Raw genomic sequence first — 45,389 nt, 5'->3', positions numbered from 1 at the left:
CAAAGAAGGCGCGGTCGATGCCGCGCGGAGCGCGCAGATCGACATCTTCGACGATTGCGGCCTGCCGTAGCGAGGCGAACTTCAGGCGCACGATGAGCCTTTTGTTCTCTCGCTCGGTTGCTTCGCGATCGATCATCAGGCCGAGGCGCTGCTCGAAGGTCAGCGCGGTAACGTCCGGTTGGCGTTGCTGATCGTCGAAGGCCTTGGCCATGCCGGCGAGCCCGAGAGCAGCGAGACGTTCGTGGGTGTGGTTGCTGAGCATAAGGTCTCCTTGTTGGTGGTCAGTGGTAGTAGCCGCGGCCACGGATGTTGCCGTGCTGGATGGGATCGGCCTCGGGGGCGGTGTCGGGAAGGAAGGCTTTGTCCAGGCCGGTCTTGAGGATCGAGACGATCGACCGATAGCTCGCTGAGCCGATGCTGATCCCACGGCGGCACGCGGCTTCCAGACGTTGCGTCCCATAGGTCTTTTCCAACCGCAGGATGCCGAGACAGGATCGGAAGCCCTGCTCGGGATGGGGCTTTGTCCGCATGATCGCCTGGCACAGCGCGATCGTGGACGGACCGATCTTCTCGGCGGCGGCCAGCAGACGTGCCGGCGTCCAGAAGGCGTATCGGCGATGTGCGCTCGGCATGTGCTCGGGGATCGTGGTGTGGCGGCGCCTGACGCCTGAGCGTGCGTGGCTGGCGATCCGGGTGCCGCGATGGAACACCTCGATGGTTGCCTCGGTGGCCCGCACCTCGACGACCTGGCGGATCAGGCGGGATGGCACCGAGTAGAAGTGCCCCTGAACCTCGACATGGTAATCCGGCGCTACACGGGCACGACGCCATTCGGCGTACTGATAGGGTTCGGCCGGCAGCGGCATCAGGGCCGGACGATCGATGGTGTCGAAGAACTCGCGGCGGCTGGCACCGAGCTTGCGCATCAGGCGGGCGTTGAGTTCGTCGACCAGGATGCGGATCGCAACGTTCAACTCGGCGAGCGAGAAGAAGCGCCGGTTGCGCAGCCGCGCCAAAATCCATCGCTGGACGATAAGAACCGCCGCCTCCACCTTGGCTTTGTCGCGCGGCTTGCGGGGCCGCGCCGGCATAATGGTGGTGCCGTAATGGGTGGCAAGATCCTGGTAAGTCCGGTTGACGCCTGGCTCGTAGCGGCTCACCACCGTCACCCCGGCCTTCAGATTGTCGCAGACGAGCGCCTTCGGCACTCCGCCCAGGAAGGTGAGCGCATCCACATGGGCGCCGATCCAGTCGGGCAGCGCCTCGCTGAACCGGGCTTGGACGAATGTGTAGTTCGACGCTCCCATGACCGCGACGAAGATCTTGGCGGCGCGCACCTCCCCGGTAAGCCCGTCGAACACCGGCACGGTATCGCCGGCGAAGTCCACGAACAGCTTTTCGCCGGCCGCGTGGGTCTGCCGCATGGTCGCCGTGATGCCGTGGCGCCATTCGACGTAGAGGTCGCAGAACCGGCTGTAGCCGTAGCCGTCGGGATGATGGCCGCGGTATTCCTCCCACAGCAGCGCCAGCGTTACGCTGCGGCGGCGCAACTCGGCATGGACATGCCCCCAATCCGGAAGCGGCTTCGATCGCGGCGGGTTGTAGCCGGCTGGCGCAAACAGCTTGCGCTCCAGTGCTGTGTCGTCGAGCTCCTCCGGTATCGGCCAGGTGATGCCGATCACCGCGGCCCGACGGACATACTCCGCGATCGCCGTGCGACCGATCCCGACCGATCGGGAGATCACCCGATCGCTCACCCCACAGGCATACTTCAGGCGTAGAACTTCTCGAATCTTCCGCATCGGCAATCTCTCGGCGGGCATCGGACCTCCCATTGCGTGAACCGCAAAAGGAGGGACCTTGCCCCGTTCAGATTGCCGACAACGCCCCCCGTCTCACCCTATCAACAGGGTGGCCGCCTTCGTTCGGATTGGGTGGCCGCTTTCGATCGGAATCGCTGGCCGCCTTCCGTCGGAATCGGTGGCCGCTTTGCCTCGGATTCCGCAACTTATCTGGATGAAGAACATCGGTTCCGTCAGGAATCGTCCACCGGACAGCTCTTTGTGGTAGGTCTTTCGACTATGATTTTCGCTTGGATTTTCTCGTCATGCGTGACTTCGTTGAACTTACCTCTGCAGACGATCCGCAGACATCTACGATGGTTTGGCTACGCACGCCTGCCAGCAGGAGCTTCTGCTCGCCGCCTCGCCTTAATAAGCCGCAGCGTTATGGCGTTGAGCGATCCGTGTTTGGTCCAAGACGCCAGAGCTCGACTGAAACGCCTCACACCCAAAATGGCGGCGGAAGACAATTCGCGTGGCGTGATCCGGTGAGCCGGTTACTTTGTCACCAATGCACGTTGCCGGCTTCAGCAATTGATGCAAAGCGACGCTAAATGCTTCGCCAGTTCGTCGCGCGAGAGGCTTGTAATTTCGCCCTTGCGGCGATCAGACGGTGGGCTTTCATCTCATTCCTTCCCATGTATACCGGTTAGCCAGCTTGACGCCCGAGACACCGTCAACGCATCATCTAAGTGGCCGGCACCCTGACTCACAAGCGATTCTCGGCCAGAGGCTCGGACGCGCTGACCGCACTTTTGAGCAGCCTCGCTCATTAGGGTTACCGATCAGGACGTTTGCCCTAGAGCCGTCCGACGGCCGAGGCTTGCGCTGCGATCACAACGCATTGACCTTCGATGCAACCGTTCGGTCCGGCGGGGATCAGAACTGCCCGTCAACCTCATTTCTTTGCCGCTGCTCCGCGCGGCGAGCCAGCTTATCATATTCCTTGGCGATCTTGAGGAGCCTGCGTCTGGATGTGTCGTCCTTGAGCGACTCCGCTTTTACTCGCGTCGCTTCCGCACGGCCTCGCCAATGTTTGGCGTCGGGGAATGGCTTCTTCTGCTTCATGCAAAAGACGATGCAATTTTTACATCAAGAGAATGCGACACATGCCCTACGTAAGATCCCGTAGGTTGGCTTTCGCAAAAGCACCTCATTTGCCTTCATCTGCCGCCCGCTCTGTCAATGTCTGAGATGCGACAAACCATTCGTAGTAAACGCAAGCGCGTCGAGTAAGCTGGACTACGGTCTTCTTGGTCGAGAACGCCCGCTTGGAAACACCACGCCAACGCAAGTTGATAGTGGAGATTGGACGCACTAGTGGTCCGCGTCAGATCGCGCGCCAAATGCGCGACTCTCGACAAAAGGGCTTGAATCGGACGTAGCGTCAGATTGTAAGGTCTTCAATCGGGGCTCAACGATCGGCCCTTTCGAGCAGGTCGCATGCCCGAGGCGGCCATCCTATGGCCTGGCTCGCCGCGCGAGTTGAGCAAGCAGAGGCAGTGGAACGGCTTCTCGGTGCAGACGGGTCGCTTACCACCTGTCCGCACCGCAATTCCACTGGTCGCACCCAAGCAGTGGAGCGACGAATGAAGGCGAACGAAATCCGCCGGATTACAAACTTTCGTATGGTCCTTCAAAACCGTTTCGATGTGGAACGTTTACCTCCGTACAGTTGAGCGGTCGATGCAATGTCTATACACGTCCAGAATTCGGTGCTTCGAGAGCATGACGCTTCGGCATCGGAGACCGGCGCCTAAGGTCGCCGATCGCGGGACGACATTAACATGCGCAGAGAAAAGATTTGTCAAACCAAGCGAGCAAACGGCGGGTCGCTCTCATCACTGGCGTGACTGGACAGGACGGCGCCTATCTCGCCGAACATCTGCTGTCGCTCGGCTATGTCGTGCACGGCATCAAGCGGCGCTCGTCCTCGTTCAACACCGCGCGGGTCGACCATCTCTACCAGGACCCGCATGTCGGCAAGGTGCCGTTCCTGATGCACTACGGCGACATGACGGACTCGACCAATCTGATCCGCCTGGTGCAGCAAACCCGGCCGACCGAGATCTACAATCTCGCGGCCCAAAGCCACGTCGCCGTCAGCTTCGAAAGCCCCGAATACACCGCCAACGCCGACGGGATCGGCGTGCTGCGCCTGCTGGAGGCGATCCGCATCCTCGGCATGGAGAAGGAGACGCGGTTCTACCAGGCCTCGACCTCCGAGCTCTACGGCCTCGTGCAGCAGATCCCGCAGAGGGAAACGACGCCGTTCTATCCGCGCTCGCCCTACGGCGTGGCAAAGCTCTATGGCTACTGGATTACGGTGAACTACCGCGAGGCCTACGGCATGTTTGCGTCCAACGGCATCCTGTTCAACCATGAGAGCCCGACCCGCGGCGAGACCTTCGTGACCCGCAAGATCACGCGCGGCGTAGCGCGCATCGAGGTCGGGCTCGAGCAGACGCTCTATCTCGGCAATCTCGATGCCAAGCGCGACTGGGGCCATGCCAGGGATTATATCGAGGGCATGCACATGATCCTGCAGGCCGACATACCGGACGATTTCGTGCTCGCCACCGGGGAGACGCGCTCGGTGCGGGAGATGGTCGAGCTGTCCTTTGCGCAGATCGGCCGCCGCGTCGAATGGCGCGGCGCGCACGTCGACGAGACCGGAATCGATAACAAGAGCGGCAAGACCCTGGTGAAGATCGATCCCACTTACTTCCGCCCCACCGAGGTCGATCTCCTCGTCGGCGATGCCACCAAGGCACGCGAGGTGCTCGGCTGGACACCAAAGCGGAGTTTTGCGGAACTCGTCGCCGAGATGGTGGCGAGCGATCTGGCGGAGGCAAAACGGGATGCGGCCAATGGCAAACGTACCGTTTGAGCTCAACGGCAAGAGCGTCTACATCGCCGGCCATCGTGGCATGGTCGGTAGCGCGCTCGTACGCCGGCTCGCGCGAGAGGATGTGAAGCTCTTGACGGTGGACCGGAGCGAGGTCGACCTCTGCAACCAGGCCGCCGTGGTCAACTGGTTTGCGAGGACGCGGCCGCAAGTCGTGTTCCTTGCCGCTGCAAAAGTCGGCGGCATCGTCGCCAACGCCACGCTGCGCGCCGAGTTCATTTACGACAACATCGCGATCGCGGCCAATGTGATCCATGCCGCACATCAAAACCGTGCCGAGAAGCTGATGTTCCTCGGCTCGTCCTGCATTTATCCGAAGCTGGCCGCCCAACCGCTAAGCGAGGACTCCGTGCTGACCGGCCCGCTGGAGCCGACCAACGAGCCCTATGCAATTGCAAAACTCGCGGGAATCAAGATGGCGGAGGCCTATCGTAGCCAGTACGGGTGCGACTTCATCAGCGTGATGCCGACTAATCTTTACGGCCCCGGCGACAATTATCACCCTGAAATGAGCCACGTGGTCGCGGCCCTGATCCGGCGCTTCCATGAGGCCAAGGTTTCGGGCGCAAGAAACGTCGTAGTCTGGGGCACCGGGACGCCGCGGCGCGAGTTCCCTTATGTCGACGACATGGCCGATGCCTGCGTGCATTTGATGAAGACCTATTCGAGCGCGGATCTGATCAACATCGGCACCGGCGAGGACATCACCATTGCCGAGTTTGCCCGCATCGTCGCCGAAGTCGTCGGCTACATCGGCGAGATCAGTTTCGATACCTCCCGGCCCGACGGCACGCCGCGCAAGCTGCTCGACGTCAGCCGTCTCGCGAGCCTCGGCTGGCGCGCGAGGACATGGCTTACACATGGAATGCGGCAGGCTTACCACGCCTTCTTGGCGGCATCGGCTACATCGAACAAACGGAGTGAACCATGCAGCTGCTAGCCGCTGATGGCGCTCATTGTTCGGTTCCAGAAAGTTGCTTTAGGATCTTCCGGCGAATTCGACCGGGCTCCGGCGTCGCTTGGAACTCGCGCACCGCCGGGTGACGCGTGCCCGATGGAGGGCAGGCACGGGCTAGACTGGCCGATAGCTATGGCGAGCGAACGGGTCAGGCGAGCCGTGCGGGACGCTTTGTTTTGAACTCGAGGTAAACTGATTAGCATGTGCGGAATTGTCGGCATCTTGGGGCGCGGTCCGGTCGCGGATCGACTCATCGATTCACTTAAGCGACTGGAATATCGCGGCTACGACTCAGCAGGCATCGGAACGCTCAAGGGAGATCATATCGAGCTTCGGCGCGCCGAGGGCAAGCTGAGAAACCTTGAGACACGCGTTCGCTGCCATCCGCTCTCAGGCCATGTCGGGATCGGGCATACGCGCTGGGCTACTCATGGCAAGCCGACCGAGCACAATGCTCATCCGCATGCAACGGACAATGTTGCGGTGGTCCACAACGGCATTATCGAGAATTTCCGCGAGCTGCGCGCGGAGCTGAAACAGCATGGCGCCTGTTTCGCTTCTGAAACAGACAGCGAGGTGGTGGCGCATCTTATCGACTCTTATCTGAAAAAAGGCTGCTCGCCGCAGGACGCGGTAAAAGCGTCGCTGCCGAGGCTAGTGGGCGCGTTTGCGCTTGCAATCCTGTTCAAGGGTCAACACGACCTCATGATTGGCGCCCGGAAGGGCTCACCGCTTGCGATCGGCCATGGCGAAGGCGAAATGTATCTCGGATCGGATGCTATCGCGCTTGCGCCCCTTACCGGCTTGATCACTTATCTTGAGGACGGCGATTGGGCCGTGCTCAACCGCAACTTCAGCGTGGTTTACGACGCACAAGGCACAGTCGCCCGCCGCGAGGTGGTGAAATCTGGCGCGTCGTCGGTTCTCGTCGACAAAGCAAACTACCGCCACTTCATGGCCAAGGAAATCCACGAACAGCCAGAGGTGATCGGGCAGACGCTGGCGCATTACGTCGATATCGCCACCGAGAGCGTGGCGCTGCCGCAGGAGCTTCCGTTTGATTTCAACGAGATCGGACATATCTCGATCACGGCGTGCGGTACGGCGGGCTATGCCGGCCATATCGCCAAATACTGGTTCGAGCGGCTGGCTCGTATTCCGGTCGAGCTCGATGTCGCCTCCGAATTTCGCTATCGTGAGGCACCGATGCGCAAGGGAGATCTTGCTATCTTCATCTCACAGTCCGGCGAGACGGCCGATACGCTGGCCGCGCTCCGTTATGCCAAATCGCAAGGCCTGCATACGCTCTCGATCGTGAACGTTCTGAGTTCGACCATTGCGCGCGAAAGCGGGACAGTGTTGCAGACACTCGCCGGACCTGAAATCGGCGTTGCCTCGACCAAGGCGTTCACATGCCAGCTTGTCGTCCTGGCGGCGCTTGCGGTCGCTGCGGGCAAGGCGCGCGGTGAATTGTCGGAGAGCGACGAGGTCGATCTCGTGCGAGCGCTGATCGAAATTCCCCGGCTAGTTATAGCGGCGCTTGCCAGCGAGCCGCAGATTGAGAAGCTCGCACGCGACATCGCCAAATCGCGTGACGTGCTATATCTTGGTCGCGGCACCTCGTTTCCACTGGCGCTGGAAGGGGCCCTGAAGCTGAAGGAAATCTCCTATATTCACGCCGCTGGCTATGCGGCGGGAGAGCTCAAGCACGGCCCCATCGCCCTGGTCGACGAGAGCGTTCCCGTAATCGTCATCGCTCCTTGCGACCGGCTCTTCGAAAAGACCACCTCGAACATGCAGGAGGTCGCCGCACGCGGCGGCAAGATTATCTTGATAACGGACGCTTGCGGAGCCGCGGAGGTGTCCATGGATACACTCGCGACGATCGTGCTGCCGGAGATGGGGACGACATTTACGCCCATTGTCTATGCGATTCCGGTGCAGCTCCTGGCCTATCACACGGCCAACTTCATGGGCACGGACGTGGACCAACCGCGAAATCTTGCGAAATCGGTTACCGTCGAATGAGCCATGCCAATTGCCGAAAATATGCCGGAAACGTCAGGCGCTTACAGCTTGGTCGATAGCGCCATGATGGCAGATTCGCGGCCATGAAACGCACTCGGCCGGCGTGAGATTTTCTCCGGAACCGGCCATTTCAAACGAGAGGAAGCTCGCCATGTCACCAGCGTCCATTGGGCACGCGTCAAATGCCAAATCGCGCATTGGCGCCATCTTACGTGCGACGAGCGGCAACTTCCTCGAGCAGTTCGACTTCTTTTTGTTTGGGTTCTACGCCAGTGCCATCGGAAACGCGTTCTTTCCATCAGAGAGCGAAACGGCTTCGCTGCTCAACACTTTCGGTGTGTTCTGGCTGGGTGCCTTGATGCGACCTGTTGGCGCGATCGTGCTTGGAGCCTATATTGACCAGATTGGCCGTCGGCAAGGCCTGGTGATCACGCTTTCGATCATGGCCATTGGCACCATCATCATCGCCTTTTGTCCCGGCTACGCGACGATCGGCATTGCCGCACCCGTGATCGTGCTGTTCGGACGGCTGTTGCAGGGATTTTCTGCCGGCGTTGAGGTTGGCGGCGTTTCCGTCTACCTCTCCGAGATTGCCACTCCGGGCAACCGCGGTTTTTACACATCGTTTCAGTCCTCGAGCCAGCAGGTTGCGATCTTTGTCGCGGCTCTTATCGGATATTTTTTGAGCGAAGCACTTCCGGCCGAAATGGTTGCCTCCTGGGGCTGGCGGATCCCGTTCTTCCTTGGCTGCTTGATCGTTCCGCTTATTTTCTTCCTGCGCCGGACACTGGAGGAAACTCCGGAGTTTCTGGTCATGAAGAACCACCCAACGGCCCGCGAGGTCTTCGCCTCCACAGTTGCGAACTGGCGCATTGTCATTCTCGGCATGATGATCGCCATGCTGACGACTACGACCTTCTATTTCGTCACGGTGTACACGCCTACATTCGGCAAGCACGTGTTGCAGCTGTCGTCGCAGAACACGCTCTTGGTAACGCTTTTGGTCGCCGTGACGAACTTCATCTGGAACCCAATTGGCGGCGCGATTTCAGACAAAATCGGCCGGAAGCCGATCTTGCTGACGATTGCCGGCCTCGCCTTGGTGACCGTGTATCCGGCGTTGTCTTGGCTCGTGACCGACCCAAGCTTTGGCAAGATGCTGGTGGTGGAGATGATATTCTCGTTCTACTTTGGCACCTATAGCGGGGCCATGTTGGGCGCTCTAGTCGAAATCGTGCCGAAGCACGTTCGCACAACCTGCTTTTCTTTGGCCTTCTCACTCGCCGCAGCTCTCTTTGGCACGTTGACGCCGCTCGCATCAACTTGGCTGATCCATCGGACCGATGACAAGGCTTCGCCAGGTTTTTGGCTAATGTTTGCAGCTTTGCTCGGCATCATCGCCGCGCTCACGATTTATCCAGGAAGCACGAAGAGAGTTGCGAAACCGGCGAGACCCGAGCGGTCTAACAGGGCCGTAACCGCGCAATTTGCCACGCATTAGCACGCGCGCCCACGGGGACGTTGACGGCCCGAGACCGAACTTCGTGCGCGACTGCCCTTGCGGTGATCTCACGGTGGTGCGCGGCCGACTCTGCCGGTCACGGTTCTTCCTGTGCGATCGCAGGCAGTATCGGGACGAGCTTGCGCTGATGTTGACCGGGGATGGCTGAGCATTATCAGCTAACCCCTGTTCTGTCATCGAGGGGACGATGATAATGCCCGCACTTTGCAGTCACGCGAAACACTCAGATCTCGCGCGAGGGGATAGATCCCTCGCGCGAGCTCCGCGCAGCGAATTCGGCGGGGTCTCTGTACGGCTGCCACACAAACTGAACGGTCACCTCGTCAGGCTGCATGAATTTCCCGAGCGAACCCGTGTCTTGCACCGCGAGAGGTCTGGTATGTGGACCAGATACCGGCCGCTCGGCGCTCAGATACGCAAGTCGGATGTTCACCCTTTTTATGTATTTCGAGAGGAGCGGCCGAAAGGTCGATGCTGCCTCGTGCAATCGAGCGACGGGCCAAGGCATGACCACGACCCAGGCCATTGTTGGCTCTGCTCGATCGGCCGCGGCTTCACGCGCCGGTCGCTTGTGCGGGCGAGGTACCGCGCGCGAGCTGTGCGAGCTCCTCCTCAAGCATAGGGTTGCGCTTGAACATGGCGTCGATCAATGCTTGCGCCGGTTGCTCGGCCGCCTCCACCCACGTCGCCTTCTCCGCGCGCGCCGCGGGCGCGAAAACACGTTTGACCACCGTCGGGGACCCCCTCAGACCGCATTTGGCCATGTCATCCACGCCAGCATTTTGGGCGCTCCATTTCACGATTGTGGCACGGGCGGCACGCAGCGCATCTATCATTGCACCGCGGCGAATTTGATTGGTTGCCTCCAACATGCTGACCAGACACGGCAGCTTTGTACGCAACACCTGGATGCCGCCTTCGCAGCGCCGTTCCGCCTCGATTGTGCGTGCCTTGAAGTCCAACGCTTTGATTGTGGAGACGTACGTAAGCTGCTGGACCCCGAGCCTCTTTGCAATGCCAGGCCCCACCTGCGCCGTATCGCCGTCGATCGTCTGCTTGCCGGTGAATATGACGTCCGGCGGGCCATATTCCCTCCCGATATTGCGAACCGCGCACGCCAGCGCGTAACTCGTCGCCAGCGTATCGGAGCCCGCGAAGCTACGATCGGTGAGCAGGACAGCGCGATCGGCACCAAATGTCAGTGCCTTTCGGAGAGATTCTTCGGCCGACGGTGGCCCCATTGTGAGGACGGTAATTTCGCCGCCGAACCTAGCCCGTAGGTCGAGCGCAGCTTCCAGGGCGAAGAGATCATATGGGTTGATGATTGTCGGCACGCCCTGGCGCATGATCGTATTGGTAACAGGGTGCACGCGGATTTGCGCGGAGTCGGGGACCTGTTTGATGCAGACGATGCTGTGCATTACTTCTCCTAAGATGCTGAGCCGGCTCCCGACGAGCAGCAAATGTCATACCACCCCGGCATTTCGGCGAAGGACGGCATGCAAAGACTGACGGCGAGTCGGTTGTCGCAACTGCGACGTCTTGAGCATGGGCGTGATCTTGAGCTGATCTGAGTTACGGGCAGCAACGGAGCCGCAGCAATCACGCCCGGTTTCACGCCAAGCCAGTTTGCAGGGGGAACACGTTGCAAACAGACAATGACAAGACCAGCCGGACGCGAGGACGCCCTACACTTCACCGGTGAGCGTATCCCAACCAAGGCACGAGGCTAGTATTCGTATCATGCATCAGAGCTGGCAACCGCCTCTTGCCACGCTCTCCTATCGTAGTCGGACGAGCGCGAGAGAGGAGCGAGCCCGACGCTTCGTTCAGAAGCGCTTGATCTCGACACCGTGTCTACGCAAGGCATAGCCAATCTGGCGCGGGGTTAGTCCAAGCAGGCGCGCCGCTTTTGCCTGTACCCACCCGGATCTTTCCATGGCTGCGATGACGCGCTCGCGATCGGTGAGTTTCGCAGCACCCACCGCGGGTCGCCCCGGTGGCCCTAGCGGTGTCAGCTCGCTGCTGACCGGCTGAACGGCTGTTATAGCTTCTGGAGGCGGCATGCTCAGCCTCGCGGGCAGTGAGAAATGCGGGCTCGGCTGTCGCGCCATTTCCTCCTCTCCACACTTCCATAGCATGGCCGACAGGCATTGCCCGTGGCAGCATGCAAAATCATGTCTTACGATCGACGATCCTTGCGCGAGGGTTGCGGTCCGCTGCACGCAGTTCTCGAGCTCGCGGACATTACCGGGAAATTCGCAAACCGTGAGGACCTCAATCGCACTTGAATCGAACACCAGAGCACGGCCGTTTTCATTGTTGAAGTTCTTCAAGAAGCGAGCGGCGAGAAGCGGAATATCAGTGCGTCTTTCGCGCAGCGGCGGCAGTAGCAGAGGAACCACGCTGATGCGGTAGTAGAGATCGGCACGAAACTCCCTCCTTGCCACCGCCTCTTCAAGATTCCTGTTCGTGGCTGCAATCACGCGGACGTCGACTTTGATTGTCTGATTGCCGCCCACCCGCTCGAATTCCTGCTCCTGAAGCACGCGCAGGAGCTTCGCCTGGAACGACGCCGAGATCTCACCGATCTCATCTAGAAACAACGTTCCCTTGTCGGCGAGCTCGAAGCGACCCTTGCGCGCATTGAAGGCGCCCGTAAACGCCCCCTTCTCATGACCGAACAATTCGGATTCTAGCACCGTCTCAGTCAAGGCTGCGCAATTCAGCTTGATAAAGGGGCGTTTGGCCCGCGCTGAATGCTCGTGAATGGCCTTCGCGACCAGCTCTTTTCCGGTACCCGATTCGCCACGCAGCAGAACCGTGCTGTTGGATTTTGCGATCACCTCGACCTTCTCAAGTAACGCGCGGAGCGCCGGGCTGTCGCCAATAATTCCGTCGACTTGAACCTTCTTACGCTCCCGCCCATGAGGCTTTGGTTCGGACAGCTGCTTCTGCAGCCGGAACTCCTCGTCCATAAGGCGCCCGCGATCGCGCTCAAAAATGGAATGCAGCTTCGCGGTCTGGCCCACAAGGCTAGCGACCATGGTCAGCAGGTGGAGGTCGTCATCGAGCTGCGCGCGCATCCCATTGTCGGCGATGCGGTCAATGCTCAGCGTACCCGCAACTTTCTCGTCAATGTCTATGGGAACGCCGATGAATGCAACACGCATATTACCGGCGGCATCTAGCATCTCGACGTCCGAAGAACTGAAGGCCGAATGCAGCGCTACGTTCTCAACGATGAGCGGCTGCCCCGACGCCACGATTTGATCGATTGCTCCTTGCGGCAAGCGCACCCCGCGGCGCGAATCCCGGTCTTCGTCCCGACCGTCGCCTACGATCATCTGGGGCACGCCGTCATGACCGAAGAGACACACGATTCCGCGGCGCATCTGCACGAGCGATTGCAGACGCTCGATGACGCTCTCCAGCTTGGCTTCGAGCTGGGCTAGGCCGGTCAGCGTGTGCGCTATTTCAAAGATCGTGCTTAGCGATTTCTCTTGCGACGGCACAATATAACCGGAGGGGTCCGCGTCGGAGGTTGAGTTTAGTTTTTCGCGCAGGGAAACGTTGTCCAGCATAACGACTTCTCCGTTCCTTTCTTCATCCTCCCATGATCTTGATCGGACTTGTTGGACGCGTGTTGCATGCCCCTCAATCTGACATCCGGTTCTCAGGGAGGGCGAGAGATCACGCCTCTTCATGGCACGTGGCAGCACCTACAGTGACTAGATTTGCTGCGTTAATCTTTCAACTCCCTGGCGGATTCGCCCTGGCCAAAATGACTTCCATCCGGGATGGCCCAGATGAACCGGGCTTCGCCAGGGGCGAGTTCATCACAAGTGTTGTCCGCCATTGATCGGGACTTCGGCGCCAGTGACATAACTTGCCGCATCTGAACATAGGAAGAAAATGACCTTGGCGACTTCCTCGGGTGTACCCACTCGGCGAAGTGGGATCTTTGGCACAAGATGCGCTTCCGTGGCAGGCGACAAAATGTCCGTCTTGATTTCTCCGGGCGCGACCGCATTGACGCGAATGCCATGTGAGGCGTAATCGTGCGCCATTTCGCGCGTGAGACAAGCGAGCGCAGCTTTCGAAGTCGCATATGCCGTGCCTGCAAATGGATGCACGCGCGAGCCGGCGATCGAAGTCACATTGACGATCGAGCCTGAAGCCGCTTTTAGCTCATCGAACAGACCTTGGGCGAGCAGGATCGGCGCCACCAGATTGAGGTGGAACACGCTCATCCAGGTATCGACTGAGGTTGCCAGCGACGTCAGCCGGGCACCGTTCGGCATTTTTGGTGACTTTCCGGCATTGTTTACCAGTCCATGCAACGGTGCGCCGGCAAGGCACTCCTTGATCTCGGCAATTACGCGCGGCAGCGTCCGATGGTCGCTCAGGTCGACCTTGATATAGCTGTCGCCCTCTGAATTCCATGGGCAGCGCACCGCGTCGAATGGTTGGCGCGCGCAAGAAATGACGCGCCAACCGGCTTGCGAAAACAATTTTCCGGTGGCGCGACCGATGCCGCGCGATGCTCCGGTCAATACCAGCGTCTTCCGCTCACGCAGCAGGCGGCGCGCTCGATCGGCGTGAATTGGACCGCCAAAGTCCTTTTCCGACGATTGAGCTGGGACCGCTTTGTCATTTAGTAGACCTAGATTCACATGCCGCTCCCGTCCGCTTCCCTCGGCTGAGCACCTGGTGCAGGATCCGGGCCAAAGCGATGCAGGGCACAAGCGGCGAACCTTTGCGACCCAAATGGCAGGTTCGGAACATCTCGCCTGTTTGCTTTTCGACAATGGCAACGCCCCGGCAATGGCAGGACCATCGCCGTGTTTCCGGGCGCGTTACAAATGCGTGCGGGCTCGATCTTCGAGTCGAAAAGCCGGCGTTTACACCGCGAGCTGACTACATCGCTCTCCCCAGGTGACTTGAGGCTCATTCGCCAGGGAAGAGAGATCAGCTCCCTTTGGCGGAGATCAGGACCGATGCTAGTTCGTGCAATTCCTTCTCGACCGTTGTGCGCGCGCGCGCACATGCGGCTGTTGATCAATCCGATACGATGGGCCAGGGGTCTTGCTGTTCGCAAGGTCCAACAAAAAGGACACGATGGGCGCATGAATGAATAAGACTAGCTAGTGGCAAACAGATGGCCGAGCAAAGGCGATCTATCCACCGGGCGCGCCTTGTTGCTGCTGGAACATTCACACGTGATTGGCCTGCTGCGTTGAAGGCCGGACAACAATCACTGTGCTCTTCGCCGTCTGCCCGGGGATGGCAGTTTTTGGCTACGATGATGATACGGCCAAAGCCCTTCCGGACGACACGGCTTACGCATGGTGGCGCGAAGCATTACGTAGCCAAGCCGCTGGCGCTCGTGGTATTGGCCGAGGCTTCGCACCCGTATGCCTGATCGTGCCGGCAGAGCATCCGTCGGACAAGCAGCCGTATTAACGGTCGGCCGGCCAGGCGTCGCACCCGGGGCGGAAATCACCACCGTTTCGTTTCTGCGATATACCTCGCCAAGCAGATAGGTCGAGGCCAGCACTAACAGCCCGATGATCTCGGCAGGCCATTAATTAGCCCGAGCAGCCTCGTGGTAAGTGGTTCGGCGTGGAATAAGGCACCCCTTTGGTCCGCGCGCTAAACTGGTAGCGCTCGCGTCCTCGGAACTGGTCGGGGTTGCGGAGGCAGAGAAGCGCGGGCTGTTCGAGCATCGTCGCGGCCTCCCTCGCGGTCGTTTTGGGTCTCGACGATGTCGCGGTGATGGGCGCCGGATTTTGGAATCGGCGAGCACGGTCGGCCATTCCCCGGTCGACGTCAGGCTCAGCCAGGCCTGCGCGATCTCCTTGGCCCCCCAACACGTAGCTGGCGGCCAGCACTCAATGCCGCGCCGCAAGCTTCGTGCCCTGGCTTTCGCGGTCAACTAAACCACGCTCTCCGCTGCACGCGGCCGTGAGCATAGGACTCCTGCAGCCGGATGCGGCCGCCATCATTGCGGCTACATCCAACAACAGTGCTAGTCACATGAAATCATCCTCGTACGCGTATCTGGGGGAACCTGGTGCGCTCTCGGTATCACTGCTCCCGTTCTCCTCAGCTTTGGAGAGATAGAGTCGAGGTTTGTCCGCACGCTGCCATTCACCGGCACTGTTCTTCGTCCACTTGTCCGGATGCTGCGTAGGATCGAGTACCATGCCTCCATCAGCCAGTTGGACGAAACCCATCTTCGCTGCACGGGCTTGTGCTTCTGGATTGTCCGGATGCCATTCAGCAATGGTCGTTCGCCATCGATCCGAAGTTGATGCTCAAGCAGAATATCGCCGGCGTTCTCGACAAGTGGATGAGCGACCTGAAAATCCACGATCGAGGTAATCTCAGCCCGGCCAGGAAACTGGTGTCGCCAATCGTCCGATTCGAATTCAGTCATGCTGAACCCGCCTTCCGTTCTCATCAGTCCGGCGCTCTGGTTTCCCAATTGGTAGCTGAAATACCGCGCTTCGTCCGAATCTCGCCTCACCGCGTATTGCTTAGCAACTTCCGCGGTACGTCTCGCCCTCGAGGATACGAATTCCGAATACTCTCGTGGATTCTCGGCAATGTGCATGATATCATCGCCATGAAACCGCCTCGCTTCCCTCCTGAAAGACGTGATGTCCATCTCCATCACTGGAGGTCTGTCATTCAGGATGTATGCTGGTGCTCCCGCAGAAGATGAGCTTCCGCCAGAAGTCGATTCGTCTAAGCGCATCTGTGCAAACGTGTCAGCGAAGCTTTCGGTTCCCGCATCGGTTTGCCAGCTGGCGTCATGCGTGTAGGCGCTATCGGAGGATCCACCAATTCGACCATACATAGCTGTTCGCTCTCCTATTTTTTGCATTCGGTTCAGGCCAGCAAGGCGCGGGAGATACCCATAAATTGCTTAGCTGACGACTAGCTGTTCTACCGGACGCACAAACCAATCAGAATTGGCTCAAGTCGACGAAATTAGGTTGCAACTCGGCTTGACGAAGCTCGCGCATCGGTTCTGCTACGTCCGCTGGATCAAAACGGAAGGGCCGTTGCTGGCTCCAGGCGGCGGGGCCTGCTACTGCAGCTTCGGCTCCCGGTCGACGGGCTTCACTAGGCTTGGCCAATCATTGCTTCATGCCCCTGCGTACCAAACCTAAACGTCGCCACCAACCCGCAAGATCGGGTGGGACTGCGCGGCCGACCTGCTGTAAACAGTCCGACTTGGGTAAAGGCAGTGTGACCAGCGAGACCAGAATAGCGAGCGCCGAGAGCAAAAGCCCATGCGCCCGCTGTCGAGATTTGGACCTGATCTACGCTCCAGACAGCGGCTTCTGGAAATGCCACATATAAGCTCTGACCGAACGCCGCACTCGATCACGTGCCGTAAAGGGGCAGGCCTCTTGTTGAGAGGCACCCACCAGATGGCACCAATGTCAATCGGCGTCGCGGTTGGTCTCAATGGGCACCAAAAAGGTGAAGCTGCTAACGCCGAAACGGCGTCACCTTTTGAATGCCGACTGAGACCACTGCAAGCCGATCAACGCGGCAGTTCATGAAGCCGCAAAATGTTCGTATGGATTATCGATCATCGTCAAATGCACCGGATTGCTCAGATCGAATTCAATAATGCGGGGCACGAGCAGGCGAGCGTAGCGCGTGAAGGCGCTGGTTGGGGGAAAGCGGATCACGGTAGCGCATCGCGCAAGAAGATACATGTCGACGAGAGCGGAAGCTCCACCTTCAATTCCCATTTCCGCACTATGCAACGGCCCTGCCCGATCGGCCTGGAAACGTTTTGGTACGGCGAGGACATTGGGAAACATACCCGATACGTGATCGAGCACCTGTGCACTGTCCGTGCACAGGAAGATCTTTACAGGCTTTGGATATGGCAAAGCCTCGGCTTTACGGATTGCCGTGCAGACCTGACGAAGGGCGAGCTCCGAATCGGCCCAGTATGGCGCATGCTCCATGATGTCTTCGCCATTGCCGTGCCGAACATGAACGCCGATGATGCTATGACCGCTAAAGTGTTCCTCACAGAACGCGTCGATCCGCGCTCGAATCTCAGGCCTGAGTTTGATGTTCCGAAAGATCAGTCGTTCGGCTTCCTCGCTACAACGCCACATCAGGCAAGCGTCACAGATAATGGTGTTGGCTTCGTTATCTTCTCTTGACTGGAACAGCTCGGTCAGTTCGTCACGCTCTCGGAAGATCTGCTCATCCGGGCGATTGATGCAGTCGATCGATGGCCTATTCCACCACCGCGGGAAGAACGGTCCGGGAAACGAGAGCTGGTTGACCCGATCATCGCAAATCACCGGCACTCCAGCGATGTCCTCAACAGGCTCGAAGAACACCGAAAAGGCGTTGCTGAGCGGTTGGTCGACGTAACAGGAACCGCGCCAGTCGATGACGAGCGTCCGCCCGGTCCGCTGCGCGTACGACCAGGCTGACGCCAGCGACCAGAGGCAATCACCAAATCCGGTACGCCTCCGAGAAATAACAAAGCGTTCCTTCGTCAAATTATCAAACCCCTCTCGTCGCGCAGGATCAGTTTTGTGTGGCGTACCTACACTTCTGCGATTCCGATCCCTGCCAATGGTCGGCTGGTCACCTGGACGCAAGGCGATCAACCCGCAAGCCTATCCTTCACGGTACCGCGATTGGCAGGTCATGCAAGAGGCGTCCACAAAGCCCTCTTCCGCATTGCTCACCTTTTACGACCGCGCAGGATGCAGCCGAATACGGCGCTGATCCCAGAGCACGCGCAGTTCGTTGACGAGACCTTCGCGCCTAGTCCTGTCAGAGGTGACCCTTGCGAGAAGATCGGCAAGAACAGCTTCTCTCTCTATTTGCATCAGCATGTCGAACAGGTCATGCGAGACGCGCACGCTGTCATGGCTGGAGTGACCTATGCGGATCTCGCAGACTGTCTCCTGGCGTTCTCGGCCCGCATGAGCGCGAACCCGGTAAAGAGATGCATGCGGCGGCAGTGATACAGCGAGTTCAGTCCAGCTTTCGAGCGTTGTTGCCCGCTTCTTGACGAGGAATGACCCGACCACAAGTCCATCCAGCTCGGTCGACAAAAACGCCGTAATCGCATCGGCAACGGAATCGACGATCGGTTCGGCATTGTTGTTGAATGACGTATTAAGTAGAATCGGGACGCCTGTCCGGCTCTTGAACGCGTTGATGAGTTCCCAATAGGCGGCATTGTTCGTGCGGGAAACCGTTTGCAGCCGAGCCGTACCATCGATGTGCGTGATCGCCCCCAGCAGAGCACGCTTGGATTCACGCACGCGAACGACGAAATTCATAAAGGGATATTCTGCGCGACCATCCGGCAACTCAAAGAACGCGCCCGCATCCTCCTCCAGAACCGACGGCGCAAATGGTCGATAACTCTCACGCTTCTTGACCATCGCGTTAATCCGCTCCTTGTTTGCGGCGGGCCTCGGGTCTGCAAGAATACTGCGATTGCCGAGCGCACGAGGGCCGAACTCAGACCTGCCCTGTACCCACCCGATCACGGCGCCATCAGCGATCCACTCGGCTGCTCTGGTTGCGACGTCATCGGTCCGTTCCATCTCCAGGTGTCCGGTCCATCGCTTCAGTTCCTGTTCGATGCTGTCGTCGCTGCCGACATCTGGCCCCCAATAAACAGCCTGGAGTCGCTCGCGGGGCGCCGGCTGCCCGGCCTCTTTCGACACCATCAGTGCCGCGCCCAATGCGCATCCGGCATCATGCGCAGCCGGCTGCACGAAGATGTCATCGAAGAGGCCTGAATACAGGAGTTTTCCGTTGAGAGTGCAGTTGTGGGCGACCCCGCCAGCCAGGCACAACCGTTTCATTCCGGTCGACTCACGGTAGTGCCGAAGAATGTGAAACACGATCCGCTCCAGCGCCTCCTGCAACGATGCGCTCACATCTTGATGCTGTTGCGTGAACGGCATTCCCTTTCGCCGGACCTCGATATTGCGCAGCAATGCCGGGCCGATCCGGTCGAGGTGAACGCGGTAGCCACCGTTTGCGGAGAGCTCATAGAATTGAGCAAAGAGCTCGCGAAAGCGTGCGGGATCTCCGTAAGGAGCCAGTCCCATCACCTTATACTCGTCGAACAGGCCGTAGCCGAGATATCGGATCGTCTCCAGATAGAACAGTCCGAGAGAGTTATTCTCTGGAAACGTCGTAAGCTCGGTCATTTCGGTACCCGACCCGACCGCCAAGAGACCCGAGAGGAAGTCGCCACAACCGTCGATCGCGAGGACCAGGCTTTCTTCAAAACCCGACATCGCCAGAGCGCTCACGGCATGGGCCTGATGGTGGCCCACGAATGACACCCGCGCGGGATCAATTTCGGTTCCGAACTCCGCCTCCAGAAGGTGCCGTAATAGCAAATTGGCATTTAGCGGAATTGAGATCTCGGGTTGAGAGATGAACAGCCGTTCGAGCATCGCGTTGCAATAGGGTTCGGTGGCGTAGAACGCAATACGATCGACGTCGCGAAGCTCCACACCTGCAGCTGCAAGACAGTATTGAATCGCACCGCTCGGGAGCTTGTTTGAGTGTTTGATCCTGTTGAGCCGTTCCTCTTCAACGGCAGCGATCACGCGCCCGTCCTTCACAAGAACTGCGGCGCCGTCGTGCAGAAATGTGTTCGGTAGTTCAAGCGGATTTTCATAGACCCTATCGAGCCCGCCACTCAGTCCTAGACACAGCATCTTGTTCTCCGTTCATCCTGAGGGCCTGTTGGCCTATTTAGTATCGCTCGCTTTGCGAGTAGACCGCACATCGCGGCGGGCAGATCCGGCATCGCTAGCGTAACGAGGCTCACATCGGTGTCGCACGCGAATTGCGTTACGCCCGATATCTGATTTCGCCCACGCGATGCTTCGCTTCAGGTCTTTTTCCTCTCACCGCATTAGCCGTTGCCGAAGCAGTGCGGCCGAGACCAGGAAGGGAAACGCCGCGCAGATGCAAAGTGCGCCCACATGCAAGCCGACGCTGTCGACCGGCCGGCCGAGCATTGCTGGGCGAATGAGATCGACCGAATGAGTCAGTGGCAAGAAGGCGGCTATGCGTTGAAATGACCCTGGCAACTGGCTCATTGGGAAGATCGCCCCGCTCAAATACATCATGGGCGTGAGAATGAGTGACTGGTAGAAGATGAAATAGTCGTGGCTCGGTGCAAGTGCTGAAACGACCATTGCGAGGCTCGCGAACGTAACGCCAGTGAGGGCGATGGCTGGTAACGCATAGGGGATGGATGACCACTCGGCATAACCCAGTGCGACGGCAACAATCGTAATCGCAGTCCCGGCGAGCAAGGCCTTGCTCGCTGCCCATGCCACTTCACCGAGAACAATGTCGCCGAGCGTAAGGGGCGTACAGAGCACTGCCTCCCATGTGCAATTTGTCTGCATGCGAGCGTAGGCCGCATAGATCGTTTCGAAGGTTGCGGAGACCATCGCGCTTGTGGCGACCATGCCAGCGGCGAGAAACGAGATGTATGAGGTCCCCTCGACGCCACCGATGATCATTCCAAGGCCAAAACCAAGGCCAAAGAGAGAGCTCATCGGCTCGGCCAGATTCCCAAGAATCGATGCCAAAGCGACTTTCCGCCAGACCAGAAAATTCCGGCGCCATACCGCGATCCAGTTCCATGGATTGGCAGGGAGCGCCGGCGCAAAACGTTGCCACATCGTTCAGTCCTTCATCTCTCGCCCGGTTAGTCGCAAGAAGACATCCTCCAGATTTGGAGGACGCTGCAGAAGGCGGAGATCCGTGCGGTTACCAAGCCGGACGCGCACCTGCTCTGGATCCCTGACATAGCAGAACAGCGTCTCTCCGCTGACCTCAGCGCGCTGCACTTGCGGTCTGACCAGCGGCAGCAGTTCATGCGGATTACCACCGTAAATCTCGATCACTTGGCAGCCGATCTGCTGCTCGATCAGCGCGTGAGGCCGGCCTTCGGCGATCTTGCGGCCGTGCTCAAGCACACATAGGCGGTCGCACAATCGCTCCGCCTCTTCCATGAAATGGGTGGTGAGAAGAATTGTTTTGCCGCGCGCTAATAGCGAGCGCAAGCGTTCCCAGATCAGGTGACGGCCGTGCGGATCGAGGCCGGTCGTCGGCTCGTCTAGCACCAAGAGACGCGGGTCATTAATGAGGGCGCGAGCCAGCGTCAGGCGCCGCTTCATGCCACCGGACAGTTCGCCTACCCGGGCATCCGCCTTGTTCTCCAGGCGGGCGAATTCGAGCAGTGACGGCGTGACCGCTTTGACCTCGGTCGCGCTCATGGCGAAGTAGCGACCGAAAACGAGCAAATTCTCGCGCACCGTGAGCTGAAGATCAAGGTTGTCGAACTGTGGGACAACCCCGATGCCCCGGCGCGCTAAGCGAGCACGTGTCGGCACCGGCTCGCCAAGCACGCATATTTTACCTGCATCGGGCGATGAAACACCCAGGATCAAACGCGCAAGCGTGCTTTTACCCGCGCCGTTTGGTCCGAGCAGACCGAAACACTCTCCCGGCGAGACCGTAAACGAAACAGCGTCCACGACGACCCTGTCGTTGTAGGACTTGCTCACCTCGAAAAGGTCGACTGCCGCGGTTGACATTTGCTTACGCCATCGCGACGGACGTTGTTCGCGCCGCTTCCTGGGTCGCGCGCTTTTTTGTCCAAAGCAGGCCGTCACACCATACGTGATCAACGCGTCCCCACTGGCACGCGGCGGCGACATCCGGGAAGAAGCCGCGCCCATGCAGATTGGCGCTGGTATTGCAAAGCAGCGGAATGGCTGTGAGCTTCTCGTACTCAATGAGAAGCTCGGCCACTTTATGTGGAGAGGTTCTGGAAACGGTCTGTAGGCGGGCAGATCCATCGAGATGCACGACGGCCGGAATTTTGTCCCGCCATTCCGGTCGCGTCTGGTGATCGAACAGCATGTACGGATCGGGTACGCCAGGGCTAAAAATCTCGGCCGCGCGATCCTCCAGGCATATCGGCGCTACCGGCCTGAAATGCTCGCGAAGTTTGATATCGTTGAGATGATCTTTCATTCCTTCCCAGGTCGCGGCTGCGAGAATGCTTCTGCCACCCAGAGCTCGTGGTCCGATCTCGGCGGGTCCAGCAAGGAAGACGACCGGCTTGTCGCCCGCGAGAATTGCCGCAAGTTCGCCCATCGTGCAGGGCGCGCTCTCCCATTCGGGCGGCACTTCGCTGGGACGAACGGCCGGTCCACTGTAGACCGACCATTCCAGAGCTTTAAAGCCTTGCTGTGCCGCCAGTGCAGAGCAAGCGGCACCGATGGCTGAGCCGCTGTCGTTTGGAAAGGGGGGCACCCACACGGCATCGAACAGGCCGGTCGCACGAAATGCACTATTCCACTTAATATTCAAGCCACAGCCGCCGGCGATGCAGAGGTTACGCGCCCCCGCAAGATCCGAATGCCGCTGCACAACATCAGAAATTGTGCGAACCAGCAGACGCTCTAGAAAGAGGTGAAATGACGCAAGGACGTCTTCGGCTTGCTTGGCCTTTAATCGCAGTGCGCACGCATCGAAGAAGTCGTGCAGAGCTTCAAGTGGCGATCGTGAGCTGTTGGTTTCTGCATGCTCACGGCAAGCGCCGTCAGCATGCGTGGCAAAGTGCGCCTCATAGAGTTCCTGAAACGTCTCGATAATATCCCCGTCGGGCGATCCCAGCGCGATATAGGCCATCAGCTTGCCGGCTATACCGAGATCCCAGCTGGTCCGGTCCGCCCGCCTGTAAGGTCCAAAGTGATGTCCTGCCGTCGCATAGGCGTGACCTATCATCGGAAACAGGCATTCGATGAAACGGATGCCGTGGGGCTCGACATAGTAGAGGCGTGGAAACATGCAGCCGTCCCACACCAAGCAGAAAGCAGATTGTGCGGATTTGGCAAACGAGCTGGCGCAGTATGCGGATGCTACGTGCCCGGTGACATGGGGATAGCTTTGATAAGGATATAGCTTCCCGTCTAGCATGAGGCCGATGCGATCGCGGGACGTCAGGGGGCTGTCGCCGTGCCGTTCGACATACGGCGCGCCCTTGAGCTTGACGATCGTCGGCCCACTAAGGACTTCAAACTGCGATTCGAGCTCTCCATCCCAGCCATCAATGACGAACTGATCAACATCGCTCGGATCCAGCCCGTGCTCCGCCAAGGCGCCAACAACGGCATCCAGGTTGTCAATGGTTTGATAACGCGGATTGCTGTTCAGCTTCTCCTGTTCGACACAAAACACCAGCCGGCCGTCCTCGATCAGAGCGACTGCCCCGTCATGCGTCAACTTGATACCGCAGATACGCATAGTGGCTCCTTTCAAGCTCGGCCGTTAAGACGGACCGAAGATTGCTCCGGATTGAGAAAGCGGACCAACAAGCAGTCTTCGTCAGCTGACTGCCCCTGGCACTGCGCGCGTTCGACCTCAATGAGCGCTTCAGTCAGCATCGCGATGACCGTCTCGGCGCCAGCGACATGCCCCCATCGCTTGCAGGTGGCATCACGTGCAGATCCGAAGATCAGATGCCCACCTGGAGCAAGCATCTTCACCATTTTGTCGATCGCGATACGCATCTGTGTCATGTCTTGAAGATAGTAAAGAACTTCAGCGACCACGATCAGATCGAACAACTCTGCGGTCGAGAACTGCAGAATATCGCTCGCCGCCCAGCTGATATGCGACCACCTCTTGGTCCGCTGGACCGCACGACCGATCGCTCGCGGCATAACATCGATGACCGTGAGTCGTTTACAGTGAGGAGCAAGCTTCTCTGTGAATGCACCGGCCGCGCACCCGACCTCGAGGCCGTTTGAGACGGCGCCGTCCGACAGCGATAGCCGCAGCAATTGGGTGTGACGCTTACGTTCGAACGGATTGTCGTCAAGCCGCCACGGGTCGTCGTTAGCCAGCTCCCGTTCTAACGATTGATATGTGTTGTCAACACCCACGAGTTTATCCCCTACGAAATTGCTTATTCAGTCTCGGCCGCAACGTCATCCGACGCGATCAGCCGCTGGGCGGCGCGCAACCGACCTGCTCTGCGAATTGAGCCAGGCGTTCCCGATCCTGGGTTAAGGCTTGGTCCACTTGCCGCCTTTTCGATCGACGCCTTCGATTCATCAACGTCTGATTCCGCTACTTTGCGCGAGAGCCAGTCGCTGTTGCTCAAGGTACAGAGCGCGTAGGCCTTCATTGGGAGCAGGAGGAAGATGTTGATCGGGGTGTGCAGCGCGAATCCGAGAAATCGAAGCTCGCGGGCGCGAATCGCCGCCACGCTGCACCGAACCATGGTCATCGCGACGATGGTCAGACCGGTCCACCAGGGCACGCTGTCGGTGAGCGCGAGCTGAGCGAGCGCGGCAATCGACGAGATGGCGAGCAGCAGCGGCCCGAGGTTCTGTCCGAGCACATCGAGCGTGAGGTACCAATCGAGGCCGGGCAGCAGGTGCAAACCGAGTAGCGTATCGCGGTAAGTGCTCCGGGCCCAGCGGAGCTGTTGCCGCAGATACGGCAAGAGCTTGTCCGGGACCACCGTGGCGGCGATGGCGTCCGGAACGTACTCGGTTCGAAATCCTGCCTTGAGCATGAGGATCGTCAGATGGCGGTCCTCACCGAAGTCGCTCGGCTTTCCTCGGAAAAACTGCGTCTCGTACTGGTCGAGCAACAACATGAGCGCGGAACGGCGGTACATGGCACACGGCCCACAGCAGCACATGACCGCACCAAAGCGCGTCTGAGCCGCACGCTCCTCGTTGCAAGCCAACCAGTACTCCATGTCGATCAATCCGGTCAGCCAGCTGTCGTTGCGGTTGCTGGCCGTCAATTGACCCATGGCCGCGCCGACGGCTGGATCCTGCATCTTGCGTACGAGCTTGCTGACAACATCGCTGGCGATTTCCGTGTCGGAATCGACGTTAAGCACGAGATCGCCGAATGACCGGCGTATCGCGGCAATCTGCGCCTTGCGCTTTCCGACGTTGCTTGGCAGCAGAATGATGCTGACCCTCGGGTCATGCGCGTAGCTTGCGTGTACGGGTGCCACTGCACCGACATTTGCGGAGCCATCATCGACCACATAGACCTGCAATCGCCCTGTGTAGTCCTGGCCTGCAATAGACTTCAGGCAGGCCGCCAGCGTGCGCGGGTCCTCGTTGAAGCAGGGCACGATGACATCCACGCTGGGCAGAGCACCGGCGTTGACCGGGTCATACGGCGGCAGTGAGGCGTCGGTTCGCAGCGCATAAAGCGCCTGCGCGCTCTTATGGACGCTGGAGAGCAACGCGTAAGAGGCAACAGCAACGGTGCTGATGGTGGCAAGCAAGGTCATGGGCATTGATCGATTCGGTTAGGTTGAGGAAGCGACCGGATTGAAAATCCACGGTCGTGCAGTGCTGGAATGAGCTGGGCGAGCGCCATTACGGTCTGGTCGCGCCGACCAGCATCAGGGCGGCGTCCCAGCTCGTCGGGAGGGCATCCGTCATGCAGGAGCACGATTGCCCCCGGTTGCAGCGAGGTCAGCACTGCGGCAACAATCGCCTCGACGCCGGGACGAGCCCAGTCTTGCGGATCGACTGACCAGTGCAGGGCTGCCAGATCGGCCTTCGCCGACGCGGCGAGTGCCTCCTTAGTCCATATCCCGTACGGCGCGCGCATGTGCCGCACAGAGGCTCGGGGGCAGGCCACTCCGATGACCTTGTTCGTGGTAAGGATCTCGTATTGCGCCTCATCCGGCATGCATTTGGACAATTCCGGGTGGGTCATTGTGTGGTTTGCGATTTCGTGCCCTTCAGCAATGATGCGCTGGATCAGCTCCGGCTGGCCCGCTGCATATGCACCGATCACGCAGAAGGTGGCGGGGGCCCGATGCTGGGCCAGCACGTCCAGGATAGCTGGCGTGCAATGCGGGTTTGGACCATCATCAAAGGTCAGATAGACGCAGTGCTCTTCGCCGGCCTCGGCGTAGTCGCTCCGCGCTTCAGTCACGTCGTTTGTTGACGTCACAGCTCTGGCCCGTTCCGTTCAATCATCTCACCTGCCGGCCATTCGCTCATTGGCCTGGCAATCGGCAGAACGAGGCCGACCACGTCCTCCACTCGCGTCGGAGGCACAGTGAGATAGATATCCGGACGAGCGGATCGAACGCGGAGCCCTGGTAGAACAGTCGCTAAGCCCTGTCGTCCGAGCAGTCTGGTAATATGTTTCTGCAGGGCAGATCGGACCGTGCCAAAGCCGAATGGCACGCCAAGATCTCGCAATACGGGATACATCACGCGGATGGAGTGGCTGATTCCGAGCCCCTCGAGATCCGGGCGTACCCCGTACAATCCGAGTTCAGCCACGAGCAGATCAACCTCACCAACTTTTATAAAGCGGCGCAGTGCGCCGATGTGAATCGCGACGCCACGATCATCGTAGCCAATTGCCCGAATCTCAGGCCTTGCGCCGGCCCAGCTTCGATGACCTTCAAAGGGCTTTGCATTGAATTCCCCGGTCGGACCATAGGTCTTGCGGAAGAAGTCGGACAATTCAATGTGGTCAGCAATTTGAAGCTCATTCTCCCAGCACAGCCTCCAACGAACCGGAGGGCGCGCCGAAACACCTCGTGTGGACGCGGGCGCGATCATGTTCATGGAGAGTAACTCCTATTCATTATCTGGCTCCTGACGCAGGCCAACAGTTCGCAACGTTCGAAAGGCTTGCTCAGGAACTGGAGTCCATGTTGCAGGACTCGGCTCACGTGGTTTCCGCAGTCGTCTGTGAGCAGAACGGTGGGAATCGCGCCTCCGGATGCAACCAGATGATAAAAAAGTTCAAGACCACTCATCACGCTCGACTGCATGTCCGCGATCAAGCAAGACGTGATCAAACGGCGGCCCGATTTCAAGAACCCGTCTGCGCTCTCAAATGGTTCGGGCACGTAGCCCGCGGAAAACACCACATCCGTGAGACCTTCACGCGCTGACCGATCTGCATTCACAATCGAGACCACATCGAGCGTGTGCGCAACTCGCATCAGATTCGCAAAGGACGCCTTCGCTTGCATGTTCCGCACGATTTCACCCCAGCAGGGACGCGATCCAATCGACTGCGACCACAACACATTCGGCACCCGCAACCGGAAGGGTCCGACTGGACGGAAATCTACGGCCAAGTTGAGCGTTCGCTCAATTCTACGGCGGTACACGGCGGATATAGGATGGGTTGGCAAAGCCATACGAAGGTTTGCCCGTCGTATCCGCCAACGCAAGTTTGCGAATCCCCGCGGTTCTAGATCGGGGTATGGCTCGCGCAACACGCGCGAATCTGCGAACGCACGGTCTAGACGTCTTGACCGATCCCTCGTGCTGGACTGAGACGCGCAACGATTTGTAACCATTCTGATCGATCTGACTTCTCGCTATACGATCGTTTGCTATCGCCATTCGGTACAAATGGTAAAATCGATTGTGTCGATAGAACACATTCAAACCGTGGATCACTCACGATTATGCGTTTCAAGGGCCTCGATCTGAATCTCCTCGTCGCGTTCGACGCCCTGGTGACGCAAGGCAACCTCACCACGGCGGCAAGAAGCATCAACCTCAGTCAACCCGCCATGAGTGCCGCCGTCGCGCGGCTTCGCACCTACTTTCGAGATGAGCTATTCACGATGAGGGGCCGAAAACTGGTTCCAACGCCGCGGGCTGAAGCGCTTGCGGCCCCGATTCGCGAGGCTCTCGCTCACATTCAGCTCTCCATCATTTCTCCGGACCACTTCAATCCGTCCCAATCAAATCGGCGATTCAGGATCATCCTGTCCGACTTCATGACTGTCGTATTTTTTCGAAGGATCGTGGACCGCGTCGTGCGGGAGGCTCCTAGAATCCGCTTCGAATTGCTGCCGCCTTCAGAGGAACCCGATGAGCTTCTCCGGCGCGGTGAAGTTGATTTTCTGATGTATCCGGAGATGTTCATGTCGAGTGCGCATCCAAAGGCGGCACTGTTCGAGGACACTTTCGTTTGCGTGGGCTGCCCCATGAACAAGCAGCTGGCATCGCGACTTACGTTCGAGAACTACATGTCAATCGGGCACGTGGAAGCTCAATTTGGACGATTCTTGAGGCCCTCCTTCCGCGAATGGCTCTTGCTCGAGCATGGTTTCAAAATACGCACCGAGGTCGCTGTGCAAGGCTTTGGTATGATTCCGCCTATGTTATTAGGCACCAACCGTATCGCGAGCATGCCCTCAAGACTCGTCAGTCATTTCGCAAAGACGATGCCTCTGCGGGTTGTCGAACCTCCGTTGCGACTTCTGACATTCACGGAGGCCGTCCAATGGCCCGCCATTCATAATACTGATCCCGCAAGCATTTGGATGCGCAACATATTCTTCCAAGAGGCGTCCACGATGGTCTCTCCGCCCGGGACCAGCCAATTCCACAGCCCGTTGTAGGATTGTTCGGGCCGGTTGCGACCTGCTCTCGGTTAACCAGATCTACGCCAGGCTCGAGGGCTTCGGTCCTCTGACTGACGTTGGGCAAGGTCGAAATTGGCGCGCTTGGACGCGGTTTGATCGGGTCGTTGGCGCGATTGATCTCGCGCTGCCGTGACGATCTTGCGCATCATACAGCTCGCTCGGCGGCGCTCCCCAATGATTTTCCGCTGATCCGGACCAGCTCCATCGCACCGCTTCAAGTGAGCCGAGGTCAGAGCTCGCGAAATCATCCGGCGAGTCAGGTGAAACGATATCCCGCCTCAGCACTAAACTTCCCTTGAATCGCACGCCGCGTCAGGTTGTAGACCAGCACCTGCGATCGAGGCCGCAAGATGGACGCTGATAGCGCCCCCCTGGTCCAGCTACGGCTCTTGATCATTCCGGCCGGTATCTTCACCCAAGCCAAATCGGATGATGTATGCGGGGTCCTTCTTTCGGATCTCGCGACAGTGGTGTTCCTTTGAACGTGTCGCGGCGTGACGCGCGCGGTGCCGCTGCCGTCGATCTCGAGTTGCTGCCCCTCACCGCTGAGCCCGATGGGTGCGCCTTCGGAGCGGTAACATGATTTGCCTATCTTCCCCGAAGCATCTATGTTCAGCGCGCCGCACTCAAAGCGATACCGCTCGAGGATGCTACTCAGCGAGTAAGCTGCCGGACGAGCAAGCCAATATCGCGAGAGGAGAAACTTCGAGCCTATGTTCGAGAGGATACTCGCGGCGAATCCCCAGACACTGCCCCTCAGATTCGAGGGATCGCTTTGGCTTGAGCATGGCCTTAAGATGCGCATCAAGATCCTCCGCCAAGCTATAGCATCATCCTCCTTTGCTATTGCGGACCCCGTATGACGCGGCTACCAGGACGGCTCGCCAAGCTTTGTGCAAAGGCTATGCCGCTACGGATCCTTGCACTTCTAGTGCATTGAATCTGGCGAGGCCGTCCGATGTACTGCGCTGCGCGACGCTGATCCGGCACAGGTCTGGAAATGCGAGTTATTGCTGTGCACGTCGGCGTTTGCCCGGGCATGACCGCGTGGTGGGGGGGCCCCCGTCGACTGTTCTGAGCGCCTCCACGTTGAGCGGATGCCGGAGCGCTCCTTCGAAAGTCGGTCCTCAATCGCGAGCAGCGCTTCGCCCGCCGCGCCAAATGCGCTTGCGTTGAGATGCATGCCGTGGGTGCTTTTTGAAGCCCGCCTTCTCATTCTCCCGACGCTTTGCGGCCGCGGACTTGCGCCATTGAAGAGCCGCCATCATCCTGTGGCATTCCAAAGACCGACGTTGCGATGCGCTGCAATGGCGTCGCGCGGACAATGCCATCTCAACAGGACGGGCAGAGTGCTGAAAACGCTGCTAGGCGCCGAGCCGGCGGCCGCGCCACGACCTGGGGGTCGAATTAATCTGCAATGATTGACCAATGAACGCCCGACTCGACGATAGACATCACAGCAAGGATGGCGATCGAAAGAGGCTCATCTGATCAGATTCAGTTTTCTGGCTCCGCCGTTTCGTGCAGCAGTATCTTAAGATCAAGCAGCTGCATTCACCTGCTTTCGCTTCGGGTGCTGATCAGACAGAAGATGGCTGCCGCAGCGGCAGCATCCAGGAGACATGGCACCGTTTCAGCTAGCGCAGTCTTGGACAACGGGAAGCATACGCCGTGTTGCACAACGGCATCACGCGACCCTCCTGACACATTCTTTCGCGAACGTCGCCGCTCCGTCTCGTTTTTGCCCCACCACGGCCAAACGGCTTCGCCACGTGCGGCGCGAGTGCGACAATGAAAGGAGCCTACTCTTGGACGACTTGAGTGAAGTCTACGATCCGGAGGATCTCGCAATGTTGGGACACCTTTTTGATCAAGCAATCACATGTTTACCGAAATGCATGCGAACCAGCGAGAATCGTGCGGCGATCGCGAGACTTGTTCTGCAACGCGCAGCGAGGGATGAATTGGGGTCGCTGGCGAACTTAATGCTTGCACTTGTCTCGGCCGCTTGATCAACAGCGCGCTCTCAGTCCTTCTGCGGTTTGCAGCAAGAGACGCATCATCTAGATCATTGAAATAACACCTTGATTCTCACGTGGCGTCAGGTTGTAGGCTTGAAAATTGAGGACCATGACAAACGCCACACCACGACGGCGCCGATGGCGCATTGGAGAACTTGCAGAGGCGACCGGTGTAACGGTACGCACTCTGCATCACTACGAACATACCGGGCTGTTGACGGTCTCGGAGCGTACCGATGGCGGTCACCGCATGTACGACCGTGAAAGCCTACAACGCGTCTCTCAGATTCGCGCGCTGCGTGATCTCGGCTTCTCACTTCCTGAGATCCGCAAAGCAATCGAGGGCCGGACGTCTCTCACGGACCTATTGCGCAACCATCTGGAACGGGTTGAACTTCAAATCGCGCGGGCGACATTATTAATGGACCGATTACGCAATATGACGACGCAAGGTGAGACACAAGTCAGTGTCGACCAACTGCCGGCCACGTTAGACGCAATGTCGCGGATTGAGACGCCTACCCCGTCGGCGATCTGCACATGCGCCGCTAACGCTAACCGCGAAGACCGGTGGCGGAAGATTCGCGACGAGCTACGAAGCTGCATGGTTCAGGGCGAGCCTCCACGCAGTGAACGAGCAAAAGCGGTCGCGCGTCAGGCCCGATCGCTGCTGACTGAGATCGCAGGAGTTGATTCGACTGTCTCAATGATACTCAAGGTGCTGACGCGATTGACCGAACCACACAATCTCGCGGGCTGGGATGCGAGCCTCATGCGATACCTCGATCTCGCCCTCGCCGCGCTGGAGGACCAGCTCGGAAAGAGTTGACGCCCGGTTGCGCACGCTATCGGTTACCGGAATGTCCTTAAACCCAATGGGTTGATAGTGATCATTCAAGTCTGACTGACGATCGTTAGCCGGTCGCATTTCGCCTCCGAAGCTGCGTTGTCCGGGTCTCTTTGGATCTGTGGCTCTGTGGTTCTTGGCAAGAAAACTCAACGAGCACGCTTCGAAGTACTTGATTCGTACGTAACGTCAAATTGTACCATCTAACGCATCGTCGCAGCGGCGGTGCGGACAGACCGTCGGCTAGACAGAGGGAGACACCAATGCTCGGCATCGCTTTCGGAAATTTCCGGTGAGAGGCCTCGGCGAGAACACGTCAGTGGAAATCCAGATCGTCTATACGCAGGCTATTACAGCGAGATCGGCCTAATCATGCGTCAAACTGGGGAGGCGGGCGCACGGATCGTCAGCGATCCGCTGATCACAAGCGACCTTTTGGCAATTGCGGCCGACGCCGCAAACGGCACGCTCTTCACCTTTATGCCGGACCCGACGAAGAATGCTGCAGAGCCAGCCGCCGTCGCCAGGCTCATGACTTCGAGCCTATCTGCCGCGGGTTACACGCTCCACGCTTATGCCGCGGTGCAAGCATGGGCAGAGTCCGTCAAACAGGCCGGCACCTTCGATCCCACCCCGACCGCTGCGGCCCTACGCTCTGGCTCAATCAAAACGACCATTAGCACGGTTCGATTGGACTCCAAGGGAGACAATGCCGCTCCTGGCTTCATCGTTTACCGCTGGCGCGACAATAGCGTCGAGGCGGTCGAGCAGAACGGATCGCCCGTCCCAGCACCGCACGGAGCGTTCAAATGATGAACCATCCTCGATCTAGCGATTACGCGCTGCTCTCGTGCCTCGCAGTTGCTGCAGTCGCAGCATTTCTCGCCCTCGCGGCAGTGCTATCACAGGTGTCGTGCGCGCCCGAACTGCAGCCCGAAGAGCACGTTCCCATTCGCCTGGTGCCACTGCAGTGACCACCACTTCCAGACTCGTAAGGCAGACGAACATTGGCACCTTCTTCCAGCTAGTCAAACTGATGCGCGTCTCACTCTCGGGAGTGAGCTGTCCGCGCCTCTTCAGAAGGAACGCACGCACCATGTGGCAAGATGTCAGCCGCGCGCAGTCTGTCAGCCGATCGCGCGAGTTCAAGGCAAGCATTAGCAGGGTTGTTCGGCCGAGTGGACGTGGCGTTCCACCCGCTCGGACAGGTATTCGCTGGGATAACGCCGTGCGGCGCCTGATCCGTGCCGATATCGCTACCGGCCTTTGAGCCGGGCTCTGATCCGGTGCGGCGCTTAGATCTAAGCCGACCCATCGCCCCAAACACTCGCATTCAGTCGTGCCTTGCGCATGCCGGCCCCGAACATACGGCGCGTATCGACTAAGCTCAATGAGCGCCCTCAACCGCTCTCGTCGACACACCAAAGGAGAATACCAAGTTGGACGGGAAATTGCGAACTCTGCTTTCCTCGCTCACGCCGGTCGCCCGCGAGCTGGGCGCTCTGCCGTCCGGCCGGCCTACCCCGGACGACGGTTGCGTGAAACTGAACACAAATGAGAACCCATTTCCTTTGCCAGGCATCGTGATGCGAAGCGCAATTGCGGCTCTTGAGCTGCAATACCTTTATCCAGAAGACGACAATATCAGCTTGAGAGAAGCGGCCGCAGCTGCCTACGGCATCGCGACCGATCGCGTGATGGCTGGCAATGGATCGTCTGAACTCCTCAGTCTAATCTACAGAGCCTTTCTTGCCCCCGGCGACGGCATCGCAATGATGTCGCCTGGCTTCTCGTTCAATCGCAAGCTTGCCATGTTGCAAGGGGCGCGCTTCATTGAAATTCCCTGGTCTGAACCTGACTGCTTGCCGATGGATGAGCTGCTTTTCGGTCCCACTAAAGATGCCAAGTTCATTCTGCTGGCCAACCCAAACAATCCGACCGGAACCTTTGTTCCGGTCGCTGAGATTGAACGCCTCGTTATACGATCTGACCGATTGATCGTATTGGACGAAGCCTATGTCGATTTCGCACCTGAGGATGGCCTACGCCTTGTTGAGCGCCATTCGAATCTTCTGGTCCTGCGCACGTTTTCCAAGAGTTATTCCGCCGCTGGCATTCGCGTCGGCTTCGGTTTCGGCCATCCCGAGCTAATTGGACGGCTTCGTAACATCCAGAATGTTTTTAACATGAATGTGGTCGCTCATGCGGTGGGCATGAGCGTCCTTGCGCATCGCGACGCCTACGAGGAGAACCATCGCCACGTCAGGCTTGAGCGGCAGCGCGTAGCGGCCGCCCTTTCAGAATTTGGGTTCTCTGTAACGCCTTCCCACGCGAATTTCCTCCTCGCCCGTGTGCCCTTAGGCCAGAGTGGCAGATGGTGGCAGGCGGCGTTGGAAGACCACAAGCTCCTTGTTGCCTTCTTTCCGGATGCCGGCTTGGAGGAGTGCATTCGGGTTAGTATCGGTACAACGCGTCAGATGGATGCTTTTCTTACAGCTGTCGACAGCATTCTTGAAACGGTGGGATGCCGTGGCTAGTGGCCTCTTCCACTGATGTCACGGATCCCCGTTCGTGATCGATCCGGACGAACACTTGATGCGGCTTCGCGACGCAGCCATCCAGTCAGCGCATGACGCGCCGTTGAGAACGGCTTCGCAGCCTATGCAGCGCATTGCCAGCGCGCGCCTCTTGCACCCACACAACCCGGCGGACTTCGGTTCCCTCTATGTAGGAGATAACTGAGTGAGAAACGTTCTTCCCACAAACCTGACCTGCGGCATCTTTGATCATCTTGACGAGGACGGCCGCGATATCGCCCGGCAATATGCGGACCGCCTCGCGCTGGCGGAGGCCTACGACCGGCTCGGTTTCTATGCCTATCATCTGGCGGAGCATCACTGCTCTCCTCATGGAAGGGGCCCTTCGCCGAACTTGTTTCTGTCGAGCGTCATACAACGCACACGGCGACTTCGCGTTGGCCCACTGGTCATGCTGCTCAACCTCTATCACCCACTGCGTGCATTCGAGGAGATCTGCATGTTGGATCACCTGAGCAGCGGCAGGGTTGAGGTCGGCCTTGGCCGCGGCTCCCTGCCGATCGAACTGAGCTATTTTGGCGTTGGAGCCGACGTTGCCTCAAGCCGTTACGAGGAAGCATCCCAAATCTTCGTTAGCGCGATGAATGGCGGCCCGCTCTCATACCAAGGGCAACATTTTGCGCTAAGCGACGTTCCTCTGACGCTTTCACCTCACCAGCGTCCTTGTCCCCCAACTTGGATTGCTACAAATCGGCCAGAGTCCGCTATTTGGGCGGCGGCAAATGGCGCAAATCTGGCGTGCATGGGGCCTTCTTCTGCCGTTCGCAAGGTCACCGATCGCTATCACGCTCATAGAAGCGCGGAGCGTGACGCCAGCGGTTCAGCACCGTTTCTCGCATTGCTCCGCATGGTCGTAATCGCAAGCTCTGAAGCGGCGGCCCGTTCCCTCGCCGCGCCAGCCTACGAAACATGGCTGAAAAGCTTTAAGTTCCTGTACGAGCTCAATGACATCCCGCCTCCATCCAACCTGCCCCTGACCTTGGATGCCGCAATCCACAGTGAACTGTGCGTTGTCGGAACGGGCGCTTCGGTGCGCCAAACTCTTCTCGATCATGTGGAAGAGGCAGGGGCCAACTATCTTCTTTGCCAGCTCGCCTTCGGATCTCTGACACTGGATGCCTGCCTCAATACGGCAATGGCGATTCACTCGGAGCTCATAGGGGCAGACCGCTGACGGTGAGCCAACAGCGAGTTCCAGTAAATTCGCCATTGATCCGGCAACAAATGGCAACGCCGGGGCCGATGAATACCGAATGCATCTATAAGGCCGCTTTTGCGATCCAAACGGCTCTTGCGCGGATTCGACCGTTTCGACTACATCGCCAAACAGGAGCCTTAACGGCAATAAATGGCCTGTCCTTCACTTTGCGTGCGTTGACACTACCTGAGCGGTGGCTTGCTTGGGCAGGTAAGTCGGCTCACGCTCTTCCCGCTTTGGTGCGCCGGTTTGTCGATCGCATTCTAGGCGAATCCCAGGTGTGGCTTAGCGCCCGAGCGGGCCTGTCGTGACGCGGTCCCGGCAGCGCTCCGCTCAGACCGAAGAGATCGCGCGTAAGCTCGATGTCGTGCTGGCAGAATTGGCTTCGCTGCGCATTCTGCTGGCCGCGCACGGCATTAGCACCCCCCGACCTCTCGATGAGGACTACCTCACTGTTCAGCGGTTTGCGGCGATGAATCACATAAGCCCCGAGGCCGTGCTCTCTCGGATCCGCCGCGGCAAGTTACGCGCGGAGAAACGCGGTGGCCGGTGGTGGGTAAAATGCACGGTTTGCACAGCATAGCCGTGCAGGGACGCGGACAGTAAGACAGACGAAGTGAATCAATCCGAGATACGGACGCCGGCACAAGGAAATGATATGTGCGTTTAAGTAGCATCTCTTCTGAGCTCGACCAGACGGCCAATGGAGAGTCAAGACATCGATCGAGGTCAACGTGGCGCACGATCAACACACCTCCGCCAGATCGGCAGGCTCGATCTAAATGCACCCATGCAATTACAAAACGCGTGGGCGCGCCCTGAGCACCGGGTATCGGATGACCACCGTTGCGTGAACGGGATCACTCAGTCAATTCCGCCTGAACAACTGAGCGATCCAGTGAACAAGCGGATAAGAATTGGACGCCTGGCAGGAGAAGTCCAACTCCGATGCCGCTGGCGGTTTGTCGCAAACAGAACCACCCTACATGTCGGTTTTCGACCACCGCACGCGCCCGGGCGACAATCTGGAGCACAGGAAAGATAAATGCTTTGCTCGCAAATCGCGCGCTTTGCGTGCTTCCCTGAGCAACCTGAGTCTCACGCCCCTGGCAGAGAAATTGCACCCCAGTCATTCGCCTGTTTCAGGGTCGCCGCCCGCGCCGGTGTCAAACGGGAACAGATCTGATTTCGCTGGGATGGTCGCCAGAATCTGGCTGGAGAAGGAGATGGCAATGATGTCACCAAGACTGATGTCAGTCCTCGGTTCTATGGTAGCAGTCGAGCGCATGTTTTGGAAACTTCGAGAATTGATCGATGGAGACGGCTCGATCTCACCTGACGTTCGAGAGACGCTTCATGTAATGTTAGATGCAAAGCTTCTTTCCGCAAAAGATAAGATTATGAGCGACGCGCGCGCTGCGATCGACGCGACTCCTGATTTGCCGCAGGCGGTCCGCGACCGAGCATTCATGTCGCTCGATTTGGCAATGAAAATGCTGATGACCAGCGAACCGCCCCGCACTCAGGATCCTCTTAGCGGAGTCGATATCTGCAACGCTAATCGCAGGATGCATTGATGCATGCCCCGCTCCACCCATCGCCGGCCGCAATCTGGCTGTGCACTGTTGATGTTGGCTGAGGCGCTTCGACTGAGCTCCTGAGGGGCTTTGAAGCTGGTGGAATCGAGCGATAGCGACCTCGCTAATTGAGGAATCTAATGTCTGCTGAGGCCGGCACGCTCGTTGGAACCTGCCGAAATGCTGAAGGCTCGGGTTTGGCTCTAGCATCCGGAAGCAGGCTCTCACTGGCCATCTTTAACGTCCTCTGCGTCGAGCCAAAATGCGAGTCCCCCTCAGCTCTGTAGCTTAATCATCAAAAAGGGTTGGCCAGTCGTCGTCATCGGACAGTGGAGAGGGCTCGACTCTGTTCGTGGGAAGCAGTGCTCGAGTTGATTCAACTCAAGCATCATGGTTCGCGTTTTCGCGCTATGGCTGTGATGCTTGGCGATGAACTTCACCGAACCGAAGGTGGAATGTTGAGCCATTTTTCGGTATGCGCCTGATCAGTTGGATCAAGAGGACCGGCACACCCACCCGACGTTAATGAATCCCTCTTGGCCCATCCGCAGCATGGATACCTCCCATCAAAACAATGGATTTTACCAATATTTTCCAAATCCACATAGCTAGCCGCCGGCTATAGCAAGGACGGTCAGGATCAGGCGGGTGACGACGTATTCGCGATTTTCAACGCAATGTGCGGATGACGGGCAAGCGCCAGCACATGATCACCCCTTCCGTCCAGATAGAGGCAAGTGTCTTGGTCTCGCTATCGTGGCACGCGCGAGCTTCTTGCATGAATTAGTCCGGCCCAACATCAGTCATGAGACAGCATGGGCAGCTCGCCTTCAGATCTCTAGCAAGCCTTAGCAGGAGCGGCGCAGCGCAAGTCGATAGCGACAAGGGCAATCTAGCGCCGTTGGGTGCAGCGCCCTGGCAGCCTGAGCCCGGATGGCTGCGCGTGACGCGCATCGGTCCGGCGTCGCGTCGATCGTGAGTGTTTTGCGAGTCAACAAGGAACTGGAGTGTCTTTGATGCGGGCTCGTGGCCACAGCACATGCGTGCGCCGTACGGGATACGGACTAAGGAGGCCCTCGCCGCGTCGGCGAAGGCCGATCTGGCAGCCCTGCACTGGTCAGTCGATCCGCAGGACTGGGCTCGTCCCGGCGTCGAGGCGATTGTTGCCGCAGTGCTGACCTCGCTGCAAGCGGGGGCAATCGTGCTGCTGCACGACGGATGCCCTCCCGACGAGCTGGGACGCCGCCCTGATGCTGGTCGGCGCGACCAGACCGTAATGGCGCTCGCCCAGCTCATTCCAGCACTGCACGACCGTGGATTTGCAATCCGGTCGCTTCCTCAACCTAACCGAATCGATCAATGCCCATGACCCATCAGCACCGTTGCTGTTGCCTCCTACGCGTTGCTCTCCAGCGTCCACAAGAGCGCACAGGCGCTTTATGCGCTGCGGACCGACGCCTCACTGCCGCCGTACGACCCGGTCAACACCGGTGCTCTGCCCAGCGTGGATGTCATCGTGCCCTGCTTCAACGAGGACCCGGGCACGCTGGCCGCCCGCCTGAAGTCTATTGTAGGCCAGGACTACCCAGGGCGATTGCAGGTCTATGTGGTCGATGACGGCTCCGCAAATGTCGGTGCAGTGGCACCCGTACACGCAAGCTACGCACATGACCCGAGGGTCAGCGTCATTCTGCTGCCAAGCAACGTCGGAAAGCGCAAGGCGCAGATTGCCGCGATACGCCGGTCATTCGGCGATCTCGTGCTCAACGTCGATTCCGACACGGAAATCGCCAGCGATGTTGTCAGCAAGCTCGTACGCAAGATGCAGGATCCAGCCGTCGGCGCGGCCATGGGTCAATTGACGGCCAGCAACCGCAACGACAGCTGGCTGACCGGATTGATCGACATGGAGTACTGGTTGGCTTGCAACGAGGAGCGTGCGGCTCAGACGCGCTTTGGTGCGGTCATGTGCTGCTGTGGGCCGTGTGCCATGTACCGCCGTTCCGCGCTCATGTTGTTGCTCGACCAGTACGAGACGCAGTTTTTCCGGGGAAAGCCGAGCGACTTCGGTGAGGACCGCCATCTGACGATCCTCATGCTCAAGGCAGGATTTCGAACCGAGTACGTTCCGGACGCCATCGCCGCCACGGTGGTCCCGGACGAGCTCTTGCCGTATCTGCGGCAACAGCTCCGCTGGGCGCGGAGCACTTACCGCGACACGCTGCTCGGTTTGCACCTGCTGCCCGGCCTCGATCGGTACCTCACGCTCGATGTACTCGGACAGAATCTCGGGCCGCCGCTGCTCGCCGTCATCGATTGCCGCGCTCGCTCAGCTCGCGCTCACCGACAGCGTGCCCTGGTGGACCGGTCTGACCATCGTCGCGATGACCATGGTTCGGTGCAGCGTGGCGGCCGTTCGCGCCGGCGAGTTTCGATTTCTTGGGTTCGCGCTGCACACTCCGATTAACATCTTCCTCCTGCTCCCAATGAAGGCCTACGCGCTCTGTACCTTGAGCAACAGCGACTGGCTCTCGCGCAGACTGCCAGATCTGCCCGACGAAAATGGAAGGCCTGGCAACTTTTTGAACGCGGCCCCCAGAACCGATAAAGCGAAGGAGATTGTTTGCACGTCGCGCATTCAGCACCTTGAGCACCGCATTGCTTTCCAATTGGAGGTCATGGCTCAACTGATCTGCCAAGACAAATTCGCGCTCGGAGCGGTCAAGCTGCTCGACGAACTCACAAGCGAACTGGTCGCGGCAAAACTGGAACTCGGCGCAATAGGCGAGGCAAGCGCCAGCAGGCGAACAGTCCCAGCGGAAAAACACGGTGACCTCTTCTATCCAGAAGACCTCCGCATCCTAGCTAACCTTTTCGACGAGGCAGTCGCAGCTTTACCGCCAGATCGCCGTACTATCGCCAATCGTACGCAAATCGCCAAGCTTGTTCTAGCTCGGGGAGCGACACGTGAAGCCAAGTCCGACCCAAATCATAGCGCCTGCGTTCTTGGCGATTCGATTGATCACATGTTCAACTGTTCCCCTTCCAATCAAATCGAGGTTCCGCCTAGCAGCTGGCGGAATTCTGCGTAAGGCGCAGGTTTCATCACTCGAACGAGTAATAAGACATCACCCATGAGAAGACATCACCGCCGTTTTGATAACCGGCGGTCCTTTGAAGATCGCCGCGCTATGCGTATACAGGCATCCTAGTTTTCCTAACAGATTCGTCTCGTCAGCAGGCAGGCCGCGGGACAGGTGGCAGGACCACTTCTTCGGCCTCCTCAAGGCAAAACCCCTGTAATTTAGGCTCGTCTCAGAGGATGAGTGCGGTACGCCTTGCACCGCAATGCGACCGCCTGCCGGCCGCCCCGACGCAAATAGCTCCGGCGTCTTAACAGCACGCCGACTGCGCAGCGAGATGGCTAGCCTCGTCCACGTTTCAGCTGCCGCCGAACGTCTTCTCCGTTCCCCAGGGCAGGTCGGGCAAGCCGCCGAGAGAAGCGCGCCACTCTGACCAAACCACAGGTATCAGCCCATAACGAATGTCGTTTCCTACAATCATGGCGTCGGCCGTTCCGCGCATCTGCAGACTATGCCTGGCTCGCGCACACTGCGGCTGCAGGCCATCTCGAGTTAGAATACATTTTGGCTGGGAGCAGCCGAAGGGACTTGAATCGTACGTAGCGTCACGTTGTAGGAACCAGGCATCCGCCGCGTCGCGCCGACTAACTAGTCAACCCACCGATGGCGCGAGTGCGACGTAACACATCAAAGCAATCCTGCGGGTTAGACATCGAGATGACGACAGCACTCCTTTTGCTCACTTTGCTCTTCTTCGGCGGCTTTGGATTGGGCTACGCTGTGCGCAGCTGGCGTTCTCGCAAACGGCGTGAGCGCGCCCGGCTCTATGGTGCTCTCTTTCATTCCAGCACTTCTGCTCCGCCGCCGCTGCAAGTCCCCGCACGCCGTGGTTCCTAACGCGCATTCGGCCTTGCTCAAACAAGGAAATTGCCGATCCTCGACGGGAGGGCGCCCCCCGCCGCCAGTTCGTCGCGCACAGATTCGCAAGGCAGAGCGGAGGCGACGCGCGTGCTCGCGTGGAGTCAGTCCCAACAGCACGGTGTGACGTGTGACTGATCACCGATTTGACTGAGACACTAAGCGGTGAAGACCCCGAGCCGGCCCTTCACGGATCATCGGGTCGGCAGCGGTGGATTCGCAACCGGCCCCGGCCTGACAACGTATACCTGTGTGATCTTAGCATGTACGGAAGCGATTGCCGGACCGAATTCCAATCAGCGCTGGTGCGAACCGCGGAGAAGATATGTCTGCCACGCGAGCTAGCGTTTGAACTGACTGCGGCAGCGTCGACAAGGAGCACCTTTCACTCTCCTCGGCCATCTACAGCGCTTCGATGCCCGTCGCGATCTGCACTGGGCGAAAAGCGAGTTCCAGAGCCACGCATGACTTCGAGTATCATCTCACGTCGGGATCAACGTCGCGTTGACCGTGACCAATGCTTCCTGGACCCGTTCGATTCGCTGAACTCGCCTACCTAAACTGAGAGGTTCCGAAGGTGAGGCTTCCTTGTAGAACGCGATCCGCGATAGTCAGTACAGCGGATGCATCATGAAGCCTGACGAGCGCCTCGCCGAAGTCCTTGAAAATAGCGTATGTTTTGATGATGAGGCATGGGCGGTCTGGGCACAGTGCCTCTCACCCACAGGGCGGCTGGCGTATATTCGCAAGCATCGCTCTCTCTTCCGATTCACAGATTATGATGAAGTGATAGCTGTTGTACGGGGCCGGCGCTTCACCGGTTGCTCATCGCAGCTCCTTCGATGGCGCCACAGAACAAGAGCAAGGACGTTGCAAAGCGCTTTGCTCTTCTCAGTTGCGGTGTGGCTGGGTATCATCTGGCTTGCGGTGCGCTTAATCCGCTGAGATCAGTAGCCCGCTTTTCGTCGACACCTAAGCTAACTGTGTTCGCACGCGTCCGAGCATTGCGAAGCGGTTAGAGATGATCTGCAAAGCCGCAACCTGACGCAGCGTTCGGTTCGAACATTCCTTTCGGCGCGAATGTTGCGATGCAGCTACAGCAATTCGCGCAGACGTTGTTAAGACGCACGAGGCTCGGGGGCACTCAAGACACGAGAGTAGAAATGAAGAACTTGTTGCTCGCGACTGTGAGCATTGTGGCGCTTGGCGCGGTGGCGCCCGCATTTGGCGCGGATCTGGCTGCGCAGCCCGTCCAGCCTCTCTACACCATAGCTCCGCAGCCTGTCGCGGCTGCAATCTACGACTGGAGCGGCTACTATCTCGGTATGAACGGTGGCTTGGGCTCAAGCTCGAATTGCTGGGATTTCAATGGCGGCACGCCCGAGGGCTGTCATGATGCGACCGGCATGACCGTTGGTGGCCAGATCGGCTATCGATGGCAGATGGGCCAGATCGTGCTTGGCGTTGAAGGCCAGGGGAACTGGGCTGATTTGACCGGCTCGAATATCAGCGTCGCGTTTTCGGATATCAACCAGACCAAGATTGATGCGTTTGGCCTGGTGACAGGGCAGATCGGCTATGCCTTCGACAACGTACTGCTTTATGCCAAAGCCGGCGCCGCAGTGACGAGCAACACCTATCACATCAACTCGACCCTCACGGGCGCGCAGCTTGGAAACAGCGAGCACGTTCTTTGGGGCGGCGCGTTGGGAGCCGGAATCGAGTACGGCTTCGCACCGAACTGGTCGGTTGGCCTCGAGTACGATCACTTATTCATGCTGCCCGGCACGATGAACTTCGCCGCATCCGCTCGCGGGACCGATCGCATCCCCCAGGAGTTCGATGTTATAACGGCACGGCTCAACTATAAGTTCGGCGGTCCGGTTCTTCTCAAATATTGATCTGTCGTTCAAACGGCAGATCGAAAGCCCCGGCCCATGGGCCGGGGTGTTTTGACCTGTCGATCCGCTGTACAGGAGCTATACGCACTCTTTTGCATTGTTCGGAGGCGCGCTTGCTCCATCGAGCAAAACCGTTTTCCTGGGCTCGTATGTCGTCGCAATGCGAGTCCAAAAAGCTCACTTACGCGAGGATGTCACAGACCGAGACGGAACCGGGCAGATTCGGTCTGTATCTTGTGAAGCTGCTGTTCGAGTTGGCATCCTGGCGCTGAACGGGCCTCTTTGTTCTGGGGCCGCACCCAACCTCACGTTCACAGGGACTGCCCCTAAAGAGCGCGACCGCAGAAACGGGGACTCGTGCACTTAGGTCTCCGGCTCGATTGCGCAGATGACTGGCAAGAGAAGCATCCGAGCGTGTATGTCTTGGCCAGTTTCTTACGCGCCTATTGTTGAGCGTGCAGCAGTACGGGCTCGAGGAGCTCGGGCTTGCAGCGCGGCGATCAGAATGAAAGTGAGTATTGCCGCATGTAGCGGTGTTCCGATAGACCAGTCTGCAACCCGGCTACCTCTTTTGCCCAACCGCAGAGGATCGAATGCCGACAGAGAGACTATCCATGCGCCACATTCGTGAAGTACCACGCCTGCACTACAGCGTCGGCACGTCGCAACGCGCCGTTGCCCGCAGCCTTCGGCTTGGCCCAGGGCACGGTAGCAAGTACCTCAACCGAGCTCGCCGCGCCGGCCTGACCTGACCGCTGCCGCCGGAGCTGGATGACGACGTCCAGCTCGAGAACCGCCTGTTTCCGCCGCCTTCTGATCGGCCCAGCGATGAGCGTCCGCATCCAGACTGGGCGCTCGTGCATCGCGAGCTGCGGCGCCCGAACGTCACGCTGATGCTGTTGTGGGAGGAGTATTGCGACGCAAACTCAGACAGCTTCAGCTATGCTGTGGTTCTGCGAACGCTACAAGGAGTGGACCCGCCGTCTCAAACCGACCCTGCGCCAGGTCCATATCGCCGGCGAGAAGCTGTTCGTCGACTATTCCGGCCATACCATGGAGATGGTTGACGGGCTCAACGGTGAGGTGCGCAGCGTGCAGATTTTCGTCGCCGTGCTCGGCGCCTCGAACTACACCTACGCCGAATCCAGCCTCACCCGAATCCTGCCGGACTGGATCGCCTCAGGCCGGCGAAAGGGAAAAATCGTGAGCACCTCACGCGCGATCGCCCCGCCGGCCCACAGGCCCCTCCCACGCGCGTCGCTCCGTCGCTCGTGGCGGCACTTCGCGCCGCGCACGAATCCCTCCCATGGACCGCCGGGATAATCTCCAAACCAACCCGCCAATCGTGACGAGGAGGCCGCAGCACACATAAACTCGTCAGTAGTGTTCGTCTCCAGTGATCGCCATCATCTGGACTCCGTGATCACCATCGTCTGGAACGCCTGATCACCTCCCTGGAATGCGCAGCGGGGACTGGGACTGCCCAACGCTCTGGGAGCGTCCTCCCCCTCGCCGGAGTACCAGATGCCCTGTGGTCGGAGATCGGGTACCCAAGAGATATTCATCGGCTTGCACGCGCGGGTCTCGAAAAGGGCATGCACAGCATTTTTCGTGCTCGCCAGCTCAACCACATGGAATCCCGAGGCTCGCCTGCAGGCGACGGCGCTCTCGATCAGAGGGATATACTTAGCCATCGCGTGAGGACCGAGCCCGACGACTATAAGATCCTTCATTGTCTTCTACTCTCCTCTCGCCTGCGTTCCGGTCAAAACTTCGGACGCGAACCAGTCAGAGTTTGGGTCGATCCGACCGCAACCGAAATGGCACTCCTTGCAGAACCGACCGTTCCGATTCAAGGCTCGTCGGTCATCCGCAGGCAGGCGCGCGATTTTGAGCTATCGCCGAAAGTTGGTGACGACGGGAATCGGAGGCGGCATATCGTGGGGGTGCTTGAAGCCTCCACTTCTCCACCGAAGGAGCGATATGCCGTGTCCAACGATAACGTTATCAAGCTGATTCAGTCAGGATTGTTCGACGATCAACTCACCGAAATCTTGCGCAACGGAGCCCGTGCCCTGCTCGCCAAGGCAGTCGAGGCCGAGGTTGCGGACTTTCTCGACAAGCAGGCTGATTGAGGACGCAGGAGGGCCACCAGCGCCTCGTCCGCCATGGTCACCTGCCGGAGCGCGAGGTGATGACCGGTATCGGTCCGGTCGCTGTCCGCCAGCTATGTGTTCGCGATCGCGAAGCGGACGCCACCAACCCCGACCGCATCCGGTTCTCTCCGTCGATCCTGCCACCCTACATGCGCCGCTCGAAGTTGATCGAGATGCTGCTGCCGATCCTTTACCTGAAGGGTATCTCGACTGGCGACTTCTCGGAAGCGCTGCTGGGTGCCCAAAACCGCCAACGTGCTCGCCAAATTATCGAAGAGCCAGCAGCCGAAAGCCAAACCCGCGTTGCAGGAGATCTGGACG

Annotated in this window: 27 protein-coding genes and 4 pseudogenes; 15 read left to right on the top strand and 16 right to left on the bottom strand. The window is 58.9% G+C overall.

What is annotated here, in order from left to right; translation table 11 throughout:
• From ABIB66_RS41325 to ABIB66_RS41315, 3 genes are all read right to left on the bottom strand, one after another.
• The coding region (locus ABIB66_RS41325; protein WP_354259588.1) for an ATP-binding protein at positions 1-211 on the bottom strand (211 nt) is incomplete at its 3' end.
• A 70-nt stretch (positions 212-281) separates the two neighbouring features.
• Positions 282-1,823, bottom strand: coding sequence for an IS21 family transposase (istA, locus tag ABIB66_RS41320; RefSeq protein ID WP_354259585.1), 1,542 nt, complete (start codon positions 1,821-1,823; stop codon positions 282-284).
• An 897-nt stretch (positions 1,824-2,720) separates the two neighbouring features.
• A complete protein-coding gene (locus ABIB66_RS41315; protein WP_275174117.1) occupies positions 2,721-2,909 on the bottom strand; it encodes a hypothetical protein in 189 nt (62 codons plus the stop codon).
• A 736-nt stretch (positions 2,910-3,645) separates the two neighbouring features.
• Between ABIB66_RS41315 and gmd the strand changes: the two genes are divergently transcribed.
• The 4 genes from gmd to ABIB66_RS41295 all read left to right on the top strand — a co-directional run bounded on the left by gmd (position 3,646) and on the right by ABIB66_RS41295 (position 9,236).
• A complete protein-coding gene (gene gmd / locus ABIB66_RS41310; protein ID WP_354259582.1) occupies positions 3,646-4,731 on the top strand; it encodes a GDP-mannose 4,6-dehydratase in 1,086 nt (361 codons plus the stop codon).
• Positions 4,712-5,689: a GDP-L-fucose synthase gene (fcl, locus tag ABIB66_RS41305; RefSeq protein WP_354259579.1), complete on the top strand. Its 978-nt coding sequence runs from the start codon at positions 4,712-4,714 to the stop codon at positions 5,687-5,689. The genes gmd and fcl overlap by 20 nt, the downstream gene beginning before the upstream one ends.
• 219 nt (positions 5,690-5,908) lie before the next feature.
• On the top strand, positions 5,909-7,735 hold the full coding sequence (gene glmS, locus ABIB66_RS41300; RefSeq protein WP_354259576.1) for a glutamine--fructose-6-phosphate transaminase (isomerizing): 1,827 nt from the start codon (positions 5,909-5,911) through the stop codon (positions 7,733-7,735).
• A 151-nt stretch (positions 7,736-7,886) separates the two neighbouring features.
• Positions 7,887-9,236, top strand: a complete 1,350-nt coding sequence (locus tag ABIB66_RS41295) for an MFS transporter (protein WP_354259573.1) — start codon at positions 7,887-7,889, stop codon at positions 9,234-9,236.
• A 575-nt stretch (positions 9,237-9,811) separates the two neighbouring features.
• Here the strand turns inward: ABIB66_RS41295 and ABIB66_RS41290 are convergent.
• The 13 genes and pseudogenes from ABIB66_RS41290 to ABIB66_RS41235 all read right to left on the bottom strand — a co-directional run bounded on the left by ABIB66_RS41290 (position 9,812) and on the right by ABIB66_RS41235 (position 26,944).
• Positions 9,812-10,678, bottom strand: coding sequence for an electron transfer flavoprotein subunit beta/FixA family protein (locus tag ABIB66_RS41290; RefSeq protein WP_354259570.1), 867 nt, complete (start codon positions 10,676-10,678; stop codon positions 9,812-9,814).
• 408 nt (positions 10,679-11,086) lie between these two features.
• Positions 11,087-12,841, bottom strand: a complete 1,755-nt coding sequence (nifA, locus tag ABIB66_RS41285; RefSeq protein WP_354259567.1) for a nif-specific transcriptional activator NifA — start codon at positions 12,839-12,841, stop codon at positions 11,087-11,089.
• A gap of 255 nt (positions 12,842-13,096) precedes the next feature.
• Positions 13,097-13,933 (bottom strand): SDR family NAD(P)-dependent oxidoreductase, encoded by an 837-nt coding sequence (locus ABIB66_RS41280; RefSeq protein WP_502918365.1) that lies wholly within the window; start codon positions 13,931-13,933, stop codon positions 13,097-13,099.
• 1,359 nt (positions 13,934-15,292) lie between these two features.
• Positions 15,293-16,020, bottom strand: a pseudogene (locus ABIB66_RS43775) (effector protein NopP).
• Positions 16,021-16,831: 811 nt separating this feature from the next.
• The gene (locus ABIB66_RS41275; protein ID WP_354259564.1) at positions 16,832-17,806 is read right to left on the bottom strand and encodes a nodulation protein NodZ; all 975 of its coding nucleotides are present in this window, start codon (positions 17,804-17,806) and stop codon (positions 16,832-16,834) included.
• 195 nt (positions 17,807-18,001) lie between these two features.
• Positions 18,002-20,005 carry a carbamoyltransferase family protein gene (locus tag ABIB66_RS41270; RefSeq protein ID WP_354259561.1) on the bottom strand — a complete coding sequence of 668 codons (2,004 nt, stop codon included), beginning with the start codon at positions 20,003-20,005 and terminating at the stop codon, positions 18,002-18,004.
• Between the two features lie 192 nt (positions 20,006-20,197).
• Positions 20,198-20,986: an ABC transporter permease gene (locus ABIB66_RS41265; protein WP_354259558.1), complete on the bottom strand. Its 789-nt coding sequence runs from the start codon at positions 20,984-20,986 to the stop codon at positions 20,198-20,200.
• Positions 20,987-20,989: 3 nt separating this feature from the next.
• Positions 20,990-21,904 (bottom strand): nodulation factor ABC transporter ATP-binding protein NodI, encoded by a 915-nt coding sequence (gene nodI / locus ABIB66_RS41260; protein WP_354259555.1) that lies wholly within the window; start codon positions 21,902-21,904, stop codon positions 20,990-20,992.
• Positions 21,905-21,908: 4 nt separating this feature from the next.
• Positions 21,909-23,621, bottom strand: a complete 1,713-nt coding sequence (gene nodU / locus ABIB66_RS41255) for a nodulation protein NodU (protein WP_354259552.1) — start codon at positions 23,619-23,621, stop codon at positions 21,909-21,911.
• An 11-nt stretch (positions 23,622-23,632) separates the two neighbouring features.
• Complete coding sequence (nodS, locus tag ABIB66_RS41250) at positions 23,633-24,289, bottom strand: nodulation methyltransferase NodS (protein WP_502917408.1); 657 nt, start codon at positions 24,287-24,289, stop codon at positions 23,633-23,635.
• Positions 24,286-25,641: a chitooligosaccharide synthase NodC gene (gene nodC / locus ABIB66_RS41245; protein WP_354259549.1), complete on the bottom strand. Its 1,356-nt coding sequence runs from the start codon at positions 25,639-25,641 to the stop codon at positions 24,286-24,288. Before nodC (ABIB66_RS41245) ends, nodS begins: the two co-directional genes overlap by 4 nt.
• Complete coding sequence (gene nodB / locus ABIB66_RS41240) at positions 25,638-26,315, bottom strand: chitooligosaccharide deacetylase NodB (RefSeq protein WP_354259546.1); 678 nt, start codon at positions 26,313-26,315, stop codon at positions 25,638-25,640. The genes nodC (ABIB66_RS41245) and nodB overlap by 4 nt, the downstream gene beginning before the upstream one ends.
• Complete coding sequence (locus ABIB66_RS41235) at positions 26,312-26,944, bottom strand: NodA family N-acyltransferase (RefSeq protein WP_275174141.1); 633 nt, start codon at positions 26,942-26,944, stop codon at positions 26,312-26,314. Before ABIB66_RS41235 ends, nodB begins: the two co-directional genes overlap by 4 nt.
• A gap of 857 nt (positions 26,945-27,801) precedes the next feature.
• On the opposite strand from ABIB66_RS41235, the gene ABIB66_RS41230 reads away from it, so the two are divergent.
• From ABIB66_RS41230 to ABIB66_RS41180, 11 genes and pseudogenes are all read left to right on the top strand, one after another.
• Positions 27,802-28,746, top strand: a complete 945-nt coding sequence (locus ABIB66_RS41230; RefSeq protein ID WP_354259542.1) for a LysR family transcriptional regulator — start codon at positions 27,802-27,804, stop codon at positions 28,744-28,746.
• 2,154 nt (positions 28,747-30,900) lie between these two features.
• Positions 30,901-31,620 carry a MerR family transcriptional regulator gene (locus ABIB66_RS41225; RefSeq protein ID WP_354259539.1) on the top strand — a complete coding sequence of 240 codons (720 nt, stop codon included), beginning with the start codon at positions 30,901-30,903 and terminating at the stop codon, positions 31,618-31,620.
• A 390-nt stretch (positions 31,621-32,010) separates the two neighbouring features.
• On the top strand, positions 32,011-32,451 hold the full coding sequence (locus tag ABIB66_RS41220) for a type 1 periplasmic-binding domain-containing protein (protein ID WP_354259536.1): 441 nt from the start codon (positions 32,011-32,013) through the stop codon (positions 32,449-32,451).
• Between the two features lie 626 nt (positions 32,452-33,077).
• Positions 33,078-34,175: a histidinol-phosphate transaminase gene (gene hisC, locus ABIB66_RS41215; RefSeq protein WP_354259533.1), complete on the top strand. Its 1,098-nt coding sequence runs from the start codon at positions 33,078-33,080 to the stop codon at positions 34,173-34,175.
• Positions 34,176-34,380: 205 nt separating this feature from the next.
• Positions 34,381-35,409 carry an LLM class flavin-dependent oxidoreductase gene (locus ABIB66_RS41210; RefSeq protein ID WP_354259530.1) on the top strand — a complete coding sequence of 343 codons (1,029 nt, stop codon included), beginning with the start codon at positions 34,381-34,383 and terminating at the stop codon, positions 35,407-35,409.
• A 941-nt stretch (positions 35,410-36,350) separates the two neighbouring features.
• Positions 36,351-37,010, top strand: coding sequence for a hypothetical protein (locus ABIB66_RS41205; protein ID WP_354259527.1), 660 nt, complete (start codon positions 36,351-36,353; stop codon positions 37,008-37,010).
• Between the two features lie 1,033 nt (positions 37,011-38,043).
• A pseudogene (locus ABIB66_RS41200) lies at positions 38,044-38,379 on the top strand (chitooligosaccharide deacetylase NodB); the annotation flags it as partial.
• A 3-nt stretch (positions 38,380-38,382) separates the two neighbouring features.
• A pseudogene (gene nodC, locus ABIB66_RS41195) lies at positions 38,383-39,553 on the top strand (chitooligosaccharide synthase NodC); the annotation flags it as partial.
• Between the two features lie 2,621 nt (positions 39,554-42,174).
• Positions 42,175-42,912 carry an outer membrane protein gene (locus ABIB66_RS41190; RefSeq protein WP_354259524.1) on the top strand — a complete coding sequence of 246 codons (738 nt, stop codon included), beginning with the start codon at positions 42,175-42,177 and terminating at the stop codon, positions 42,910-42,912.
• A 942-nt stretch (positions 42,913-43,854) separates the two neighbouring features.
• Positions 43,855-44,235: a hypothetical protein gene (locus ABIB66_RS41185; protein WP_354259521.1), complete on the top strand. Its 381-nt coding sequence runs from the start codon at positions 43,855-43,857 to the stop codon at positions 44,233-44,235.
• Between the two features lie 665 nt (positions 44,236-44,900).
• A pseudogene (locus ABIB66_RS41180) lies at positions 44,901-45,301 on the top strand (transposase); the annotation flags it as partial.
• Between the last annotated feature and the right edge of the window lie 88 nt (positions 45,302-45,389).

Source organism: Bradyrhizobium sp. F1.13.3 (assembly GCF_040548265.1).
In the GTDB taxonomy this organism is placed as follows: domain Bacteria; phylum Pseudomonadota; class Alphaproteobacteria; order Rhizobiales; family Xanthobacteraceae; genus Bradyrhizobium.
This window is presented reverse-complemented; position numbering and strand designations above follow the sequence as displayed.

Excerpts from the sequence above, each read along its gene's own strand:
- istA (WP_354259585.1), bottom strand. The coding sequence starts at position 1,823 with ATGCCCGCCGAGAGATTGCCGATGCGGAAGATTCGAGAAGTTCTACGC.
- ABIB66_RS41315 (WP_275174117.1), bottom strand. The coding sequence starts at position 2,909 with ATGAAGCAGAAGAAGCCATTCCCCGACGCCAAACATTGGCGAGGCCGT.
- fcl (WP_354259579.1), top strand. The coding sequence starts at position 4,712 with ATGGCAAACGTACCGTTTGAGCTCAACGGCAAGAGCGTCTACATCGCC.
- glmS (WP_354259576.1), top strand. The coding sequence starts at position 5,909 with ATGTGCGGAATTGTCGGCATCTTGGGGCGCGGTCCGGTCGCGGATCGA.
- ABIB66_RS41295 (WP_354259573.1), top strand. The coding sequence starts at position 7,887 with ATGTCACCAGCGTCCATTGGGCACGCGTCAAATGCCAAATCGCGCATT.
- ABIB66_RS41290 (WP_354259570.1), bottom strand. The coding sequence starts at position 10,678 with ATGCACAGCATCGTCTGCATCAAACAGGTCCCCGACTCCGCGCAAATC.
- nifA (WP_354259567.1), bottom strand. The coding sequence starts at position 12,841 with ATGCTGGACAACGTTTCCCTGCGCGAAAAACTAAACTCAACCTCCGAC.
- ABIB66_RS41270 (WP_354259561.1), bottom strand. The coding sequence starts at position 20,005 with ATGCTGTGTCTAGGACTGAGTGGCGGGCTCGATAGGGTCTATGAAAAT.
- ABIB66_RS41265 (WP_354259558.1), bottom strand. The coding sequence starts at position 20,986 with ATGTGGCAACGTTTTGCGCCGGCGCTCCCTGCCAATCCATGGAACTGG.
- nodI (WP_354259555.1), bottom strand. The coding sequence starts at position 21,904 with ATGTCAACCGCGGCAGTCGACCTTTTCGAGGTGAGCAAGTCCTACAAC.
- nodU (WP_354259552.1), bottom strand. The coding sequence starts at position 23,621 with ATGCGTATCTGCGGTATCAAGTTGACGCATGACGGGGCAGTCGCTCTG.
- nodC (WP_354259549.1), bottom strand. The coding sequence starts at position 25,641 with ATGACCTTGCTTGCCACCATCAGCACCGTTGCTGTTGCCTCTTACGCG.
- ABIB66_RS41235 (WP_275174141.1), bottom strand. The coding sequence starts at position 26,944 with ATGAACATGATCGCGCCCGCGTCCACACGAGGTGTTTCGGCGCGCCCT.
- ABIB66_RS41230 (WP_354259542.1), top strand. The coding sequence starts at position 27,802 with ATGCGTTTCAAGGGCCTCGATCTGAATCTCCTCGTCGCGTTCGACGCC.
- ABIB66_RS41225 (WP_354259539.1), top strand. The coding sequence starts at position 30,901 with ATGACAAACGCCACACCACGACGGCGCCGATGGCGCATTGGAGAACTT.
- ABIB66_RS41220 (WP_354259536.1), top strand. The coding sequence starts at position 32,011 with ATGCGTCAAACTGGGGAGGCGGGCGCACGGATCGTCAGCGATCCGCTG.
- ABIB66_RS41190 (WP_354259524.1), top strand. The coding sequence starts at position 42,175 with ATGAAGAACTTGTTGCTCGCGACTGTGAGCATTGTGGCGCTTGGCGCG.
- ABIB66_RS41185 (WP_354259521.1), top strand. The coding sequence starts at position 43,855 with ATGCTGTGGTTCTGCGAACGCTACAAGGAGTGGACCCGCCGTCTCAAA.